Raw genomic sequence first — 55,564 nt, 5'->3', positions numbered from 1 at the left:
CCCATGACTTACGTTTCCCCTTCCCTTAGCTGGGTTGCCTCCGCCAACGGCCATGCCGACTTCCCGCTGCAAAACCTGCCGTTGGGAATTTTCAGTACCGGCGGCGCCCCGCGTAGTGGCGTGGCCATTGGCGATCAGATTTTCGATTTGCAGGCCGCGCTGCAGGCTGGCCTGTTTAACGGCGCGGCACGGGAAGCCGTCGAAGCCATGGCCGGCGGCCAGTTGAATGCGTTCTTCGACCTGGGGCGCAGCGCTCGGGTGGCCCTGCGTGAACGGCTGCTGGAACTGCTGCGCGAAGACAGCCCGTTGCGGGGCAAGATCGAAGCCCTGGGTGCGAAACTGCTGCCCCTGGCGGCGGACTGCCAGATGCATCTACCGGCAAAGATCAACGACTACACCGACTTCTACGTCGGCATCGAGCACGCGCAAAACGTCGGCAAGCTGTTCCGCCCCGACAATCCACTGTTGCCCAACTACAAATACGTGCCCATCGGTTACCACGGGCGCGCCTCGACCATTCGCCCCTCCGGCACCGATGTGCGCCGTCCCAAGGGCCAGACCCTGCCGGCCGGCCAGACCGAGCCGACCTTTGGCCCGTGTGCACGACTGGACTATGAGCTGGAGCTGGGCATCTGGATCGGTAAAGGCAACGCACTGGGTGAGCCCATCGCCATCGGCGACGCTGCCGAGCACATTGGCGGCTTCTGCCTGCTTAACGACTGGTCGGCCCGGGATATCCAGGCCTGGGAATACCAGCCGCTGGGGCCGTTTCTGTCGAAGAGTTTCCTGACCAGTATTTCGCCGTGGGTGGTGACGGCCGAAGCCCTCGAGCCGTTCCGCCGCCCTCAACCTGTGCGCCCGGAAGGTGATCCGCAACCGTTGCCGTATCTGCTGGACACGCGTGACCAGGCCAGCGGGGCATTGGATATCGAACTGGAAGTCCTGCTGCTGACCGAAACCATGCGCGAGCAGAACCTGCCGGCCCATCGCCTGACCCTGAGCAACACCCAATACATGTACTGGACCGTGGCGCAGATGGTCGCGCACCACAGCGTCAATGGTTGCCAGTTGCAGGCCGGCGATCTGTTTGGTTCGGGAACCTTGTCGGGACCTGAAAGCGGTCAATTCGCCAGCCTGCTGGAAATCACCGAGGGTGGTAAAAAGCCGATTGAACTGGCTTCTGGCGAAGTACGAAAATTCCTTGAGGACGGCGACGAGATCATCCTGCGGGCCCGTTGCAGCCGCGAGGGCGTTGCGTCCATCGGCTTCGGCGAATGCCGGGGCAAGATCCTGCCGGCGCGTTGAGGGGCGGGGCATGGAACTCTACACCTACTACCGATCCACTTCGTCCTACCGGGTGCGCCTTGCCCTGGCACTCAAGGGCCTGGATTACCAGGCCCTGCCGGTCAACCTGATCGCACCGCCGGGGGGCGAACATCGCCAGACGGCCTATCTGGCGATCAACCCTCAGGGGCGTGTACCGGCGCTGCGCACCGATGAGGGCGCGTTGCTGGTGCAATCGCCCGCCATCATCGAGTACCTGGAGGAATGTTATCCACAGGTGCCGCTGCTCAACGCGGACCTGGCAGTTCGTGCCCATGAGCGAGGCGTCGCGGCATTGATCGGTTGCGATATTCATCCGCTGCACAACGTCAGCGTGCTCAACAAACTACGGCAGTGGGGGCACGATGAAACGCAGGTGGCGGAGTGGATCGGGCATTGGATCAGCCAGGGGCTGACGGCGGTGGAACAGTTGATCGGCGACGAGGGCTATTGCTTCGGTGCGGCGCCAGGGCTGGCGGACGTTTACTTGATCCCGCAGTTGTACGCGGCTGAGCGGTTCAATGTTTCCTTGCAAGCGTATCCACGGATCCGTCGCGTGGCAGCGTTGGCGGCGGGGCATGCGGCATTCCAACAGGCACACCCGGCCAACCAGCCGGATACACCCTGAGGTCTACTTGGCCTGAAAGGCATGTGATCTCAATGCACCACCGAATTTGGTGGCAGATGCCCCAGCCGCTCCGTCAGCCGGATCCGCTGAACCGGATCGTCGCTGAGCATCAGTGCATGTTCCAGATCGAAGCGTTCGGCGTTGGGGCAATCGAGCCGCTGGTACAGGCTGGCGCGGGCCAGGTAATCGGCGGCGCTGGCGTTGCCCATTTCCAGCACCCGTCCGGCATCGATCAGCGCGGCGATGTAATCGTCGTTTGCCAGATGCAGTTGGCGAAGATTGCGTGACAGGCGCTGGAGCATCTGCATCGGTTCGGCGCTGACCAAGTGCTCAGCCTTGAGCGGCATGTTCGCGCCGTATTGGCGCTGCAGCAGTTCCCGGCAGTCATTGGGATACAGGCGGCGGCCACCGCACGGGTCGAGCAGATGGTCGGCACCGGGCACCCGCAGCAGGAAGTGGCCGGGAAAATTGACGCCGACCATCGGAATTTCCAGGCCACGGGCCAGCTCCAGGGCAATCAGCCCGAGGGTCAAGGGCTGCCCGCGTTTACGGGCCAGCACCTTGTCCAGCAACGCCACACGTGGGCGCAGGGGGGTGAAATCGTCCTGGGCGAACCCCAGGTCATTGAGGCGCCGCAGCAAGGGCTGGCCCAGTTCGGTGACGGGCAGCATGGGCAGGCCATGACTGACCCGCTGTTGCAGATCCTTGAAATCCTTCAACAAGGTCGGTACGTCCACATCGCGATCATGTTCGGCAGCGATCCACAACGCCGCTTCGAACAGCGCTGGTGGCGAGCGGTGCAGACATTCAAAAAAGGCTTGGCGCGGTTTCATCACACTCTCCGGGCTATGCCTCGTTTTAGCTCTGCCATGGGTTTTCGTCCAGTCTCGGACAGGCGCGGTTACAGGTTATGCCCAAAAAGACTGACGGCCCTGACAACTTATTCCGGCGCGCTCCAGCAAATTTCGACTGCACGCCTATACTGGCGAAACAAACATAAGTGATTCGGGAGCCTGTCGATGTTTGCTCTCATGCAAAGCTCCCGCCTTGAATCGCTGCACTTAAGCGTAGACCCGGCGACCGGGTTGAAGGCGGTGATTGCCATTCATTGCAGCCGTCCTGGGCCCGCCCTGGGTGGCTGCCGTTATCTTCCCTACCCCGACGACGAAAGTGCCGTGGCCGACGCTGTACGCCTGGCCCAAGGCATGAGCTACAAGGCAGCCCTGGCCGGCTTGCCGGTGGGCGGCGGAGTGGCGGTGATCATGCGCCCGGTCCATGTCGAAAGCCGGGCCGCGCTGTTCGAAGCCTTTGGTCGCTGTATCGAGCAATTGGATGGCCGCTACATCACCGCCATCGACAGCGGCACATCGGTGGCCGACATGGATTGCATCGCCCAGCAGACCCGCCATGTCACCAGCACCACAGCCTCGGGAGACCCGGCGCCCCACGCGGCGATGGGCGTATTTGCCGGCATCCGTGCCACGGCCATGGCCCGCCTGGGCAGCGATAACCTTGAAAGCCTGCGGGTGGCGATCCAGGGCCTGGGCAATGTCGGTTATGCCCTGGCCGAACAGCTGCACGCGGCGGGTGCCGAATTGCTGGTCAGCGATATCGACCCCGGCAAGGTGCAGCTGGCGATGGAGCAACTGGGCGCGCACCCCATTGCCAACGACGCGTTGCTCAGCACCCCCTGCGACATCCTTGCCCCTTGCGGGCTGGGCGGTGTGCTCAACAGTCACAGCGTGGCGCAACTGCGCTGCTCGGCCGTTGCCGGCTCGGCCCATAACCAGTTGAGCAACCTGCAAGTGGCCGATCAGTTGGAGCGGCGCGGGATTCTTTACGCACCGGACTATGTGATCAACTCCGGTGGCCTGATCTACGTCGCCCTCAAGCATCGTGGCGAAGAGCTGTCGACCATCACGGCGCACCTTTCAAAAATTGGCGCCCGGCTCACAGAAGTCTTTGCCCACGCCCAGGCAGAAAAGCGCTCACCGGCCAGGGTGGCGGATGAATTGGCAGAGCGTTTGTTGTATCGCTGAAGATAAAAGATCGCAGCCTTCGGCAGCTCCTACACGGTGTATTCCATGTAGGAGCTGCCGAAGGCTGCGATCTTTTTCAGGTTTTATTCAGCAGGGGCATTAAGCAGTTCGGACAGGGCGTCCGGCTGGTTCTTGAACGCCCTGGCGAACACATCGCGATTCTTCGCCATGTAGATGCCGGCCTCTTCCACTTGTTGCTCGCTCAGCGATGGAACGGCTTTTTGCAACACTTCTGCCAGCAATTCGGCGAGTTCCAGCATTTTGTCATGACGGTCAGCTTCGGCTTTATCCATGAACAAGCGCTCCAGATCTCGGCTGCTGCGGTATACCACTTCGACGGCCATTCACCACCTCACATGCCTTCACATTGGTTTGTCTTTGCGACTACTGTATTTATATACAGCCAAAAGGATAAGCGAATCCCTTCCCTTTGGATAGTGGCTTTTTAATGTAGACCGGTTTCAGGATGTGGGAGCAAGGTTTGCTCGCGACGAGACCGTCGCGCTCATCACAAAAGTGTCCGATACCAGCCCATTGCCATCTCACCTACAGCTGCTGGCCTTGTTTCTGCATGCAGAACAACCGTCACGTCCAACCCGCATCATCCGGTCGAGCCGACCTAAGGAAACTACATCGTGAAAATAAACTGGGCCGAGAACCTGCGCCAGAACGTGCATCAGCTGGCCGAATCCCTGGGCAACCTGTTCGTCGAGACCTTCCACTACCTGGCGCTGTTCGCTATCGGGGCGGTGACCGCGTGGGCGGCGGTGATGGAGTTCCTGCAGATGATCGAGGCGGGGCACATCAAGATCGATGACATCCTGCTGCTGTTCATTTACTTGGAATTGGGGGCGATGGTCGGGATTTATTTCAAGACCAACCACATGCCGGTGCGGTTTCTGATCTACGTGGCGATCACAGCGCTGACGCGTTTGCTGATATCCAACGTCTCCCACCACAACCCGCCTGACCTGGGGATCATCTACCTGTGCGGCGGCATCCTGCTGTTGGCGTTCGCGATCCTGGTGGTGCGCTACGCCTCGTCGCAATTCCCTTCGGTGAAGATCGAACACCCGCCCCGCAAGGTTGGCGCGGGTTCCAGTGAGCATGCCGAAGTGGAGAAGGGTGAAATCTAAATGCCGGCGGCGGAGGACGTCGGGCCCTGCGCCAGCGGTGGTGGCAGCTTGATGTTGTCACCGCCGGTCATGGCTTCGAGGATAGCCACGGCGCTATGCCCCTGTTCAATGGCGATGCCGAACTGAATGCTTTGCACCAGGCGTCTCAGCCGTTCCGGGTCGTTGCGCTGTTGTGCGCTGATCATGCGCTTGGCGACGATGCGCCCGGTCTTGGACAGGGTCAGCATGATGCTGCCGTCCAGGCCCTGGATGCTCAGGTTGATTTGATAGTGCGGCGCAAATGCGTCGGTAATGATCTGAAAAGGGTTGTCCATGATGCGTCACCGCCTGATTGAACGTGCAGTTGTTGACCGGCCATGATCGGGATTAGTTCGCAACACCAGACCATCGGCCATTCCATGATCGTGTTCATCTAAAGGTTCCCGGATGAGGTGAGGCGACAATCAAGATCGCAGCCTCGTTCCACTCGGCACCTCCTACGGGGAGGTAGCAAGGGGCATGCCGGAAAAACTGGCGAACAATGATCACGGTGGGTTTGCGCTGAACGCTCTGGAATACGGCTGTAGCGGCTGCCCGTTTCGGGGCAGGAACGAGCGGATGTTCGCTGAAGGTGCAGGGCGGGAAGGTGATTTGCGGGGGATAAGCACGGCGAGGCAACTCCCGACCTTAACAGCGCTTTTGCCCGTTGTCCGGCTTTATTTGCAAATGAATATTTATCTTTTTGAGGGGGTTGAAATGTTCTTCCGCCAGCCCGACTCTGTATTCAAGGGGCCGTTGCACCAACGTCGATGGCCTCTGGCGAGCTAGCCGAAATAAGGGATGAACTATGCAAATCCAAGTCAACAGCGATAACCATATTCAAAGCAGCATCCGACTGGAGGAGTGGGTACGTACTACCATCGAAAGCACGCTCGAACGTTATGAGGAAGACCTGACACGGATTGAGGTTCATTTGCGGGACGAGAACGGCGACAAGCCCGGTCCCCATGATCTGCGTTGCCAGCTTGAAGCACGGCCGAAGGGCCATCAGCCGATTTCCGTAACGCACAAGGCCGATACGCTGGAACTGGCGATCGAAGGGGCGGCCACCAAACTTGAAAACGCCCTGGAGCACTTGTTCGGTAAATTGCGTGGCAAGCGCGCCGCCGCAGCGGAACCGACCGAATCCGTAGCCTTGGCCGATGCGTTGCTGGAAGAAGAATTCCTGGAGAACGAACGGGCCGCACTTCACGGCTAACGCCTCGTTCATTTTAATGTCCTACTGAAACGGGCCTGCAATTGCAGGCCCGTTTTCGTTTCTTTTAGCGCAAGAAGGCCTGCCGATAGTCCCCGGGCGTCGCGCCCAAGGCCTGGCGGAAACGGTTGGTAAAGTGACTGGCGCTGGCAAAACCACAGGCCAGTGCCACGTCCCCCAGCGGTTGTGAAGTGCCGCGCAGCAAGTGTCGCGCGCGGGCCAGGCGTCTTGCCAACACATATTGATGGGGTGGCAGCCCGAAGCTTTCGCGGAACATTCGCGCAAAGTGATATTCGGACAAGGCGCACAGCGCCGCCAATTGACCGAGGCTGACGGCATCGGCCAGATGGCTGTCGATGTAGTCCACCAGCAACCGTCGCTGATGGGCGGCCAGGCCGCCCTTGAGACGAAGCCCCTGCCGCTGGCCGACCTGACTGAGCAGCAAATGGTTGAGCAGATCATGGGCCAGGCTGGTGGTCAGCAGGCGTTCACCGGGCTCGTCCCAGTTCAGGGCGATCAACTGGCGAAAGCGCTGCGCCTGTTGTGCGTCGTCGAGGAAAGTCGCTTCGCGCAATTGCACTTGCCGGGGTTCTCGGTCCAGCAGCGTGACGCAACCGAGGGCGAACTGTTCGGGGCTGATGTACAGGTGAGCGAGGCGGATGTCGCCGTTGATGACCCAGGCCGACTCATGCCCGGCCGGCAGGACGCAGAGTTTGTCAGGGGCCCCTGTGGTATTGGGCTGTCCGCGACGAAAAGTGCCGGTGCCGCCGGCGATGTAGCACGACAGCGTATGGTGGGTCGGCGCCTCGTAGTCCTGGACGTCGTGATGGTTGCTCCACAAAGCGGCCGCCATGCCGTCCCCGAGCTCGGCACTGTGCTCCAGACGAGCATTGGGCGAACTGTTGAGGGATTGAAAGACTTGCAAGGTTTGCAGTGTGGGCATGATCGGTTCTCCAACTCGCATCCTACTCCGTGGACCTCTCCATGCCAGCCCGCCGGCCGACAAAACCGCAAGTTTACGCAAGCGCCGGGCCGGCAGCAGCGCGACACTGAGTGCCATTGTCAGGAGCTGCCGTCATGAACCTCTCGTTGTACCTGCTTACCGTGCTGATCTGGGGCACGACCTGGATTGCGTTGAAATTGCAGCTGGGCGTCGTCGCCATCCCCGTGTCGATTGTCTATCGCTTCGGCCTCGCAGCCCTGATTCTGTTTGCGATGCTCTTGCTCAGTCGGCGTCTGCAGGTGATGAACCGGCGCGGCCATTTGATTTGCGTTGCCCAGGGCCTGTGCCTGTTTTGCATTAACTTCATGTGTTTCCTCACCGCCAGCCAGTGGATTCCCAGTGGGTTGGTCGCCGTGGTGTTTTCCACCGCCACGCTCTGGAATGCTCTCAATGCCCGAGTGTTTTTCGGCCAGCGGATTGCCCGTAACGTGCTGTTGGGCGGCACCTTGGGGCTGCTGGGGCTGGGGCTGTTGTTCTGGCCTGAGCTGGCCGGTCACAGCGCGAGCCCGCAAACCCTGCTCGGGTTGGCTCTGGCGCTGCTGGGTACCTTGTGTTTCTCGGCGGGCAATATGCTCTCGAGCCTGCAACAGAAGGCCGGCCTCAAGCCGTTGACCACCAATGCCTGGGGCATGGCCTATGGCGCGACGATGTTGGCGGTGTGGTGCCTTTTCAAAGGCATTCCATTCGACGTGGAGTGGAACGCACGTTATATCGGCTCGCTGTTGTACCTGGTGATTCCAGGTTCGGTGATCGGTTTTACGGCCTACTTGACGCTGGTGGGACGCATGGGCCCAGAGCGGGCGGCGTATTGCACGGTGCTGTTCCCGGTGGTGGCGTTAAATGTCTCGGCGTTTGTCGAAGGTTATCAATGGACGGCGCCGGCGCTGGTCGGGCTGGTCCTGGTGATGCTGGGTAACGTGCTGGTGTTTCGCAAAACACGACCAATGGCAACGAAAGTCGTCTTGGGCGCTCGCTGAATCGAACGTGATGGCAGGCCTGTTCGGCAGGCCTGCCGGGCGGTTTATTTCCAGACTTGCGGGTTGACCAGGTTCTGCGGTCGCTCGCCCATCAATGCACTTCGTACGTTATCCACCGCAAGATTGGCCATGGCTTCACGGGTTTCGTGGGTGGCCGAGCCGATATGCGGCAGGGTTACGGCGTTTTTCAGCTGAAACAGCGGCGACTCGGCCAAAGGCTCTTTCTCGTAGACATCCAGCCCGGCGCCGCGGATGCGGTTGCTCTGCAAGGCTTCGATCAACGCCGGTTCATCCACCACGGGGCCGCGGGAAATGTTGACCAGGATGGCGCTCGGTTTCATCAGGGCCAGTTCACGCTGGCTGATCAGATGGCGGGTCTTCTCACTCAATGGCACCACGAGGCAGACAAAGTCCGCTTCGGCCAGCAACTGATCCAGCTCGCGAAATTGTGCACCCAGCTGGTTTTCCAGTTCGCTCTTGCGGCTGTTGCCATTGTAGATAATCGGCATGTTGAACCCCAGTCGGCCACGCCGGGCAATGGCTGCGCCGATGTTGCCCATGCCGACGATGCCCAGGGTCTTGCCGTGCACATCGCAGCCGAACAGGGGGGCGCCGACGGTCGCCTGCCATTGTCCGGCCTTGGTCCAGGCGTCCAGTTCGGCGACGCGCCGGGCGCTGCTCATCAGCAGGGCGAAGGCCAGGTCGGCGGTGCTTTCGGTGAGCACGTCAGGGGTGTTGGTGAGCATGATCCCGCGCTCATTGAAGTAGGCCAGATCGTAGTTGTCGTAGCCCACCGACACACTGGACACCACTTGCAGGTTCGCGGCGCTTTGCAGCTGTTCGCGGCCCAGCTTGCGACCGACACCGATCAGGCCGTGGGCGTGGGGCAGCGCTTCGTTGAACTGTGCGTTGATGTCGCCTTTGGACGGGTTTGGCACGATCACGTCGAAGTCCTGTTGCAGGCGCTCGACCATCTGGGGCGTGATACGGCTGAAGGCAAGTACGGTTTTTTTCATCGCGCAAGGCTCATCGGGCAGAGAATACCAAGCACGCTAACATTGCTGGCAAGGGTTAGGCGAGAGGGGAGCTTGATTGGGGCACTGCAAATTCCCACAAGGGATCTCTAAGCCTGTCCCGCAGCGCGCTATGCCCCCCGCAACGAAATAAAGGCGTAGTTGATCGGTGCTTCAGTTACGACGCGTGCTCCGCTGGCCGATACCTGGCTGGCCACGTCATCGGCGGACAAGTGGAACTGCCATTCACTGGTTACGTGCTCCAGAGGCTGCAAGCGCACCTGATCAAGGGCTGCGATGAACGCTGTCATGTCCGGCAGGTAGGCGGTAAACCCGTCGCCTTTCAACGCGGTGGTGTGGATGCCCAGCGAAGCGCAGACGCGCTCCTTGGTGCCGATTTCCTCACGGTCGGCCTGGCGTGAGCGTTCGATCAGCCGGGCCAGTGCCTTGTCCACCAGCTCACCGCCCAGTATCAGTTGCGGTCCGGTTTCCCATGATTCGGGCGGGCATTCCTTTATGGCGATATTGAGAGGGATGTGCGGGTTGATTTCCATCGGATAGATGCGGCACACCAATGGTCGGCGTTCGTAGATGCGGCACAGGTTTTCTTCGTCAAGATTCCGGCAGCGGCCAGTGGTGTAGGCCGCGAAGGTGATTGCCACGCGGGCTTCGGTAGTGCCGCTGCGGACCACTGTTGAACGGCGCTCGGCGTGCTCGCGTTGCGTGGTCGGCAAGCCGAGGCCATTGGGCAGGAAAGCTTCTACCAGGACAATCACCTGGCCGCCGTCGTCAGCCCACATCCGCGCCTCGTCGAGGGTCAGGGGAACGTGGTGATCGGTGCAGCATTTGCCGCACCCTGCGCAGGAAAACGTTGTGTTCATTGAGCGACCGGTCGCAGAAGGCTTGAAAGCGCTGACAGAAAAACGCCGTGATACACCGTTCGAAGCAAGTTATGCGCCACTCACCGGACGATGGTCTGGCGGAGTAGGCGCTGGCGAGGCCTGCGATTTTTGATCTTCGCTTGGGACTCAAGCGTCAGGTAAAGATCGCAGTCTCACGTCGCTCGGCAGCGCCTGCAGGCCTCAGTAACCTTGCTCGGCAGCGCCTGCAGGCCTCAGTAACCTTGCTCGGTAACTGCCTTGGCCGCTGTGATCAGGCACTTGGTCAGTTCTGGCGAGGAGAATTTGGTGAGCACCCCGTTGGCGCCGGCCAGGCGGGCTTTTTCGCTGTTCATGGCGCTGTCCAGCGAGGTGTGCAGTAACACGTACAGGTGGGCGAAGTCCGGGGTTTCGCGCAAGGTCCGGGTGAAGGCGTAACCGTCCATTTCCGACATTTCGATGTCGGAAACGATCAGGTTGATCTGTTGGGCGGTGCCTTGCAGGTCCAACAGGCACTCGATAGCTTCCTTCGCGCTGCGGGCGGTGTGGCATTGCAGGCCCAGGTTGCGCAAGGTATGTACCGATTGTTGCAGCGCCACTTGGCTGTCATCGACCACCAGGATCCGTGCGTTGCCCAGGACTTCGGCGTCTTCCATGCTCAGTTCGGTCGGCGCGGTTTCGATTTGCGCCGGGGCGATGCCGTGGATGACCTTTTCGATGTCCAGCACCTGCACCAGCGTGCCATCCACCGAGGTCACGCCCGTGATGAACGAGCGCACACCGCCGGAGCCGTAAGGCGGCGGTTTGATATCAGTGGTCAGGCAATGCACGATCTTGCTCACCGCCTGCACATGCAGGCCCTGCTTGGACCGGCTGACGTCGGTGACGATCAGGCAGCCGCCGCGCGGATCTTCCAATGGCCGCTCGCCGATGGCGCGGCTCAGGTCGATCACCGATAACGATGTCCCGCGCAGGGTGGCGATGCCTTGGACGTGCGGGTGTGACTCCGGCAGTTTGGTCAGCGGCGGGCAGGGGATGATTTCACTGACCTTGAGCAGGTTGATTGCCATCAGCTTGCCGCTGCGCAAGGTAAACAGCAGAAGCGAAAGTGAATCTGCGCGGGCTTTGTTGGAGGACATAAAAACCTTCTGTGGAAAAAGGTGGGGCGAGCATGAAGATCGCCAAAACAGCTAGTGATAATGGGTTATCGACTTCTCAAGGGCAGGCTTTAGGACGAAACCTGTCGATAGCCAATTTCAAGCCAATGGTCTGTGAATACAAGTCTGTGGCAAGGGGCGCAGGTGGCGAGAAGGCGCTATTTCAACCCCAACCGCTTGGCCATCCGCCCCAGGTTCGCCCGATCCAAGCCCAACTCCCGGGCGGCACTGGCCCAATTGTGCTGGTGACGTTGCAGGCTGGCGTCGATCAACCTGCGCTGAAAATCATCCATTGCTTCTCGCAAGTCTCCTGTCACCCCCTCTATCGCAGGCGCAGGCGCAGGGCTGACGGATGAAGGCGCGGGGTTGTCCACGGCAACTTGGGGCAAGTCCAGATCCAGGGCGCTGAGGCTGAGGATTTTCGGTCGCACCGTGCACCGGCCCAACGCCTTCAAGGCACTGCGGCCGATCAGGTGCTCCAGTTCACGCACGTTACCCGGCCAGTCGTAGGCCAGCAGCGCCTCCTGGGCGTCGCTGGTCAGGCGCAGGCTGCCCAGGCCCATGCGCGAACGGTTCTGTTCCAGGAAGAAACCGCTGAGCAGCAACACATCCCGCCCACGGTCACGCAGCGCCGGCACATGCAGCGGATACACGCTCAAGCGATGATAGAAATCGGCTCGATATCGACCGGTGCGCACTTCTTCGGCGAGGTCGCGATTGGTGGCCGCTATCAGGCGCACATCGACCTGGTGTTCCTTGTCCGAGCCCAGGCGTTGCAACTGGCCGCTCTGCAGAACCCGCAGCAACTTGGCCTGGACGGTCAGGGACAACTCACCGACTTCATCGAGGAACAACGTGCCGCCATCGGCCAGTTCGAACTTGCCGCGTCGATCGTTGGTGGCCCCGGTAAACGCACCGCGTACATGGCCGAAGAGCTCGCTTTCCACCAGGGTATCCGGAAGGGCGGCGCAGTTGAGGCTGACAAGCGGCTGCTCGGCACGCTTGGAAGCCGCGTGAATGGCTTGGGCGACCAGTTCCTTGCCCACGCCGGTTTCGCCGGTGATGAGTACGGTCAGATCGCTGCTGCCCACAAGACTGATCTCTTCTACCAAGCGCTTGTGGGGTTTGCTCTGGCCGACCATGTCGCGGTGTTGCTGGCCGCTGGCCTGGCGATAGACCTCGGCGCGTCGGTATTCGTCTTCAGCCTTCAAGGCCAGGCGCTCGATCCGTTTGGCGGCGCTGACCGTGGCGGCGGCGAGGCTGGCGAAGGCTTGCAGGGCGCCCAGGTCGATGGGCTCGAAGCGTTCCGGGTCCAGTGAATCCAGGGTCAGCAGGCCCCAGGGGCGTTCGTCGACGAACAGTGGGCAGCCCATGCAGTCGTGGACCTCCAGATGCTCATCAAGGCCCTCGACCAACCCGTCGTACGGGTCGGGCAGATCACTGTCGGCGGCAAAGCGAGTGGGTCGCGGGTTGGCCAGCAGCACCTCGAAGCGCGGGTGTTCGCTGACCCGGAATCGTCGGCCCAGCGTATCGGTGCTCAAGCCGTCTACCGCCAGCGGCACCAGGCAATCTCCGTCCAGGCGCAACAGCGCGGCGGCGTCGCAGGGCAGCAGGGCTCGCAAGGCGCCGAGCAAGCGACGATAGCGCTCACCTTCAGGCAATTCTCGAGACAGATCGGCCACCAGCGGCAGCAGAGAGGTCAGCAAAGAGGTTGCGGTCATAATGACTCCGTGTAGTCGTAATGACTATAAGGCCGCGTGTGTCGATATGACTACATAATTTATAAAATGCTGATAAATAACGAAAAAATATTTGGCATGAAATCTGATAAGCCCTAGGCATCTGTATTGGTAAGACGCCAGGAGTCAACCTTATGCTCAGCCGAGAAGAACGCGCCATCATCCGCTCCACCGTTCCATTGCTTGAGAGCGGTGGCGAAGCGCTGATTACTCACTTCTATCGCATGATGCTGTCGGAATATCCACAGGTGCGCCCACTGTTCAACCAGGCTCACCAGGCCAGCGGCGATCAACCTCGTGCCCTGGCCAACGGCGTGTTGATGTATGCGCGGCACATCGACCAGCTCGACCAATTGGGCGACCTGGTGGCGAAAATCGTCAACAAGCACGTCGCCTTGCAGATCCAGCCACAACATTACCCGATTGTCGGTTCGTGCCTGCTGCGGGCGATTGCCGAGGTGCTGGGCGAAGAGATTGCCACCCCTGAAGTGATTTCCGCGTGGGGGGCGGCCTATAACCAGTTGGCCGATATCCTGATCGCTGCCGAAACCGGCATGTATGAGCAGAAAGCCGCGGCGCCGGGCGGCTGGTGGGGCGAGCGTGAGTTCATCCTGACAGCCAAGGTGAAGGAAAGCTCGGAGATCACCTCGTTCTACTTTGAACCGGCGGACAAAGGTCCGATTCTGCTGGCCGAGCCAGGCCAGTACATTGGTATGAGATTGATGCTGGACGGCGAGGAAGTACGCCGCAATTATTCGCTGTCGGCCCTGGCGGACAACGGACAGTACCGTATCAGCGTCAAGCGTGAGCCGGGTGGGCGGGTGTCCAATTACCTGCATCATCATTTTCAGGTAGGCAGCAGCATTGCGCTGTTCCCGCCTTCCGGGGATTTCTTCCTCACGGCGAGCGACAAACCGCTGGTGTTGATCAGCGGTGGCGTCGGCATCACCCCGACGCTGGCAATGCTGCAGGCGGCGCTGCAAACCGAGCGGCCGGTGCATTTCATTCACTGCGCGCGCAACGGCCGTGCACATGCCTTCCGCGACTGGATCGATGACCTGGCCCAGCGGCACCCACAACTCAAGCGCTTCTATTGCTACGACGAGGACGATGGCATGAGCCCGGCGGCTGACAAGGTGGGGTTGTTGAGCGAGGAGCAACTGGCGCAATGGCTGCCGGAACAGCGTGACCTGGACGCTTACTTCCTCGGGCCTAAAGGTTTCATGGGCGTCGTCAAGCGCCACCTCAAGGCCCTGGGCGTGCCGGATCAGCAGAGCCGTTACGAATTCTTCGGGCCGGCGGCCGCGCTGGAATAAAGTAGCGGCGAACCTGTGGGGTCGGGTTGCCGTCATCGCGAGCCTGCTCGCGATGACGGCGATCTGTTCAATACTCCTCCCAACGGGCTCACCACGTGCCTGAATTAATCCGCATTTAACCCTCTTCCTGTTTATTCCCCTTCAATGTTGACGGCAGCCGCTCGTTCACTGTCATGGTCAGCGTGTAGACTTTGGCCATCTGATAACGCGCCAAGTGTCGCGAGTCGATCCATGCATACAAAGGGAAACGCAATGAGTGAGGAAATGATGCGGTTAGGTCGCGAGCGGCGCTATCTGGTGCTGCTGGGGCTGATCTGCCTGGCGCTGATTGGCGGCGCGCTGTACATGCAGGTGGCCCTCGGCGAGGCACCGTGCCCGCTGTGCATCTTGCAGCGCTATGCGTTGTTGTTGATCGCTATCTTTGCCTTCATCGGCGCGGCCATGCGCACTCGCCGCAGCCTGACGATTTTCGAAGGCCTTGTCGTGCTCTGCGCCCTGGCCGGTGTCGCTGTGGCGGGGCATCACGTGTACACCCAGTTCTTCCCGGCGGTGAGCTGCGGGATCGACGTGCTACAGCCGATTGTCGATGATCTGCCGCTGGCGAAGATCTTCCCGCTGGGTTTCCAGGTCGATGGCTTTTGCTCCACCCCGTACCCACCGATCCTGGGTCTTTCCCTGGCGCAATGGGCCTTGGTGGCCTTTGTGCTGATCGTGGTGCTGGTGCCGCTGCTGGTGTCACGTAACCGCAAACACCTTCGCTGAAGCACCTCAATAAAACGCCCCGGTTCTCTGCTGAAGAGCCGGGGCGTTTTGCGTTTCAGTCTCGAGACGGATTGGCCTTGATCCGGGGCAAGAATAGCCCGCGACAACATGCGACATGTTGTCACACATTTTGCGTCCCGCTGCCCTTCGTGGCGCGGATAAGCCCCTCGTCCTGTAACAAAAAAAAGCCCGCACAGCCCTGGTTCGCAGAACCTGATCTTCAGGCAGCAGGCATTTTTAACAGCGAAGTGCCATGCGGCCCAGCCCCCGAAAAATGGGCCCTTGCCAGGCAAGAAACCTCATATCGCCCCCAGTAAACTGTCTAAAACGGGCGTAGTAGACCTACGTTTTTTGGGGTTCTTGTTGAGAATGAATTTCGATAACATGCTGGACTGTTGCAATATCGGCTAGAGATTATTGCCAGATCGGATAAAAATTATTTCTGGATGAGACATGGTCTACAGCGCTTCAGCTCACTACAATCGCCCGCACCGAGTTTCCGACCCGGCTCAGGCTTGAGCACGAGGTGGTCGAAGGGCGTCAGCGCCCCATGCGACCCCAGGTGTCGGTGCCTTCCAACTACCCGCACCAAATGGAATTGGGCTGTACAAGGCCTTTGACCTACGAATTCGAATAAGAACTCACTGCTGGCCCAGGATGTGTCGAACAGCGTCTGACGCTCGACGGGCAGCCCTTATTCAATCCAAGAAAATGCCAACCCTTGGCAGGGTGAAGTGTTGGCGATCAAAACCCAACTGCATTGCGCAAGCTGCTTTAGAGGTCGTGAGATGAGTAAAAACAGGTACCCCCGATTACTAGGCTTGTTGCCACTGCTCGGCACGTTGTTGCTGGGAGGTTGCAACATGACCTTGCTCGATCCCAAGGGCCAGGTCGGCCTGGATGAACGAAACCTGATCATCACCGCCACGCTGCTGATGTTGCTGGTCGTCGTGCCGGTCATCGTCATGACCCTCCTGTTCGCCTGGAAGTATCGCGCGTCCAACACCAAGGCCGTGTACACGCCGAAGTGGTCGCACTCGACCAAGATCGAAGTGGCGGTGTGGACGATCCCGGTCCTGATCATCATTGCCCTGGGTTACATCACCTACAAGTCGACCCATGCCCTGGACCCGTATCGTCCGCTGGATTCCGACGTCAAGCCGATCACCATTGAAGTGGTCTCCATGGACTGGAAGTGGCTGTTCATCTATCCGGAACAAGGCATCGCCACCGTCAACAAGATCGTGTTCCCGGCCCACACGCCGATCAACTTCAAGGTCACCTCCGACACTGTGATGAACTCGTTCTTCATCCCGGGCCTGGGCGGCCAGATCTATGCGATGGCGGGCATGCAGACCAAGCTGCACCTGATCGCCAACCAGAACGCCGAACTCGACGGTATCTCCGCCAACTACAGCGGCGCGGGTTTTACCGGCATGAAGTTCAAAGCAATCGCCACGACCCAGGAAGATTTCGACGCCTGGGTCAACGATGTGAAGAAGGCACCTAAACAGCTTGAAAAGGCTGAATACGAAGCCCTTTCCAAACCGAGCCAGAACAACCCAGTCGAACTCTACTCGTCGGTCACGCCGAACCTGTTCCAGACCATCATCGACAAATATGAAGGGATGAATCCGGGCAAGCCGATGCACCACGAGAAGAACGAGAAGGAAGTGGCCCACAACATGGAAGGGATGGACATGAGTTCGCATTCAGCTGCCGGGGCAGAGGAGTAAACGATGTTTGGTAAATTAAGTTGGGAAGCGATCCCGTTCCACGAGCCGATTGTCATGGTGACCATCGCCATCATCGCGCTCGGCGGTCTGGCGCTGTTCACTGGGATCACTTACTTCAAGAAGTGGACCTACCTGTGGACCGAGTGGCTGACTTCGGTCGACCACAAGAAGATTGGCGTGATGTACATCGTCGTCGCCATGGTCATGCTGCTGCGTGGTTTTGCCGACGCCATCATGATGCGTACCCAGCAGGCCATGGCCACCGCGGGTTCGCCTGGCTACCTGCCACCTGAACACTATGACCAGATCTTCACCGCCCACGGTGTGATCATGATCATTTTCATGGCAATGCCATTCTTCACCGGCCTGATGAACCTTGCAGTGCCGCTGCAGATCGGCGCGCGTGACGTTGCCTTCCCGTTCCTGAACTCCCTGAGTTTCTGGCTGCTGGTGTCCGGCGTGGTGCTGATCAACCTGTCCCTGGGCGTTGGCGAATTCGCCAAGACCGGTTGGGTTGCCTATCCGCCACTGTCGGGCTTGCAATACAGTCCGGGCGTAGGGATGGATTACTACATCTGGGCGCTACAGCTATCCGGGCTAGGTACGACGCTGACGGGGGTCAACTTCCTGGCCACCGTGGTGAAAATGCGTACGCCTGGCATGAAGCTGATGGACATGCCGATCTTCACCTGGACCTGCACCTGGGCCAACGTGCTGATCGTCGCTTCCTTCCCGATTCTGACCGCTACCCTGGCACTGCTGACGCTTGACCGTTACATGGATTTCCACATTTTCACCAATGAACTGGGTGGAAATCCGATGATGTACGTCAACCTGTTCTGGGCCTGGGGTCACCCCGAGGTGTACATCCTGATTCTGCCGGCGTTCGGGATTTTCTCCGAAGTCATCTCGACCTTCTCCGGCAAGAAACTGTTTGGTCACCACTCGATGATCTACGCCAGTGGCGCGATCTCGGTGCTGGGCTTCATGGTTTGGTTGCACCACTTCTTCACCATGGGTTCGGGTGCCAGCGTCAACGCCTTCTTCGGTCTGGCGACGATGCTGATTTCGATCCCGACGGGGGTGAAGCTGTTCAACTGGCTGTTCACCATCTATCAGGGCCGGCTGCGTTTCACCAGCCAGGTGATGTGGACCCTGGGCTTCATGGTGACTTTCGCCATCGGCGGCATGACCGGTGTACTGCTGGCCATCCCGGGCGCGGACTTCGTTCTGCACAACAGCCTGTTTGTGATCGCGCACTTCCACAACGTGATCATCGGCGGCGCGGTGTTCGGCTACATCGCCGGTTTTGCGTTCTACTTCCCGAAAGCGTTCGGCTTCAAGCTGCACGAAGGTTGGGGCAAGGCCGCGTTCGGCTTCTGGATCACCGGCTTCTTCGTCGCGTTCATGCCGCTCTATGCACTGGGCTTCATGGGCATGACCCGTCGTCTGAACACCACCACCAATCCTGAGTGGGTGCCGTACCTGTACGTCGCCATGTTCGGTGCGGTGCTGATCGCCTGTGGTATCGCCTGCCAGCTGATCCAGTTGTACGTCAGCGTGCGTGACCGCAACAAGCCAGAGAACATGTGCGAACACGGCGACCCGTGGAATGCCCATACCCTGGAATGGTCGACCTCGTCGCCACCACCGTTCTACAACTTTGCCGTGCTGCCCAAAGCGGACGTCATCGACCCGTTCACCGAGGCCAAGGAAAACGGCACCGCGTACCAGGCTCCGGCCAAGTACGAGCCGATCCACATGCCAAACAACACCGCGACCGGTGTGGTCATGGGCGGCCTGCTGACCGTGTTCGGTTTCGCGATGATCTGGCACATCTGGTGGCTGGCTATCGTCGGTCTGGTCGGCACCGTGGTGTATTTCGCGATCCATGCTGCCCGTGACGATCAGGGCTACATGGTGCCGGTGGATGTCATCGAGCGCATCGAAGCCGAGCAGCACAAGCGCCTGGTAGCGGCCGGGAAAGTCCCAGCCACCGCTACCCGTGTTGAAACCTCGTTGGAACAGGCTTAAACCATGTCGAACTTAGTGACCAATGTTGGACACGCCCATGGTCATGACCATGGGCACGATGACCATCACCACGACTCGGGCGAGATGACCGTATTCGGTTTCTGGCTCTACCTGATGACCGACTGCATTCTGTTTGCGTCGATCTTCGCGGCGTACGCGGTGCTGGTAAACAACGTCGCCGGTGGCCCGTCGGGCCACGACATCTTCGAGCTGCCGTACGTGCTGGGCGAAACCGCTCTGCTGCTGTTCAGCTCGATCACCTACGGCTTCGCCATGCTGGCGTTGTTCAAGGGCAAGAAAACCCAGGTACTGGGTTGGCTGGCCATGACGTTCCTGTTCGGTGCCGGCTTCATCGGCATGGAGATCAACGAGTTCCACACGCTGATCTCCGAAGGCTACGGCCCTAACCGCAGCGGTTTCCTGTCCGGGTTCTTCACCCTGGTCGGCACCCACGGTCTGCACGTGACCAGCGGCCTGATCTGGATGGCGATCATGATGTATCAGGTCCAGAAAAACGGCCTGACTGCCACCAACAAGACGCGCCTGAGCTGCCTGAGCCTGTTCTGGCACTTCCTGGACGTGGTGTGGATCTGCGTATTCACCGTTGTTTATCTGATGGGGACCCTGTAAATGGCTAACGCACATTCCCATGATGGCCACGACGCCGGCCACGGCAGCGTCAAGTCCTACGCCATCGGTTTCATTCTGTCGGTGATCCTGACCGTCATTCCGTTCGGCCTGGTGATGTACCCATCGCTGCCCAAAAGCCTGACCCTGTGGATCGTACTGATCTTCGCCGTGGTCCAGGTGCTGGTGCATCTGGTGTACTTCCTGCACCTGGACCGCTCCGCTGCCCAGCGTAACAACGTGGTCGCGTTTATCTTTGCCGCGATCGTGATTGTCCTGCTGGTCGGCCTGTCGTTGTGGATCATGTTCAGCATCCACACCAACATGATGGCGCACTGAGGAAAGTCCGGATGTCCTTAAAGCACTTTATCCAAATCACCAAACCGGGGATCATTTTCGGTAACGTGCTTTCTGTGGCAGGCGGGTTTTTCCTGGCCTCGAAAGGGCATGTCGATCTGGCCATCTTCCTGGCGGCGATGATCGGCACTTCCCTGGTGGTGGCGTCTGGTTGCGTGTTCAACAACTGCATTGACCGCGACATCGACATCAAGATGGAGCGCACCAAAAACCGTGCGATGGTCCAGGGGCTGATCCCGGTGCAACTGGCCCTGGCATTCGCTACGGTGCTGGGCGTGGCCGGTGTGGCGCTGTTGTACCGGGTGGCCAACCCGTTGGCGGCGCTGTTCGCAGTGATTGGTTTTGTCATCTACGTCGGCTTCTACAGCCTGTACCTCAAGCGCAAGTCGGTTCACGGCACGCTGGTGGGCAGTCTGTCGGGGGCGATGCCGCCGGTGATCGGCTACGTGGCGGTCAGCAACAGCTTTGACATGGCTGCGCTGACGCTGCTGGTGATGTTCAGCCTGTGGCAGATGCCGCATTCCTATGCCATCGCGATCTTCCGCTTCAACGACTACCTGGCAGCCTCGATTCCGGTGCTGCCGGTAAAACGCGGCATCCTGGTGGCCAAGAAGCACATCCTGCTCTACATCCTGGCCTTCCTCGTGGCGACCTTGATGCTGACCTTCAGCGGCTACGCCGGCATGAGCTACCTCGCCGTTGCTGCCGCCATGGGCATGTACTGGCTGTACATGGCTTGGACCGGCTACAAGGCGGTGGATGACACGGTCTGGGCACGCAAGCTGTTCGTGTTCTCGATCTTCACCATCACCGCCCTGAGCGTCATGATGTCCCTGGACTTCAAAGTGCCGAGTGAGTTGCTGCTGACTTACGCGCCTTAAGCTTCAGACGCCGCACAAAAAGCCCCGCCTTCGTGAGAATAGCGGGGCTTTTTCATGGGCGTTGTCCGGGCTGGCGACGAGCTGTGGGCGCGGGCTTGCTCGCGATAGCGGTGGGTCAGCTTGCATGGATGTTGAAGGTGCCGGCCTCATCGCGAGCAGGCTCGCTCCCACAAAAAAAGCTTCGGGCTGCGGTTTATTGCTGGGCGATGCTGTAGCCGTCGAAGGCTTTCTGCTGCTGCAACGCGGTGACGATGCTCTTGCGGGTGGCCTGTTGTTCGGTGCCGTCGTTGTCCAGGAAGGTTTCGCTTTCCAGCTCGGCTTCGTCGCCTTCGCCCACGAAATTGAACCCCAGGAATTCGAAGGCCTCGCGGTCGACGTTCGGCTTGGAGCGTGGCGTGCGCAGGGGCAGGGTGACGCTGATGCCGTCCTTGCTGATGACAAACACTTCTGCGTCCTTCTTGGCCCGTGAGGCTTTGCCTTTTGCGCCGGTTGGATTGCTGATGGCTTGGTGAGTCTGGTTCAGCACTTTCAGGGCCAGGCCATAAACCAGTTCCTGGAACGCCGGGTCGTCTTTATAGCTGGACAGGATACGGCTGATGGGGAAGCGGCTGCTCAGGTCTTCCAGCGCTGCGAAGTCGGCGGCTTCGGCGTCCTTGAGCTGCTTGAGCTGGCCCATCAGTTCGTAGGCCTTGTCATCGTCGAACGCATCGTGAGCCTGGCGGATAGCATTGCGCAGCTCGCGGATCTGGTCGCTTTCGCGGTTCGACTGGAACGCATCGAGAACCATCTCACTGATGCTTTTGGCCTGGGGCAGATGCTGTGAAAGATTGATGGAGTTTTCGTATTCCGCTTTGGACGACAGGGTGACTACGGATTCAGCGGTGTTGGAATCGGACATTGAAATTTCACTACTTCTGTTAGCTGGATGAGGCGAGAAAGGCATTGAGCATTTTTCCGGTCGCCTAATCTATTGGACGCGGGCGGTGTTGTCACGGCTGAACCGGTGGCAGGTCAGCATTTGTTGTCGGTTGTGGATTTCAGTCGCGCATCAGATCCTTCAAGCGCAACGCATTGGGCACCGCTGCGCCACTGGCCGTGTTGTCGAATAAGCACCAGGTCGGTGTGTCGGGATCGGCCTTCAATTGTCCGGCGAGTTGCTCCAGCCAGGCGTCTTCGTAAGGGGAATGGTAAATCCGCGGTGAGCCGTGCAACCGGTAGTAACGGATCCCGGGCCAGCCTGCGGGCTGATCGCCACCGGGCAAGGGCGATGGATCGGCGGCGACGCGGCCGATGTGGTGGTCTTGCAGCAGCGCTGTGACATGCGGCGCGAGCCAGCTCAGGTGCCGGGGTTCGAGCACTGCGTGCCCCTGATAACGATCACCCAAGGCCGTGAAGAAAGCCCTGGCCACTGCGGCATCGAAGGCCAGTGACGGCGGTAACTGAATCAACAGGCAGCCGAGTTTTTCTCCCAACTGTGTGCATTGCCCGAGAAACTCATCGACAAGCCCCTCGCAATCGAGCAGTCGCCGCTCATGGGTGATCTGCTTCGGCACTTTGACCGAAAACCGAAAGTCCTGGGCGACGCTGTCTGCCCACTTTGCATAGGTGGCGGCGCGATGCGGGCGGTAAAACGAGCTGTTGATCTCCACGGCCGGGAACCGGGCGCTGTAGCGCTGCAAGTGTGTGCCTTCGACGGGAAAGGCCGGCCATTGCTCCCGGGGCAGCGACCAGCCGGCGCAGCCCAGGTAAAGACGTGGGGACAAGGGGGATCGAGTCGGCAAGTGCGAAGACCTGATTGCAAGGGTTACAACCTATGACCGTTGCAAACGCCTCAAAGATGCATTCTTTTTCGTTGGTGAGCCTGGGGGCAGATTCATTCGCAGATCACATTCTTGCCTGCCATCTTGGCGCGATACAGCGCCTGGTCCGCACGGTCCAGCAGCGCTGCATGCTGTTCATCCTCGAGCCGTTGCACCACGCCAAAGCTCATGGTGATCTGGAAGTCGCCCACCGGCAGCAGGTCGGACAGGCCACGGCGAATGGTTTTGGCCATCAGGCCGGCATCGGCCAGGGAGGTGTTGGGCAAGATCATGATGAATTCATCGCCGCCCCAGCGCGCCAGTAGGTCGCCACTGCGTTCGCAGCGTTTAACGGCCTGCACCACTTGCACCAGCGCCGCGTCGCCGAAAGCATGGCCGTAACGATCATTGATATCCTTGAAGTCATCGATGTCCATGGCGATCAATGACAGGGGTTCGCGAAAGCGTTGGGTTCTTTCGCAGGCCAGTGGCAAGGCCTGCTCCAGGCGATACCGGTTGGCAACCAGCGTCAGGGCATCGGTTTCGGCGAGCCTGCGGTTCTCGTCGAGTTGGATCTGTAGCTGGTGGTTGACCCGGTACAGCTCGCGGGTGCGTTCTTCAACGATGGCTTCCAGGGACTTGTTGCGCTGTTCCAATTGCTCGAACAGGCGCTTCTTGTCGTCGATGCTGCGATGGGCTCCGATCATGCGGGCCACTGTACCGTCGGCGTTGCGGGCGATCACGTAACCGCGATCTTCAATCCAGATGTAGGAACCGTCGCGCATGCGGCAGCGGTATTCGGCCTGGTAGCCGTGGGATCTTTGTTCCAGGTAGTCGTCGAACAACGTCATCACCCGTGGATAATCCTCCGGGTGGATCACGCTTTCCCAAGTCAGCACGGTGTTGTCCAGCGAGTGAGGCAAGTAGCCAAGCATCGTGTACCAACCGGGGTTGCGGTAGACGAACCCGGTGTTGGCATTCCAGTCCCAGATACCATCGCTGACCAGCTCCAGGATGGTATGCAGCACGCTTTCGTCCAGATCGGACAGGTCGAACCGCTGCAAATCAATGTTCGAGGCATCTCCCATCATCGTTCCCTCATCAGCCTTGATATCAAAATGCTCGTCCAAGGATGAAGAGTAGCCGATGGAGCGGGGGAGCCACTAGCGGTCACGGTGTTCAGTCAAACCATGATAGCCCTATGTGGCGAGGGGATTTATCCCCGCTGGGTTGCGCAGCAACCCCAAGACAGTCGACTCACACTGACAGGCGCACCGGGTGTAATGGTTTTTGGGGCCGCTACGCGGCCCAGCGGGGATAAAGCCCCTCGCCACAACATCGTTCGGCTCAGGATTGAGGTTTGCCCCATTTCTCCAGCGCAAACTCGACAAAACTGCGCAGTTTCGGCAGCCGATAGCGATCCTGGGCATACATCAGGCTCATCGAGCGGTGGAGCAGTTGATAGTCCAGCAGCAGCGCCACCAGATGCCCCTCCTTGAGGTCCTGCGCCACCAGCGCGTCGGGCAGCATCACCACGCCCATGCCGGCCAGGGCGGCGCGGTGCAGGCCCGAGGAGCTGTTGATCAGCATCGGTCCGGTCACCGGCACTTTGATTTCGCCCTCCGGGCCATTGATGGGCCAATGGTCCTGCGCGAAGTGCCACTCGTCTCCCGCGGGGTAGGCGAACGACAGGCAGTCATGGTGTTGCAGGTCCTCGGGTTTTTCTGGTGTGCCGCGCCGCGCCAGGTAAGTCTTGGAGGCGCAGATGGTCAGGGTGTAGTCCATCAAGGGGCGGGCGATCAGCTTCGAGTCGGGATGGCCGAGGCGGATGGCGGCGTCGAAGCCGTGGTCGAGCAGGTCCAGGCGCTGGTTGGTCAGCACCACGTCGAGTTTGACCTGCGGGCAACGCTGGCTGAATTCGGCCAGCGCCGGCGCGAGGCGTTCGGTGCCGAAGGTTAGCGGAGCGGTAATGCGCAAGGTGCCGGTGGGCTCGCCTTGGGTCTGCTCGGCCAGGCGTTCGGAGTCGGCCACCAACCCCAGTACTTCCAGGCAGCGTTGGTAATAGGACGAGCCGAATTCAGTCAGGCGCTGACGGCGGGTCGTACGGTTGATCAGGCGTACACCGAGGCGTTGCTCCAGTGCGCGAAGATGATTGCCTACCATGGTCGTAGACATTTCGCACGCCAGGGCCGCCGCTGTCAGGCTGCCGGTTTCCACCACCTTCACGTAAACAGTCATTGCCTGGAACAGATCCATTATCAAGCTCAGCTTTTAAATGATTGAAGTAAAGCAGTGTTTATCCAGCCATGGTGGCTAACCATACTGAAAAAAACCACCCCTGATGGAGCTTGATGCCATGACTGCTGCCTGCCTGATGACCACTTACCAACCCCTGGCGCTGAATTTCACCCATGGCTTGGGTACGCGTCTGTGGGATCAGGACGGTCGTGAATACCTGGATGCCGTGGCGGGCGTGGCGGTGACCAATGTCGGGCATTCCCACCCCCGGCTGGTGGCGGCCATCAGCGAGCAGGCCGGCCTGCTGCTGCATACCTCCAACCTGTACAGCATCGATTGGCAGCAACGGTTGGCGCAAAAACTGACGCAGCTCTCAGGATTGGAGCGGGTGTTTTTCAGCAACTCGGGCGCCGAGGCCAACGAAGCCGCGCTGAAACTGGCGCGCCTTTATGGCTGGCACAAAGACATTGAGCAGCCGTTGGTGGTGGTCATGGAGAATGCGTTTCACGGGCGCACGCTGGGCACCTTGTCCGCCAGCGATGGCCCGGCGGTGCGGCTGGGTTTCAATCGGTTGCCCGGCGATTTCATCAAGGTTCCGTTCGGTGACTTCGCGGCGCTGGAAAGACTCCAGCAGACCCACGGCGAACGCATCGTCGCGGTGCTGGTGGAACCGATCCAGGGTGAAAGCGGCGTGCAACTCGCACCGCCGGGCTATCTCAAGGCTTTGCGTGAACTGTGCACCCGGCGCGCCTGGCTGCTGATGCTCGACGAGATCCAGACCGGTATCGGCCGCACCGGCCAATGGTTCGCGTTCCAGCACGAGGGCATCGTGCCGGATGTCATGACGCTTGCCAAAGGCCTGGGCAACGGCGTGCCCATCGGTGCCTGCCTGGCTCGGGGCAAGGCCGCCGAGCTTTTTACGCCGGGCAGCCATGGCAGCACGTTCGGCGGCAATCCGCTGGCCTGCCGGGTCGGCTGCACGGTGCTGGACATCATTGAGGAGCAAGGTCTCCTGGACAACGCCAAGCGTCAGGGTGAACAGTTGCTGAGCCGGCTTCGTGCCGAACTGGCGGACAACCCGAACGTGCTGGCGATTCGCGGCCAGGGGTTGATGATCGGCATCGAGCTCAAGCAGCCGATCCGCGATCTGACCCTCTGCGCTGCCCGGGATCACGGCCTGCTCATCAACGTCACCCGGGGCAAAACCATCCGCCTGCTACCGCCGCTGACGGTTGATGGGCGGGAGGTGGAAATGATTGTCAGGGGGGTGAGCCGCACTCTGGTTCAGGGATAAGGTCGGTGCAGGCCCAGTACGCCAAGGCAGTTGCACTGATCAACGCACCCAACAGGCACACCGCGACCCAGCCCCATTGCGCGTAAACCTGGGTTGCGGCGGCGGCCCCCAAGGCGCTGCCGATGGAGTAGAAACACATATAAGCGCCCACCAATCGGCTCTGCGCATCGGGACGGGCGGCGAAGATGAGACTCTGGCTAGTGACGTGGACGGCCTGCACCGCGAAATCCAGCGCAATGACGCCGACAATCAGGGCCAGTAACGATGTTTGGGCGAACGCCGTGGGCAGCCACGACAGCGTCAACAAGCCAAGGGCAATGCCGGTGGTGCGTTGTCCCAGGCCTCGGTCGGCCCAGCGTCCTGCTTTCGATGCGGCCAGGGCTGCGGCCACTCCCGCCAGGCCGAACAAGCCGATCTGGGTGTGGGACAGCGACAGGGGCGGCGCACTGAGAGGCAACACCATGGCTGTCCACAACACGCTGAATGCGGCGAAGATCAGCAAGGCCAGAATGCCCCTGATCCTCAAGACACGCTCGGTGACGAACAGCTTGAAAAGCGACCCAATAAGCGCCGGATATGATGTGCTGAGTCGAGGCCGGTTGGTTGAAGGTGCTGCTTTGGCGAGCACGACGGTCAGCGCCAACATCAGACCCGCTGAAACAAAGAAGACAGCGCGCCATCCAGCCAAGTCTGCGATGACCCCCGATATCAACCGGGCCAGCAGGATACCCAGCACCACGCCGCTGGTTACTGTTCCCACGGCTTGCCCACGCTGTTGTGGCGAGGCCAGAGCGGCGGCATAGGCCACGATGACCTGCACCAGCACCGCCATCATTCCTACCATGACCATCGCGCCCAGCAGCACCGACCATTGCCCGGCACACCCCGCGACAGTGAGCGCCAGGGCTGACAGCAGCGTCTGGCTGATCATCAGGCTCTTGCGATTGACCAGATCCCCCAGCGCGACGATGAACACCAAGCCTACGGCATACCCGACCTGGGTCGCGGTCACAACGACGCCGATCAGGCCGGGGGCAACGTGCAGGCTCTCAGCAATGGAGTCGAGCAACGGCTGGATGAAATAGACGTTCGCCACGGCCAGCGCACAGCTAACGGAAAACAGCAGTGTCAGTGACCGCGTCAGCCTCGGCGAGCCCACCTGCGACGACTGCGGGACAGGTTCGCCGGATTGTGTTTGAGCGGTGTGCGCTTTTGGGAGCATTAGGGCAATCCTTTGCTGAATCAGGTTTTGTTTTGAAACCATAAAATTGATTTTTAGCTAACCTGGTTTTAATCTGCAACTGGTTTTTGTCGTTTCATAGAGAAACGTCATTTAGAGAAAGGGCACGCCATGACGGAGCAAATATCCCCGGGCAGTAATGAATGCCCTGTGGCCCGGGCCGTCGAGGTCATTGGCGACCGTTGGTCCCTGTTGATCATTCGAGACGCGTTCGATGATGTACGACGGTTCAGCGAATTCCAGAAGAACCTGGGGCTGGCCAAGAACATCCTCGCCTCGCGCCTCAAGGTGCTGGTGGACGTAGGGGTTTTCGAGACAAGGCCCGCCTCCGATGGCAGCGCCTACAAGGAGTACGCGTTGACGCAGAAGGGGCGTGAGGTGTTTCCGATCATGGTTTCGATGCGCCAGTGGGGTGAGCGGCATCTGTTCAGCGTCGGGGAAACCCATTCGGTGTTGCTGGATAACGAACACGACGCGCCGTTAGCGCTGCTTGAAGTTCGCTCCGTGGATGGCAAAAAAATTGAGCCTGGGGACTGCTATCGTCGTAGGGTAATCAAGCCTTGAGCGGTGTGGATTTTTATTTGTCAGCCATGGGCAAACGCAGCGCAGCGGGACGGAATTTTTAACGATTGTCGCGTTCCAACGCCAGCCAGAGTCGGTTGCCCGCGCGCTGGCACTTCAGACTGAAAATACCAGGAGCATTTCCATGTTCACCTCGCGTCGCTTGATCGTTGTCGCTACCGCTGTGGCCCTGTTGTCCGGCTGTGCGTCGCCTAACCCTTATGACAATCAGGGCCAAGCCTCCACGGAATCTTCAGGCATGAGCAAGACTGCCAAGTACGGCGGCCTCGGGGCTCTGGCGGGTGCGTTGGCCGGTGCGGCCATCGGTCACGATAACCGTGGCAAGGGCGCGTTGATCGGTGCAGCGGTAGTGGGGGCTTCCGCAGCCGGTTACGGTTACTACGCCGACCAGCAGGAAAAGAAACTGCGCGCCAGCATGGCCAACACCGGTGTTGAAGTGCAGCGTCAGGGTGACCAGATCAAACTGATCATGCCAGGCAACATCACCTTTGCCACCGATTCGGCAAACATCGCGTCCAGCTTCTACCAGCCGCTGAACAACCTGGCCAACTCCCTCAAGGAGTTCAACCAGAACCAGATCGAAATCGTTGGCTATACCGACAGCACCGGCAGCCGTCAGCACAACATGGACCTGTCCCAGCGTCGTGCGCAGAGCGTGGCGACCTACCTGACGTCCCAGGGCGTGAGTGGCGCCAACCTGACGGCCCGCGGTGCCGGCCCGGACAATCCGGTGGCCAGCAATGCCGACGTCAATGGTCGTGCGCAAAACCGTCGTGTCGAAGTCAACCTCAAGGCTATTCCCGGTCAGGAGTACCAGGCGCCGGCGCAGCAGGGTCAGACTTATCAGCAATACCCGTAATCGCTGGGCGGTCAATGAAGCGGGGGCCATGGAAACATGGCCCCCGTTTTTTTGTGGCCACGAAAAGCCCTGCCTGGATCAAACCTCTTCGCGAGCGATTTGGACTGGTCAGTAAAAAGCCCGCCCGATCATAGGATCGGGCGGGCTTTTGTGTGGCTTGAAAATTACTTCTTCAAACCGTAATGCTCATCGAGCATGCCGGGCGAATTGGGGGCTTTGGGGGCGTAGTCCCGGGGCGGTTCCTGATCCTTTGGTGGGGTCAGGCGTTCCCGTGGGGCCTGGGCCGCATCGGCGTGCAGGGCGGCCAGCAGGCGTTGGCGAGTCTGCTCGTCCAGGGCCAGGCGATTGGCACCCTCGGACAAATGATCCTGGACGTCCTGGTAGCTCTGGGTGAGTTTCTTCACCAGAGAAGCGGTGCTGTTGAAGTGGGTGACCACTTCATTCTGATAACTGTCGAAACGTTCCTGAATGTCGTCCAGCTGACGTTGCGTGCTGTTAGGCACCGCATTGGGCAGCAGTCGGGCAAGCAGGAATCCAATGGCGACACCGGCAACCAGGGCAAGAGTCGGCAACAACCAAACTAAGAGCGAGTGTTCCACGAGTCCTTCCTCTATAAACGGCTTTGCTTTACGTTAACGGCTCGGACCTGCGCTGTATACCGCGAAGAACATCGCAATCATGCCAGGCACAGACTTTAGCTAGACGAGTCGACCCTATTTGAGGTCACGGAGTTCTTTCCCTTGCTTATGCGCGAAACCCCTGTAGTCATCGATGGCCCGGTGGGCCAACTGGAAGCCTTGTACCTGGATAGCGAAGCACCCCGTGGCCTGGCGCTGATCTGCCACCCGAACCCGGTGCAGGGTGGGACCATGCTCAACAAAGTGGTTTCGACGCTGCAACGCACTGCCCGCGATGCTGGCCTTGTTACGTTGCGTTTCAATTATCGCGGCGTTGGCGCCAGTGCCGGCAGCCATGACATGGGCACCGGCGAAGTGGACGACGCCCAGGCCGCGGCCGATTGGCTGCGTGAAAAATACCCGCAACTGCCCCTCACGCTGTTCGGTTTTTCGTTCGGCGGATTCGTCGCCGCAAGCCTTGGCGGGCGGCTGGAAGCCCAGGGCCAATCGCTCAAGCACCTGTTCATGGTGGCCCCGGCGGTGATGCGTCTGAATGCGCAGTCACCTGTGCCGATGAGCGGCGAATTGACCGTAATCCAGCCGGAAACCGACGAAGTCATCGATCCCCAGTTGGTTTACGAATGGTCCGACACGCTACAGCGCCCCCATGAGCTGCTGAAAGTGGCAGAATGCGGGCACTTTTTTCATGGCAAGCTGACCGATCTCAAGGATCTGCTCCTGCCGCGCCTTTCGAATTGACAGCAGTCTGACAAGCGATAACCCATGACGACTCGTACCCGTATCCTGACCGGCATCACCACCACCGGCACCCCGCACCTGGGCAACTATGCCGGCGCCATCCGTCCGGCGATCCTCGCCAGCCGTGACAGCAACGCCGATTCGTTCTACTTCCTGGCTGACTACCACGCCCTGATCAAATGCGATGACCCGCTGCGCATTCAGCGCTCGCGCCTGGAAATCGCCGCGACCTGGCTGGCCGGTGGCTTGGACGTGGACCGCGTGACCTTTTATCGCCAGTCCGATATTCCCGAGATTCCGGAGCTGACCTGGCTGCTGACCTGCGTCGCCGCCAAGGGCCTGCTCAACCGCGCCCACGCCTACAAGGCTTCGGTGGACAAGAACGTCGAGACCGGCGAAGACCCGGATGCTGGCATCACCATGGGCTTGTACAGCTACCCGGTGCTGATGGCCGCGGACATCCTGATGTTCAACGCCCACAAGGTGCCGGTCGGCCGCGACCAGATCCAACACGTGGAAATGGCCCGCGACATCGGCCAGCGCTTCAACCACCTGTTCGGCCAAGGCAAAGAGTTTTTCACCATGCCCGAGGCGCTGATCGAAGAAAGCGTCGCCACGCTGCCGGGGCTCGATGGCCGCAAGATGTCCAAGAGCTACGACAACACCATCCCGTTGTTCAGCAGCGCCAAAGACATGAAGGACGCGATCTCGCGCATCGTCACCGATTCGCGCGCACCGGGCGAAGCCAAGGATCCGGACAACTCGCACCTGTTCACGCTGTTCCAGGCTTTCGCCACCCCGGCGCAATCCGCTGATTTGCGCAGCGAACTGTTGCAGGGCCTGGGCTGGGGCGAAGCCAAGAATCGCCTGTTCCAGTTGCTCGACAGCGAACTGGGTGAATCGCGTGAGCGATATCACCAGTTGATCGAGCGTCCGGCGGACCTTGAAGACATTCTGCAACAGGGCGCGAAGAAAGCCCGGGCCGTGGCGACGCCGTTCCTCAACGAACTGCGCGAAGCCGTTGGCCTGCGTTCATTTGTCAGCCAGGTTCAGGTAGCAGCCAGCACGAAAAAGAAAGCCGCCAAGGCTGCACGCTTTGTCAGCTTCCGCGAAGACGATGGCAGTTTCCGCTTCCGCCTGTTGTCGGCCGATGGCGAGCAACTGTTGTTGTCGCGCAATTTTGCCGACGGTAAGACCGCAGGCCAGGTGACCAAGCAGCTGCAATCTGGCCAGCCACTGGACGTGCGCAGCGACGAGATGAATTTCAGTGTCTGGCTCGACGGCGATTGCGTGGCAGACAGCCCTGCTTTCGCGGACAGCGCCGCCAGGGATGCTGCCATCGATGCGTTGCGCATTGCACTGACGCCCGCTCAAGACTGATCCCAAGCGTCCTCCGACCATCGGCTTGAATAAGGGCCGATTGCCATTCCTCTGGGCCGTCGCTACAGTGACGGCCCGTTTTTGTTGCCTTGCTAACGAATATGACGCCCCTAGAACGATATCAAGCTGATCTGAAACGCCCGGAGTTCTTCCACGACGCAGCCCAGGAAACGGCGGTGCGGCATTTGCAGCGCCTGTACGACGACCTGATCGCCGCGTCGAACAACAAGCCGGGCTTGTTGGGCAAACTGTTCGGCAAGAAAGACCAGGTGCCGGTCAAGGGCCTGTATTTCTGGGGCGGCGTGGGCCGTGGCAAGACCTACCTGGTGGACACCTTCTTCGAGGCGCTGCCGTTCAAGGAAAAGGTCCGGACGCACTTCCACCGCTTCATGAAGCGCGTGCACGAAGAAATGAAGACCTTGGGTGGCGAGAAGAACCCGCTGACCATCATCGCCAAGCGTTTCTCCGACGAAGCTCGGGTGATCTGCTTCGATGAGTTTTTCGTTTCCGACATCACCGATGCCATGATTCTCGGCACCTTGATGGAGGAGCTGTTCAAGAACGGCGTGACCCTGGTCGCCACCTCGAACATCGTACCGGACGGTCTCTACAAGGATGGCCTGCAACGGGCGCGTTTCCTGCCAGCCATTGCGCTGATCAAGGAGCACACCGAAATCGTCAACGTCGACAGTGGTGTCGATTACCGTCTGCGTCACCTCGAACAAGCGGAACTGTTCCACTTCCCTCTGGACGCCGCCGCTGAAGAAAGCCTGCGCAAGAGCTTCCGGGCCCTGACGCCGGAATGCACTCAGGCGGTCGAAAACGACGTGCTGATCATCGAGAATCGCGAAATTCGCGCCATCCGCACGTGTGACGACGTGGCCTGGTTCGATTTCCGCGAACTGTGCGACGGTCCTCGCAGCCAGAACGACTACATTGAACTGGGCAAGATTTTCCACGCCGTGCTGCTCAGCAGCGTAGAGCAGATGAGCGTCACCACCGACGACATCGCCCGCCGTTTCATCAACATGGTCGACGAGTTTTACGACCGTAACGTGAAGCTGATCATCTCGGCCGAAGTCGAACTCAAGGACCTCTACACCGGCGGTCGCCTGACCTTCGAGTTCCAGCGGACCTTGAGTCGTTTGCTGGAAATGCAATCCCACGAATTCCTGTCGCGGGCGCATAAGCCGTAGGGCGATTCGGATAAAAAAAGGGCCTGCGATTGCAGGCCTTTTTTATTTGGCTGCCTCCCATTTATCGCCCCGCGCCACAAGCATTAATACTGAAACCGAGTATCGTCTTTCAGATAGCGAGCCAACTCATCCTGTCGCTGGCAACCAATTAGTAACCACAGGAGGATTCTGGCTTTGCGTGGACAGGCAAAGCCAGCCATCGATGCGCCTCTGCGCATTAAATCCATCTCGCTCCCCGAGAATCCGTAGGTTGAATGAGCCGTAGGGCCGGAGCCGCAGCGAGTTGCAATAACGACCGGGATTTTCTTGGCAATTGCATCAATCGCCTCAGCCCAGCTTTCAGAAAGGTGTCCTGCACCGAAACCGGCAATGACCAACCCGTCATAGCCCAGTGTGAGAATGTTTTCCAACAGCAGGCTGTCGGCGCACAGCGATGCCTGTAACAGGGCAACTTTCTGTGTCGTGTGTTGCGGCAAGGGCAAAACGTTGCGTTGCAGTGCTGGGCGCAGGTAGTGAACCGTACCTTCCACCACCAGGCCGGTCGGACCCACGATGGGCGAGGAAAACGCCTGCAATGCCATCGAATCGGTTTTGCGAACAGCGTGCGCGGGGTGAATTTGCCCGTTCATGACCACCTGAGCGCCACGCCGGCAGCTGTTCTTGGCCAAGCTAACCCGACAAGCGTCCAGCAGATTCGCCGGTCCGTCGGCCCCTACCTGGGCTGCCGAACGCATGGCGCCGGTTAGGACCAGTGGTTCGTCGTGGTCCCACAGTAGATCGAAAAATGTGGCGGTTTCTTCCAGCGTGTCCGTTCCCTGAGTGATGACAATACCCACGGCGCCTTGCTCGATCTGATAATTCGCCCAGCAGAGAACGCTCAATAAAAACTCGAAGCTCAATGAAGCACTGGGCAACATCCCGAGCGTTTCAACGTTGACGCGTGCCAGTGCCGTCAACTCTGGTACCGAAGCCAGCAGTGTTTCGCCGCTGATGGTCGGGACCACTCCTTCGCTGGCGGCCCGGGCGCGCATGCTCACGGTGCCACCCAGTGAAGCGATGGCCAGTTTGGGCAGGTCCATGTGATACCTCGTTAGCGTGTAGTAGAAATGGCTGTATCCGCCTTGAGGCCGCAATACAGCCGTAAAGGGGGCTGCTCAGTTGGCTATCAGAAATCCGATAAGCGGGATGATGAGCAAGGTGCTGATGGCCATGGACAGGACATTTGCGATGAAGCCATGCATGTCGGTCGGCAACCGTTTGGCAATTGCGCACGCCAATGGTGGCGCAATCAGTGCCCCCAGCAATGCGCTAGAGGCAATCACCTGCCAACTGCCGCCGTAGGTCAGAACGGCCGCCGGCACCACTGAAACCAACGGAATGTAGGTGGGATACCATCCGTGTAACATCCACTGTCGACGCCAGATCATCACGCCCAGCGCCGATGTCAATGCCTGTGCACCGATCAGTTGCGGCAGCAAGCCCGAGCCGTAAACCGGACTCATCGGGTTCAAGGTAAAAGCCAATAACGCGCCCAGTATCAGGCCGAGGCTGGCCCATTCATTGCCGAAAAACGGCGCTTCCGAAAAGTCTGCCAAGACTCGTCGCAAACTCCAGACAACGCCATAGTCAGGCACCTTGGTGGTAGTCGGCGCTGGTGGCGGCTCGGAGGGCTTCCCCGATGCCTGTGACTTCATCAGGCTCGGCAGATAGCGACAGAGCAGAAACGCAACGACGCTGGCGACCGCCATCCCAGAGACATTGCCGATCACGACCGGCAACCCCAGTGGATTACAGACGTAGTTGACGATCAATAAGCACGCCGGAGTGACGAGTAGAGCGCCCATGATTGCGCCGTTGATCGCGACCTTCCAACCGCCGCCAAACATCAGCACCATCGCCGCAGGCAATGAAACAAAAGCCGCAAACGTGGGCTGCCAAGCCGTGGCTGTTACTGTCCAACCCCACATCAGGTTACTCAGCAACAGCCCAAGCAACGAACTGGTAACGAGCCACGGCCACAGGCCGCTGCCATAGCAGATGGAAAAGCCTTGCCAGGCTTTTCCCGTCCGATTGGCCCGATACGCCAGATAGGCGCCGGCAAGCAGCCCAATAGAGGCGAACTCATGCTTGTAGAACGCAACCTCACTGATGTCTCCCAACACCCAGCGTAACCAGGCACTTGGCTGCGGCAGGTTCGAGACCATGTGGCTATAGTCTGGCCAGTGGGCTGGCCATGAAGTGCGGTTAGTGAATGAAAGCCAGGCGACCAGCAATATTGCGCCGAGCATCAGCAAAATGATGGCGATATCCAGCGGTGACCGGGTGGCATGCTGACGTTGTTCGAGCTTTTCGCTTGTAGTTTCCATTGAGTAGCTCCCTTATCAACGCGGCAGGCAAGGGTGCTGGGTATAACCGAGCATTTGATCGTAGAGATCAGCCCGACGATCGCGGTGCAGGTCATTCAAGTTGTTCCAGATGGCCGCGCTACGGGAGCTGGTGAGGTCGATATCGGCAAAAAGGACTTCTTGTTGGTCAGCAGAAGCCACCGCACCGATCGGCCAGCCGTTGGTACCGGCGATCAACGAACAGCCCAGGTAGCGGGCACCTCGCTCTTCACCTATGCGGCTTGCTGCGGCAATAAATACGTTATTTACATGCGCTGCCGTCATCGTCAGGTACGACGCCATGCACTTGCCTGCGTCATCAAAAAGAGGCGGTGGCGTCCAGACCCAGTTGTTCAGGCTGCAAATTATGTCCGCGCCTTGCTGGCTGAGAATTCGCGGCACTTCCGGAAACCAGATATCCCAGCAAATCAACAACCCTATGCGGCCTATCGGTGTATCGAACACCGGAAAGCCCAGATCACCCGGTGTGAACCACAGTTTCTCCAGGTTCCATAAATGCGCTTTTCGATACTTGCCGATAAAGCCGTCAGGCCCCACCAGAACGCCAGTGTTAAAGAGCCGCATACCTTCACGCTCCGTCAAACCAGCCACCAGGTAAATCTTGTGCTGGCGGGCGAAGTCCATCCAGGCTTGCACGCTCTGCCCGCCGGGAATTGACTCCGAGTGGTCGAACGCATCCTGTCTGTTGCTGAAGAAATAACCGGTACTTGATAACTCGGGCAGGACGATGAGATTCGCTCCGCCGCTCACTGCCTCCAGGGCCAGAGCAAGGCTGCGGTGCAGATTATCTTCACGATTTCTAAGGCCGACCTGTGGGTCGAATTGCACGACTGCTACACGAACAGGACTGGTTGGCTCGCTCATTTTCAAAAACCTCTTTTTATTGTTATTCACGCAGTTAAAGGGCGTGCACATAAGAGGTGAAATGGGGGCGGGGCGTAAGTCAGCTGTTTCCGTTTACGCTGTAGTCCGTATCCCAAGATAAATGGGCCAGTACTTGGCACGGGAGTAACGAAGGTAGAGCCAATGCACGTTGTGCATGGCTCCAGGGGGCAGGAGGACGTCAGGTTCCGATTTTATAGTGCGGATAGTCACTCATGGTAAAACCACCATTGAAGGTCGCGGCGGTTTTGTCGCAGATATGAATGACCGCATCGACAGCACCCCGAAAGCAAGGCTCTGTCCAGCCAGCATCGACTGAAAACGACTCTCCGGAAAAGTACAGACCTGAAACGTGTGCGAAGTCCCTGTTGTACTTCATCAGGCTTACGGCATCGTAGTAGGTGCCGGGTCGGTATAGCTTTGCGCAACCCAGCGAATTTTTATCGGTCATCCAGCGGTGCACCACGGCTTGGTCAAGACCGATGTAGGGAGAAATTTTCTCCTGGACATTGGCGGAGTTCATGAGAATCCGATCCAGTTCCTCGGCGCACTTGATCACCAGTTCTTTGTCGGTGAATGAGGCGAGTTTGGTGGCGTCATCCTCCCACGTGTAACTTAGGAGAATGCAGTCGTAGCTGTAATTTTCGTTATAGCGGTAGGTGTAGACGTCGTGGATGAAACTGTCGGTGACGATGGCCTGGGGGATTTTGCTGTTGTTCGAAAGGAATGTTTTTTTCAAGGGCGCGAAGACTTTGCAACTGGTCTCCCAGTGGGCCATTTTATAGGCATTTATCGTCTCGAAAGGCAGCATTTGCGGCGTAAAGTTTTCAAGTTTGATACGAGTTTCAATCAGCCAGGAGGGCAGTGTCATGATGACCGAATCGAAGTCATCGAAGTGCTCCTGGGTTTGCTCGGGTTGGCTGTGTTTGCGGTTGAAGTAGACACGGGTTTTCTGGTTGGTCAGTTTTCTTAATTTTGTGACGGATGAGTCCGTGAGCAAACCGTTGTTTCTTTCCTGGCAATGTTCGTAGAAAGATTTTGCGTTTTCCTCAGGTTTCATGAACAACAGGCATTCGTCCAGCGCCGCGAGTCCGATGTACCTTGGCCTATTAAAGCTCCGCCCCATAGAGTCAAAAACGGCTTCACTGTGCAGGTAGGGTGAATCTAACGGATCGCCAGTCGAGCCCACCCGACCATGGACCAGTTGCAATTGGCTGCTGAATCCAAAAATGGCGGTGCGCAGGGGATAAAGGGAGCAGACATCGTAGAAGGCGCCCCAGCTACCGTCGCCGATGCCAATTGCGTAGAAAATCGCGGACTCTTTTGCGGACATTCCCATCCCGCCAAAATCCCCCGGCGAGCGCTTATCCCAAGTTTGCAAGAGAGGCATGCTCACCAGGTCGCGAAACGATACGTTCTCGTATTTCGCGACAATAGCGGCCCAGATGCTTTCCCACTCTTCACTGGCATAAGCCTCTGCGACGTGCCGAGTCATACGGTCGGCAAAGGCTTTCCATTTGGCATGAACATCTTGCAGTTCCTGGCCGGGAGGTGGTGTCTCCCCATCTTCATTTTTCCAGATCAACATCTGCGGATTCGGTCCGCCGCCCGTGCTGCCCTCTCGCAGATAGATACCGGTCGAGCGGACCCATTGGGTTCCTGGATTGGCGAAGTCTGAGATCGATAAGCTAAATATCTTGGCGTAGTAAGCCATCAGCGACCGTCCCTCTGTTGGTGGCTCATCCGCCTGGTTGAAGAAGGGCATGCGCATGGCGCCCATTTCAAAGGGTGTATGGCTAGCGCTGGAGGGGGCGCTTCCAGGAACGGTCAGGTGTCTGCCGCCTATGCGCCTGGATTGTTCTATAAGGGTTATATGGGTGAAGCCACAACGATAAAGTTCTCTGGCGGCGGTCAATCCGGTGATGCCGGCACCAATAATGCAAATTTTATGCTGCGGATCGGTGGCCTTGGCGATGCCGTTTTCCTGCTCGACCAACGCCCGGTAGTCGAAGCACAAATCGGGTGGGTTTGGAAAGCGAGCTGCCCATTTGTTTTCAATCGAGCGCTTGGTTCGAACGACTTCCTTGGCGACTAAGGATGGGTAGTTATAGCTTGATCCGATGGTCATTGTTGCTCTTCCCTGATGGTGTTTTCAGGGAGTGATGTTGAAATACTCATCCGGTGATGTATGTGAGCAAAATCCAGTAATCAGGCGCTCTGCATTCCGCTTTTTATGTAGGAATGTGCAAGAAGGGCCGGTCTTCCGCACACAAGATCCAATGTGGGGGCTAGGCTGTTCGCCCCACATTGGATTGCATTCACCCCTTGTTTCAGGCCGCCTGCTGAAACTGCTGCCGATACTGGTTCGGCGACAGCTCGGTATGTTGCCGAAACAGCCGTGCAAAAAAGCTCGCATCGTCGTAGCCGACTTCATAGCTGATGGTCTTGATGCTTTTGCGGCTGCCGGAGAGCAGGCCCTTGGCGGTTTCTATCCGCAGCCGTTGCAGGTAGTGCAGTGGCTTGTCACCCGTGGCGGTCTGGAAGCGGCGCATGAAGTTGCGGATGCTCATGCCGTGTTCCCGGGCGACGTCCTCGAAGCGGAACTTGTCGGCGAAGTGCTCCTCGAGCCAGTGCTGGATCTGCAGGATGATCACATCCTGGTGCAGTTTCTGCCCCCCGAAACCGATTCTGCCGGGCGAGTAACTGCGCTGCACTTCGTACAGGATATCCCGCGCCACGGCCTGGGCCACGTTGGCGCCGCAGAAGCGTTCGATGAGGTAAATGTAAAGGTCGCAGGCCGAGGTCGTGCCGGCGGCGCAGAACAGATTGTCGGCGTCGGTCAGGTGCTTGTCCTGGTTCAGGTGCACCTGGGGGAAGCGCTCCTTGAAGGCATTGAAGAAACGCCAGTAAGTAGTGGCTTCCTTGCCATCGAGCAGTCCGGCCTCGGCCAGCCAGAATACCCCGGTGGCTTCGCCGCAGAGTACGGCGCCGCGGGCGTGTTGTTCGCGCAGCCAGGGCAGGATCTGAGGATAGCGTTGGCAGAGGCTGGCGAAATCATCCCAGAAGGCCGGAAGGATGATCACATCGGTATCTTCCAGGCCACCGTCCACTGGCATGATCACGTCGCTGAAGCTGTTCACCGGTTTGCCGTCGGGGCTGACCAGCCGGGTTTCGAATGCCGGTGTCAGGCCGTGGCCCAGTTGTTTGCCATAGCGCAGGCTGGCCAGATGGAAAAAATCCTTGGCTTGCATGAGGGTGGAAGCGAAAACCTGGTCAATCGCCAGGATGCTGACGCGCCGCAAAGGCGTGGAGACATGCATAGACATAATTCATCTTTATTTTTATAGGGGAAAGTGGTCATCAGACGGCTGGATCGTCTTATTTTTTGTCGGATGTGTCCAGTGTCCTGTCGTACACCGCAGGCTAGGCTCTGTCGGATAACCACGCCCGACAATAACCAAAGGTGCGCCATGATCCCAAGAACCCTGTTCAGCCCCGAGCACGAATTGTTTCGCGACAGCGTACGAACCTTCCTCGAAAAAGAAGCCGTTCCGTACCACAGTCAGTGGGAAAAACAGGGGCATGTCGATCGTCAGCTCTGGAACAAAGCAGGGGAGGCGGGGATGTTGTGCTCGCATCTTCCAGAAGCCTATGGCGGGCTGGAAGCAGACTTCCTCTACAGTACGGTGGTAATCGAGGAGATCGGGCGTCTGGGGCTGACAGGGATCGGTTTCTCGCTGCATTCAGACATCGTCGCGCCGTACATCCTGCATTACGGCAGCGAAGCGCTTAAACACAAGTACCTGCCCAAATTGGTGTCGGGTGAAATGGTCACGGCCATCGCCATGACCGAACCGGGTGCTGGTTCCGACCTGCAAGGCGTGAGGACGACGGCGGTGCTGGACGGCGATGAATATGTCATCAATGGCTCTAAGACTTTCATCACCAATGGCTTCCTGGCTGACTTGGTGATCGTGGTCGCCAAGACCGACCCGAAGGCTGGCGCCAAGGGCACCAGCCTGTTCCTGGTGGAGGCGGGCACGCCTGGCTTCGAAAAGGGCAAGCGCCTGGAAAAAGTCGGCATGAAGGCCCAGGACACGTCGGAGTTGTTCTTCCAGGACGTCCGCGTGCCGAAGGAAAACCTCTTGGGGCAGGCCGGAATGGGCTTCGCCTACCTGATGCAGGAACTGCCTCAAGAGCGCCTGACCGTCGCCATCGGCGGCCTGGCTTCGGCCGAAGCGGCGCTGCAATGGACGCTGAGCTACACGCGCGAGCGCAAGGCGTTTGGCAAGTCCATCGCGGACTTCCAGAATACCCGCTTCAAACTGGCGGAAATGGCCACCGAGATCCAGATCGGCCGGGTTTTCGTCGACCGCTGCCTGGAGTTGCACCTGCAAGGCAAGCTCGACGTGCCGACGGCGGCAATGGCCAAGTACTGGGGCACCGACCTGCAATGCAAGGTGCTCGACGAATGCGTGCAGTTGCATGGCGGTTACGGCTTTATGTGGGAATACCCGATTGCCCGGGCGTGGGCTGATGCGCGGGTGCAGCGGATTTATGCCGGGACCAATGAAATCATGAAGGAGATCATTGCGCGGTCGCTGTAATGCTGCGCGATCGTTCCCGCGCAGAGCGTGGGAACGATCGAACGATCAAGGAATCAAGGCGCTGGATTTGGATGATCCTTGTGGATCGCCTCGATCCCCGTCAGCACTTCATTCGACAGCTTCAGGTCGAAGCTGGCTATGTTGCTGTCCAGCTGCTCCAGCGTGGTGGCACCAATGATGTTGCTGGTCACGAACGGCTGCTGTGTGACGAACGCCAGGGCCATCTGGGCCGGGTCCAGGCCATGTTCGCGGGCCAGGGCCACATAGCGGCTGCATGCGGCTTCCGATTGCGGGTTGAAGTAGCGCATGAAGCGGCTGTAGAGCGTCAGGCGACCCTTGGCTGGCCGTGCGCCACCTTCATATTTACCCGACAGAAAGCCGAACGCCAATGGCGAGTAAGCCAGCAGACCGCACTGCTCACGGATGGCGATTTCCGCAAGGCCGATCTCGAAGCTGCGGTTGAGCAGATTGTACGGATTCTGGATCGACACCGCTCGCGGCCAGCCACGCGCTTGGGCCAGGGCCAGGAATTTCATGGTGCCCCATGGCGTTTCGTTGGACAGGCCAATGTGGCGGATCTTGCCGGCCCGGACCTGTTCATCCAGGGCTTCGAGGGTTTCCTCCAGCGGGGTGAAATCTTCGTCGGCCTTGTGCTTGTAGCCCAATTGGCCAAAGAAATTGGTGCTGCGCTCCGGCCAGTGCAATTGGTAAAGATCGATCCAGTCGGTCTGCAGGCGCTTGAGGCTGGCGTCCACCGCTTCGACGATGTGGCGGCGGTTGTGCTTGAGGTTTTTGTCGCGGATGTAGTCAATGGTATTGCCGGGGCCGGCGATCTTGCTCGCCAGGATCCAGTCGGCACGGTCGCCGCGGCTTTTGAAATAATTGCCGATGTAGCGCTCGGTGGTGGCGTAGGTCTCGGCCTTTGGCGGTACTGGATACATCTCGGCGGTGTCGATGAAATTGATCCCGGCACCCTTGGCGCGTTCAATCTGGGCGAAGGCCTCGGCCTCGCTGTTCTGCTCGCCCCAGGTCATGGTTCCGAGGCACAGGGCGCTCACGTTTAGATCGGTACGGCCTAGCTGGCGATAGTCCATCGGGAACTCCTTGGCAAAACAATCATAAAAGCAGGTTGAATTATTTTTCGCAATCTGCATAATTGCGCACCTCTTTCTGCAGTGGAAGTGATGCGCCGCCGCCGAAGAATCTTGCCGTTGAACGGACGCGCCGACCCGAGCCCCCGAAAGCGTCTGTATCCGGCTGCCTTTGACTTGTCAAAGTACGCACTATTCAGTAAGATCCGCCGTCTAATTTACAGGGCGGCCCCTGAGGCTATAAAGAATGAAAACTTTTACTGCTAAACCGGAAACAGTAAAGCGCGACTGGTTTGTCGTCGACGCTGCTGGTCAGACCCTGGGTCGTCTGGCCACCGAAATCGCGAGCCGTCTGCGTGGCAAGCACAAGCCTGAGTACACCCCTCACGTTGACACCGGTGACTACATCGTCGTGATCAATGCTGAGCAAGTACGTGTTACTGGCGCTAAAACCACTGACAAAATGTACTACTCCCACTCCGGTTTTCCTGGCGGCATCAAGTCGATCAACTTCGAAAAGCTGATCGCCAAAGCCCCTGAGCGCGTGCTCGAGACCGCGGTTAAAGGCATGCTGCCTAAGAACCCGCTGGGTCGCGACATGTATCGTAAGCTGAAGGTTTATGCGGGCGCTGCTCACCCTCATACTGCTCAGCAGCCCCAAGAACTGAAGTTTTAACGGAATAGTTCATTATGTCGGCGACTCAAAATTACGGCACTGGCCGTCGCAAGACTGCAACCGCACGCGTTTTCCTGCGTCCGGGCACTGGTAACATCTCCATCAACAACCGCACCCTGGATAACTTCTTCGGCCGCGAAACTGCCCGCATGGTAGTTCGTCAGCCGCTGGAACTGACCGAGACCGTCGAGAAATTCGACATCTACGTCACTGTTATCGGTGGTGGTGTAAGTGGTCAAGCTGGCGCAATCCGCCACGGCATCACTCGCGCCCTGATGGATTACGACGAAACTCTGCGCGGTGCTCTGCGCAAAGCCGGCTTCGTAACTCGCGATGCTCGCGAAGTTGAACGTAAGAAAGTCGGTCTGCGTAAAGCGCGTAAGCGTCCGCAGTACTCGAAGCGTTAATTCGCTTTCGCGTTCAAAAGGCGCCCAGTTCCTCACGGAGCTGGGCGTTTTTTTATGGGCGAAAGATTTATGCTGTGACAACTTGCCACATCCGTAGAGCCCCTATACTACAAGGCTTGGCGGTTTGACCGCTTGGTAATTACCTTGTCAATACTGGGGGTTTTCATTACCATTCGGCAAAATTTTTATAAGTTCAGATTTTTACTTAGTAGACGCCTGATTTAACAGGCCACAAAGCTGATGGGAGAGGACTGAATGAGCAATGACGGCGTGAATGCAGGCCGGCGTCGCTTCTTGGTAGCAGCCACATCCGTGGTGGGTGCTGCAGGAGCGGTGGGGGCTGCGGTCCCGTTCGTGGGGTCATGGTTTCCCAGTGCCAAGGCGAAAGCTGCAGGTGCACCGGTGAAAGTGAATGTCAGCAAGATCGAGCCAGGCCAGCAGATGATTGCTGAATGGCGAGGTCAGCCGGTGTTCATCGTCCGCCGTACCGAGGAAATCCTGGGGAATCTGAAAAAGATCGAGGGTCAGTTGTCTGACCCCACCTCCAAGAACTCGACGCAACCGACCTATGTCGACCCGGAGACGCGTTCGATCAAGCCAGAAATCCTGTTGCTGATCGGGATCTGCACGCACCTGGGTTGCTCGCCAACGTTCCGTCCCGAAGTGGCCCCTGCCGACTTGGGCAAGGACTGGGTAGGTGGTTATTTCTGCCCTTGCCACGGTTCCCACTATGACCTGGCGGGTCGCGTCTACAAATCGCAGCCTGCACCTCTGAACCTGCCAGTTCCCCCGCATTCCTATGAGTCGGACGAGATCATTGTCATCGGCGTCGATACGGAGAAAGCGTGATGAGCAAATTCATGGAATGGGTTGATGCGCGCTTTCCCGCGACCAAAATGTGGGAAGACCATCTCAGCAAGTATTACGCTCCGAAAAATTTCAACTTCTTCTACTTCTTTGGCTCCCTGGCATTGCTCGTTCTGGTCAACCAGATCGTCACCGGTGTCTGGCTGACCATGAGCTACACCCCTTCGGCGGAAGAAGCGTTTGCCTCCGTCGAATACATCATGCGCGACGTCGAGTACGGTTCGATCCTGCGCCTGCTGCACTCCACCGGCGCTTCGGCGTTCTTCATCGTGGTTTACTTGCACATGTTCCGTGGCCTGCTCTACGGTTCGTACCAGAAGCCTCGTGAGTTGGTGTGGGTCTTCGGCATGTTGATCTACCTGGCGCTGATGGCCGAGGCCTTCATGGGCTACCTGCTGCCGTGGGGCCAGATGTCCTACTGGGGCGCCCAGGTGATCATCTCGCTGTTCGGTGCGATCCCGGTCATCGGGGACGACCTGACCCAGTGGATCCGCGGTGACTACCTGATCTCGGGCATTACCCTGAACCGCTTCTTCGCCCTGCATGTGGTGGCCCTGCCGATCGTTATCCTCGGCCTGGTGGTGCTGCACATTCTGGCCCTGCACGAAGTCGGCTCGAACAACCCGGACGGTGTGGACATCAAGAAACACAAGGACGAGAACGGCGTGCCGCTGGATGGCATCGCCTTCCACCCGTACTACACCGTGAAAGATATCGTCGGCGTGGTGGTCTTCCTGTTCATCTTCTGCTCCATCGTGTTCTTCTTCCCGGAGATGGGCGGTTACTTCCTCGAGAAGCCGAACTTCGAACAGGCGAACGCCTTCAAGACCCCTGAGCACATTGCCCCGGTCTGGTATTTCACGCCGTTCTACGCAATTTTGCGGGCGATCCCGGACAAGCTGATGGGCGTTATCGCCATGGGCGCGGCCATCGCTGTGCTGTTCGTCCTGCCGTGGCTGGACCGCAGCCCCGTCAAGTCGATGCGCTACAAGGGATGGCTGAGCAAGATCTGGCTCTGGGTGTTCTGCATCTCGTTCGTGATCCTGGGCGTGCTGGGCGTACTGGCACCAACACCGGGCCGTACGCTGCTCTCGCAGGTCTGCACCTTCCTGTACTTCGCCTACTTCATTCTGATGCCGTTCTACACCAGGCTCGAGAAGACCAAACCGGTTCCGGAAAGGGTGACTGGCTGATGAAAAAGCTATTTGCTGTACTGATTCTTGCTGCTATGCCTGTATTGTCCTTCGCGGCCGAACACGGTGGTCCAGAGCTGGAAAAAGTCGACATCGACGTTTCCGATAAAGCTGCCCTGCAGGACGGCGCGCGTACGTTCGCCAACTACTGCATGGGTTGCCACAGTGCCAAGTTCCAGCGTTACGAGCGCGTAGCGGATGACTTGGGCATTCCTCATGAACTGATGCTCGAGAAGCTGGTGTTCACCGGTGCCAAGCTTGGCGACCACATGAACATCGGCATGCAGCCGGTGGATGCCAAGGCCTGGTTCGGCGCTGCGCCGCCCGACCTGACCCTGGTAGCACGTGTGCGTGGTACCGACTGGCTCTACGGTTACCTGCGTTCGTTCTATGAAGATCCTGCGCGTCCATGGGGCGTGAACAACAAGGTCTTCCCGAACGTCGGCATGCCGAACGTTCTGGTCGGCCTGCAGGGTCGTCAGGTGGTAGGCTGTAAGCAGGTTCAGATCGTCGAAAACGGCAAGAAGCAATACGACCCGTTGACCGGCACCGCTTTGACTCACGAAGCATGCGACCAACTGACCGTATTGCCGAACACCGGCAGCCTGACGCCAGAGCAGTTCGACGAGAAGGTCAAGAATCTGGTGACCTTCCTGGCCTACTCAGCCAACCCGGTGAAGCTGGAGCATCAGCGCATCGGTACGTATGTTTTGCTGTACCTGGCGTTCTTCTTCGTATTCGCTTATCTGCTCAAGCGTGAATACTGGAAAGACGTGCATTGATAAAGCTGTAAGCCATTGCTGTTAATCGTGCGCGCCCAAGGGCGTCTCTGAAAATGTAACGAGCCTGGTCGGCCAGGTGTTACGGGAGACGCTTTCTGGGCGCGCTCGTTTTTCCGTTTTTCGATAATTTCAACAAGCGAGGAGGATCGCCATGGGCGTGACCAATCGGTTGGCCTGTTACTCCGACCCCGCCGACCACTATTCCCACCGGGTACGTATCGTACTGGCAGAGAAGGGTGTCAGCGCCGAGATCATTTACGTCGAAGCGGGCCGTCAGCCGCCGAAGCTGATCGAGGTGAACCCTTACGGCAGTCTGCCCACACTGGTCGATCGTGACCTGGCATTGTGGGAGTCGACCGTGGTGATGGAATACCTGGATGAGCGTTATCCGCATCCGCCTTTACTGCCGGTGTACCCTGTCGCGCGTGCCAACAGTCGTTTGCTGATCCATCGCATCCAGCGTGACTGGTGCGGGTTGGTGGATCTGATCCTGGATTCACGGACCAAGGAGCCAGCGCGGGTTGTGGCGCGTAAAGAGTTGCGTGAAAGCCTGACTGGCGTATCGCCGCTGTTCGTCGACAAGCCGTTCTTCCTCAGCGAGGAACAAAGTCTGGTGGATTGCTGCCTATTGCCAATACTCTGGCGTTTGCCGATTCTGGGTATTGAACTGCCGCGGCCTGCCAAGCCGCTGCTTGATTATATGGAGCGCCAATTTGCGCGTGAGGCTTTCCAGGCGAGTCTGTCTGGTGTCGAACGCGACATGCGCTAAGGCTTAGGGAGCCGCTATGAACTCCAGTCGACCTTATCTGGTCCGCGCGCTCTACGAGTGGATTGTGGATAACGATTGCACCCCACACATGCTGGTCAACGCCGAGTATCCATCGGTTCAGGTGCCGCAGGGTTTTGCCAACGACGGGCAGATTGTCCTGAACGTATCGCCGGCCGCCGTGCGTCACTTGCACATGGACAACGACGCCGTCAGCTTCGAAGGGCGCTTCGGTGGCGTGCCACATACCCTGTACGTGCCTGTCGCCTCGATCCTGGGGATTTACGCCCGGGAGAACGGCCAGGGCATGGTGTTTGAGCTTGAGGCGCCTCTGGAAGGCGAAGAGGAGCTTGAACCGGATGATGACCTGCCGCCACCGGACGATGAGCCGCCGCGTCCCAGCGGCCGGCCAAGTCTGAAAGTGGTGAAGTAGCTGGCAGGTGTAAAAAAGGCGATCCAATCGCTGGCTGTGTGAAAACCCAGCAATCTGCTGGCCGGTTAAAGAGAATGCCCGTATCGCGAGATGCGGGCATTTTTCTTAAAACAGTGCGGTGGTTGGTGTGTATACCCGTTTTACGGTAACGGATATACACACCGACCAACCCTGAAATCGAAGCCAAAAAAAACGGCGCTTTCCCACCTGGGAAAAGCGCCGTTTCTGAGCCAGCGATGTATCAGTCGATGTACTCGAACAGCTTGACGATCTTCTGCACGCCGGAAACGCCTTGCACCAGGGCGGTCGCCTGGGCGGCCTCCTGCTTGGTCAGCAGACCCAGCAGATAGACGATACCGTTCTCGGTCACGACCTTGATGCGCGAGCCGGGAATGCTGGCGTCGGTGAGCATCTGGGTCTTGATCTTGGTGGTCAGCCAGGTGTCGTTCTGCCGTGCCAGCAGCGAGGAGGGCGCCAGCACCTGCAATTCGTTGTGCACGGTCTTGACCCGCTGCACTTCGCTGGCAGCTTGCTCGGCCTTGGCCTTGAGGTCCGCGCGTGGGGTCTGGCCGGCCAGCAGCACAACACCGTTGAAGCTGGTGACGACGATGTGCGAGTTGTTGTCCAGGTCCGGGTCGGCCTTGGCGATGTTCACGCCAGCCTTGGTTTCGATCAGAGAGTCGTCGATTTTGCTGCCGAAGGTGCGGGTGCCGCGGTCGTCTTCAATCGGCTTTTCCCGGCTGGCGTTAACCACCGATGTGCAGCCGCTGATGCCGAGGCACAGGGTCAGGGCCAGAAGGCCTAGGCGATTAGGGGTCATTCTTCACTCCCGAACAGTTGGCTGTCGATCAAGTCGCAAAGGCAGTGGATCGCCAGCAGGTGGACTTCCTGGATACGTGCAGTGACATTGGCCGGTACGCGGATCTCGACGTCTTCAGGCAATAGCAATGACGCCATGCCACCGCCATCACGACCGGTCAATGCTACGACAATCATTTCACGATCATGTGCGGCCTGGATCGCTTGAATAATATTGGCCGAGTTGCCGCTGGTGGAAATCGCCAGCAGCACATCGCCGGGCTGGCCCAGGGCGCGGATCTGTTTGGAGAAAATTTCGTTGTAGCTGTAGTCGTTGGCGATTGAGGTGATCGTCGAGCTGTCGGTGGTCAGTGCAATGGCTGGCAGGCTCGGGCGCTCGCGCTCGAATCGGTTGAGCAGCTCCGACGAGAAGTGCTGGGCGTCGCCGGCAGAACCGCCATTGCCACACGAGAGCATTTTGCCTTCATTCAGCAGGGCATTGACCATCACTTGGCTGGCTTGCTCGATGTGCGGTGCAAGTACGTCCATCGCCTGTTGCTTGGTGTCGATACTGGCCTGAAAAAGCTGGCGAATTCGCGATTGCATGTCCATCTGTGTGACCTTAAGTAGCGCGGCTTATCGGCACAAACATGTGCGGCGCGCAAAGCAAAGAGCAAAAAAGTATGTAAAGGTGTCCGGCTTGCCATGGACGTTCAACTGTCGAAGGCGTTCTGCAGCCAGTTCAACTGATCGGCGTTGCTGTCGATGGCAACCACGTCGAAGCGGCAGGGGTGATCGGCCCAGCGAGACTCACTTTGCAGAAAATACTGCGCGGCGAAAATCAGCTTCTGGCGCTTACGCTCGTCGATGCTGTCGAGCGCACCACCCCATTGGGTGTTTTTTCTGTAGCGGACTTCGACGAATACTACTGTATCGCCGTCAAGCATGACCAGATCAAGCTCACCGCGTTTGCACAACCAGTTCTGCGTCAGGAGTCGCAGACCTTGTTGCTGAAGGTGCGCGAGGGCCTGGCCCTCGGCATCCCGTCCGCTTTGCTGGCGTGATCGGTCAGGCATCAGCGCTGGGTGTCCGGCAGGCGCTGCACTTGGCCATTGACGAACTCGGCCCAGGGCAATTGGCGCTGCACGCGCTGGGACTGAGACACCGCCAGGCTGCCGGTCAGGCCTTCGATTCGGCTGTCCGGCAGCGCCTTGAGTTGACCCAGGCGCGGTGCCAGGCGATAGGCGTCTGCGCCCATCGCGTACAACCGGCCCATGCTGCCACCCGCCTGGGGCCACTGAGCAGTGACCTGCTTGCGCAGTGGGTCATTGGCATCGAGCAGCCACGGCGTTTCGCAGAAGCGAACGCCATTCATGTCGTTGTACTGGTTCTGGTCGCCGCTGGCGCTGAACACCAGAGAGGTTGCGTAGACCGGCACGTCGCCGGCGTACTGGAAGTTCAGGGTCGGCTTGATCTGCTGGGCCTGTTGTGGCGTCGACGCCAGGAAGATGAACTCGATGTCCTGGCGACGGGACGGTTGGGCCGCTACCGTGGTGCCCACCGTACTTTGCAGGCTCTTGGCGCGGCCTTCGCTCTGACGCAGCTGGAACATGTCGGCGATCTGCTGGGCCAGTTGTACCGGCTGGTCAACACGTTCAATGGCAACGATGGTGCCGCCGTTGGCCTGCCAGTCCTGGCTGAACGCCTTCAGGACGCGATCACCCCATTCGCCTTTCGGCACCATGGCGGCAGCGCGATGCAGGCCGTCGGCACGGGCGCGACGGGAAACTTCGCGGGCTTCATCCTCGGCAGCCAGGCCGAACTGGAACAGTTGGGCCGGGCCTTGTTCGCCTTCGCTGTAGTTCAGCGCCAGGGTGGTGATCGGCAATTGCGGGCGGGCGCTGAGCTGTTTGACCAGTGGTTTTTCCAACGGCCCGACGACCAGTTGCACGCCGTCGGCCTGGGCCTTGCGATAGAACTCGTCCATGGAGGTCAGGCTTGAGCTGTCATAAAACTGAATGCTCGGCGGGTTCTGACCGGCCTGTTGGGCCTGGTAGTGCGCTGCCATGAAGCCTTCGCGCAAGGCTTTGGCGACGGTGGCCAATGGGCCATTCTGAGGCAGAAGCAGGGCGATCTTGCTCAGTGGCTGGCTCGCCAACTCCTTGAGCTTGACCAGCGGTGTCGGCAATTGGAGCGCGGCCGGGTGCTTCGGGTTTTGTTCGCGCCAGTGGTCGATGGCGGCTTGCTGCTGTTCCAGGGTCCCGGCGGTTTTCACGGCCTGGGCCAGGCTCAGCCAGCCACCGAGGTCGTCGGTGGTGGTCGGTTGCAGTTGATCGGTAGGCAGCGAGGCGATGAGCGACCAGATCGCTTCGTGGTTTTTCGCTGCGGCCTCGTTCTGGAGCAGGGGCGCGATGAAGATCCGCTCCTTGGCGGCCGCCAGGGTCTGGCCATCGGCCTCAAGGGCGCGGGCGCGGACGGTGCCGGTGCGGACCTGCTGTTCCACTGGCATTTCGCTCAAGTGTTGCAGGCTCGGATGGCTCAGGGCGGTCAGCGCTGCTTTGGGCTGGTTACGCGTCATTGCCAGTTCGGCCGCCAAGGTGCTGGCGAAAATCTGCTGGCCGGGCTTGAGTTGCTCCATCGGCACTTGTTGCAGGATCTGTGCGGACTGGCCTGCATTGCCCTGGCGGTAGGCCAGGTCTGCTGCACTCAGGCGCAACAGGGCGGCTTTTTCTGGTGTTTTGCTTTGGGCGGCCTGTTCGAGCAACTGCTCGATACTGGCATCCGGGGTCCGTGGGAGTTCGCCAAGGCTGGACGAGGGCGAGCTGGCGCAGGCCGCCAGGAGGGCAGCGAGGCAGAGGGCGGAGAGCAGCCGCAGGCAAGCGATCATGTAAGTGTTCCTGATACGAGATCAAATTAGCGTCGAATTGTACCCAAGCACTGGCCGGGGCGCGATGTTAGTGGCGTGAATCGATCAATTTAGGTATTTCAAATGTTGCGGTGCAGCACAAAAGGCCACCTGGCAGTGAAGCGCTACGAACAGCCGTGACGCCCGCTACGCGTTACAATGGCGGTTTTACCGATCATGAGGTGTGCGCTTTGACTGCTCCAGGTGCTTTGAATTCCGCTGCCGGCTCGCTTTATGTGGTGGCGACGCCCATCGGCAACCTGGACGATATCAGTGCCCGGGCGCTGAAAATTCTGCAGGAAGTCGCTCTCATCGCGGCCGAAGACACCCGTCACTCCCAGCGCCTGCTTCAGCACTTCGGCATTTCCACGCCGTTGGCGGCCTGTCACGAACACAACGAACGGGATGAAGGCAGTCGTTTCATCACCCGTCTGTTGGCGGGCGACAACGTGGCGCTGATTTCCGACGCGGGTACGCCGCTGATTTCCGACCCCGGCTACCACTTGGTGCGACAGGCCCGGGCGGCCGGCATCAGTGTGGTGCCGGTACCGGGGGCCTGTGCATTAATCGCGGCGCTGTCGGCGGCCGGCTTGCCGTCGGACCGTTTTATCTTCGAAGGCTTTCTGCCAGCCAAAGCGGTGGGGCGGCGGGCGCGGCTGGAGTCTATAAAGGAAGAACCACGCACGCTGATTTTTTACGAAGCACCGCACCGCATTCTTGAATGCCTGCAAGACATGGAGTTGGTGTTCGGTCCCGAGCGTCCGGCGCTCCTGGCCCGTGAGCTGACCAAAACCTTTGAAACCCTCAAGGGGCTGCCGTTGGCGCAGTTGCGCGCCTTCGTCGAAAATGACAGTAACCAGCAGCGCGGCGAATGTGTCGTGCTGGTGGCGGGCTGGACGGCGCCGGAAAGTGAGGAGGCCGTCAGCAGCGAAGCGATGCGCATCCTGAACCTGCTGCTTGAGGAAATGCCCCTCAAGCGCGCCGCTGCCCTCGCGGCGCAGATCACCGGCGAGCGCAAAAACGTGCTGTATCAGGTCGCCCTGGAAAAACAGAAGACCCAGTGAAGCCCGATGGGTCAGTGGTTGCACGGGTTGCTGGAGTGGCTAAAGGCTTTTAGCGCTTGTTCTTCGGGCGCTCTGCCGTTAACCTTCGCGGTGGAGAGTCGATCGGACAGTCGCTGCCTTCTATGAAAATTAGAGGGGGGAGGAAAGTCCGGGCTCCATAGGGCGAAGTGCCAGGTAATGCCTGGGAGGCGTGAGCCTACGGAAAGTGCCACAGAAAATAACCGCCTAAGCGTTTCGGCGCAGGTAAGGGTGAAAAGGTGCGGTAAGAGCGCACCGCACGGCTGGCAACAGTTCGTGGCTAGGTAAACCCCACTTGGAGCAAGACCAAATAGGGTCCCAAGGCGTGGCCCGCGCTGGGACCGGGTAGGTTGCTAAAGATGTCCAGTGATGGCCATCGTAGACGAATGACTGTTCAAGACAGAACCCGGCTTACAGATCGACTCTCCACCTTTTTCCCTCCCTGTCGTAATCAATGGCAGAAGCAGTTCCTAATACCAAAAAAATCTTACTCTTAACAAATCACTTTAACTTGTGAGCGCAGCTTCCTGTGTTCTTTCAGGTTGAGGCGAAAATTCCTACGTCAGATTCTTGTTACCCCTCCTGAAACGCTCCTAAATCTCCGATCTATAAGGCTTTTCCTTCAATCCGTGCCTTGACGGTGTGGTAGGCGCATTCCTATAGTGTGCGCAAGTGGCGGAAAGTGGCATGAAGTGGGTTTTTTTGAACGTATAACGCCAAAAAGTGGAGAAACGCAGACGTGTTTCGCGGAGCTAACGCTATCAGTCTCGATGCAAAAGGCCGGCTCGCCATGCCAAGCCGGTATCGTGACGAGCTCGTTTCGCGTAGTTCCGGGCAGTTAATCGTCACGATCGACGCCGTTGACCCATGTTTGTGTGTTTACCCTCTTGATGAATGGGAAATCATCGAAACCAAACTGCGCGCACTGCCTTCGTTGCGTGAAGAAAACCGTCGCCTGCAACGCTTGCTGATCGGTAACGCCGTCGACCTCGAACTCGATGGCAGCGGTCGATTCCTGGTTCCGCCGCGTCTGCGCGAGTACGCCAAGCTGGACAAGCGCGCGATGCTGGTGGGCCAACTGAACAAGTTCCAACTGTGGGACGAAGATGCCTGGGATGCGGTTTCTGCCGCTGACCTTGCTGCTATTCAACAACCGGGCGCCATGCCTGATGAACTGCGTGATTTGATCCTGTGACTATTGATAGCGGCTTTAACCACATCACCGTACTGCTTGACGAAGCCGTTGAGGCTCTCGCCGTACGTCCTGATGGCTGCTATCTGGACGGCACGTTCGGGCGCGGCGGGCACAGCCGGTTGATTCTCAGCCAGCTCGGTCCGGACGGCCGGCTCTTGGGATTCGACAAGGATCCTCAAGCGATTGCCACCGGGCAAGCGCTGGCGGCCGAAGACGGCCGCTTTGTCGTTGTGCAGCGCAGCTTTGCCGAGTTGGGCGCGGAAGTCGCCCAACGTGGCCTGGACGGCAAGGTCAGTGGTGTCCTGCTCGACCTGGGCGTGTCTTCGCCGCAGTTGGACGATCCCGAGCGCGGCTTCAGTTTCCTCAATGATGGCCCGCTGGACATGCGCATGGACCCGTCCCGTGGGGTCAGCGCCGCCGAATTCGTCAATACCGCCTCGGCGGAAGAAATCGCCCGTGTTTTCAAGGAATACGGTGAAGAGCGTTTCTCCGGCCGCATGGCTCGCGCGGTAGTAGAACGTCGCGACATCAAACCCTTCGAGCGCACCGGCGATCTGGCCGAAGTGCTGAAGGTCGCCAACCCGGCATGGGAGAAGGGCAAAAACCCGGCTACCCGTGCTTTCCAGGGGTTGCGTATCCACGTCAATAATGAGCTGGGCGATCTCGAGGCCGGTCTTGAAGCGGCCCTTGAAGCCCTTGAGATTGGTGGTCGGCTGGTGGTGATCAGCTTCCATTCCCTGGAAGACCGTATCGTCAAACTGTTCATGCGCAAACTCACCAAGGGCGAAGCCGACAACCTGCCACGCAACCTGCCTGTGCGCTTTGAGGCCTTCGTGCCGAAAATCAAGATTCATGGCAAAGCGCAGTTCGCCTCCGAGGCTGAACTCAAGGCCAATCCGCGCGCCCGTAGCGCCGTGATGCGTGTCGCGGAGAAGTTGCGGTGAGCAAGCTCTTCGCCAAGCCCCTGCCGGGCGGCAGCTTTTTCATGCTGCTGCTGTTTATCGGCGTGCTCGTGTCGGCCATTGCCGTGTCTTATAGCGCGCACTGGAACCGGCAGTTGCTCAATTCCCTTTACAACGAGCTTAGCGTGCGCGACAAGGCGCAGGCCGAGTGGGGCCGGTTGATTCTGGAACAGAGCACCTGGACCGCCCATAGCCGCATCGAAGTACTGGCCACCGAACAGCTGAAAATGCGCATCCCCGGCGCTGCCGAAGTGCAGATGGTGGCGCCATGATGAAGCTTGAAGGGGCGCTGTTCCCGTGGCGGTTCCGCTTGGTCCTGGGCTTGCTCGGGATCATGGTGGCGGCGATCTCGTGGCGCATCATCGACCTGCAGGTCGTCGACCGTGATTTTCTCAAAGGGCAGGGCGATGCCCGCAGCGTGCGGCATATTCCGATCCCGGCCCACCGTGGCCTGATCACCGACCGCAATGGCGAACCGTTGGCTGTGAGCACCCCGGTGACCACCTTGTGGGCGAACGCCAAGGAAATGCAGTTGGCCAAGGAAAAGTGGCCCGCCCTGGCCGCCGCCCTCGGACAAGACCCCAAAGCCCTGGCCGAACGCCTCGAAGCCCAGGCCAATAAAGAATTCATCTATCTGGTGCGCGGGTTGACGCCTGAGCAAGGCCAGAGCGTACTCGACCTGAAAGTGCCGGGGGTCTATGGCATCGAAGAGTTCCGGCGTTTTTACCCGGCCGGTGAAGTCACCGCCCACATGGTCGGTTTTACCGACATTGACGACCGCGGCCGTGAAGGCGTCGAGTTGGCGTATGACGAATGGCTCGCCGGGGTCGCCGGCAAGCGCCAGGTCATCAAGGACCGGCGCGGCAGACTGATCAAGGATGTCCAAGTCACCAAAAACGCCAAGGCCGGCAAGCCCTTGGCGTTGTCCATTGACTTGCGCCTGCAATATCTGGCCAACCGTGAGCTGCGCAATGCCATCGTCGAGAACGGTGCCAAGGCCGGCAGCCTGGTGATCATGGACGTGAAGACCGGCGAGATCCTGGCCATGGTCAACCAGCCGACCTACAACCCGAACAACCGTCGCAACCTGCAGCCGGCGATGATGCGCAACCGCGCGATGATCGACGTGTTCGAGCCAGGTTCGACCATGAAAGCCGTTTCCATGGCAGCTGCCCTGGAAACCGGGCGCTGGAAGCCGAGCGACACCGTCGAGGTGTATCCAGGCACCTTGCAGATCGGCAAGTACACCATCCGCGACGTGTCCAAGACCGAAGGTCCGGTGCTCGACCTGACCGGCATCCTGATCAATTCCAGTAACGTGGGCATGAGCAAGATTGCCTTCGATATCGGCGGTGAGACGATTTTCCGCCTGGCCCAGAAGATCGGTCTCGGCCAGGACACCGGCCTGGGCTTTCCTGGCGAACGTGTCGGCAACCTGCCGAACTACCGCGAGTGGCGCAAGGCTGAGACGGCCACCTTGTCCTACGGCTACGGTGTTTCCGTGACGGCGATCCAGTTGGTCCACGCGTTTTCGGCGCTGGCCAACAACGGGCGCATCGCACCGCTGACCCTGATCAAAACCGACAAGCCGCCGCAAACCACCCAGGTGATCCCGGAGAGCGTCGCCAAGACCATGCAAGGCATGTTGCAACAGGTGATCGAGGCGCCGCGGGGTGTCTATCGCGCCCAGGTGCCGGCCTATCACGTTG

57 protein-coding genes and 1 other RNA gene (1 of these 58 only partly in view) are annotated in these 55,564 nt (G+C 59.2%); 34 read left to right on the top strand and 24 right to left on the bottom strand.

Translation table 11 applies throughout. The features are described 5' to 3' along the window. Nucleotides 1–3 precede the first annotated feature (3 nt). Both fahA and maiA read left to right on the top strand, forming a co-directional pair. Complete coding sequence (gene fahA / locus ACA047_RS24525) at nt 4–1,305, top strand: fumarylacetoacetase (RefSeq protein WP_497353790.1); 1,302 nt, start codon at nt 4–6, stop codon at nt 1,303–1,305. Nucleotides 1,306–1,315: 10 nt separating this feature from the next. After that, the gene (gene maiA, locus ACA047_RS24520; protein WP_497353788.1) at nt 1,316–1,951 is read left to right on the top strand and encodes a maleylacetoacetate isomerase; all 636 of its coding nucleotides are present in this window, start codon (nt 1,316–1,318) and stop codon (nt 1,949–1,951) included. Nucleotides 1,952–1,980: 29 nt separating this feature from the next. Here maiA and ACA047_RS24515 read toward each other — a convergent pair whose 3' ends face one another. Beyond that, entirely contained in the window at nt 1,981–2,784 is an 804-nt protein-coding gene (locus tag ACA047_RS24515) for a SirB1 family protein (protein ID WP_497353786.1), read from the bottom strand. Nucleotides 2,785–2,970: 186 nt separating this feature from the next. Here ACA047_RS24515 and ACA047_RS24510 point away from each other — a divergent pair, with 186 nt between their 5' ends. Then, a complete protein-coding gene (locus ACA047_RS24510) occupies nt 2,971–3,990 on the top strand; it encodes a Leu/Phe/Val dehydrogenase (protein WP_497353784.1) in 1,020 nt (339 codons plus the stop codon). An 83-nt stretch (nt 3,991–4,073) separates the two neighbouring features. Here the strand turns inward: ACA047_RS24510 and ACA047_RS24505 are convergent, their stop codons facing one another. Continuing rightward, nucleotides 4,074–4,334, bottom strand: a complete 261-nt coding sequence (locus ACA047_RS24505) for a YebG family protein (RefSeq protein ID WP_497353782.1) — start codon at nt 4,332–4,334, stop codon at nt 4,074–4,076. 291 nt (nt 4,335–4,625) lie between these two features. Between ACA047_RS24505 and ACA047_RS24500 the strand changes: the two genes are divergently transcribed. After that, nucleotides 4,626–5,126: a phosphate-starvation-inducible protein PsiE gene (locus ACA047_RS24500; protein ID WP_497353780.1), complete on the top strand. Its 501-nt coding sequence runs from the start codon at nt 4,626–4,628 to the stop codon at nt 5,124–5,126. Here the strand turns inward: ACA047_RS24500 and ACA047_RS24495 are convergent. Next, nucleotides 5,123–5,440 (bottom strand): DUF3509 domain-containing protein, encoded by a 318-nt coding sequence (locus ACA047_RS24495; RefSeq protein ID WP_497353778.1) that lies wholly within the window; start codon nt 5,438–5,440, stop codon nt 5,123–5,125. The two genes, ACA047_RS24500 and ACA047_RS24495, sit on opposite strands and share 4 nt — an antisense overlap. A gap of 184 nt (nt 5,441–5,624) precedes the next feature. Between ACA047_RS24495 and ACA047_RS24490 the strand changes: the two genes are divergently transcribed. After that, the gene (locus tag ACA047_RS24490; protein ID WP_497353776.1) at nt 5,625–5,933 is read left to right on the top strand and encodes a hypothetical protein; all 309 of its coding nucleotides are present in this window, start codon (nt 5,625–5,627) and stop codon (nt 5,931–5,933) included. Between the two features lie 19 nt (nt 5,934–5,952). Continuing rightward, nucleotides 5,953–6,363: an HPF/RaiA family ribosome-associated protein gene (locus tag ACA047_RS24485; protein ID WP_497353774.1), complete on the top strand. Its 411-nt coding sequence runs from the start codon at nt 5,953–5,955 to the stop codon at nt 6,361–6,363. 64 nt (nt 6,364–6,427) lie between these two features. Here the strand turns inward: ACA047_RS24485 and ACA047_RS24480 are convergent, their stop codons facing one another. After that, nucleotides 6,428–7,303: a helix-turn-helix domain-containing protein gene (locus ACA047_RS24480; RefSeq protein WP_497353772.1), complete on the bottom strand. Its 876-nt coding sequence runs from the start codon at nt 7,301–7,303 to the stop codon at nt 6,428–6,430. A 134-nt stretch (nt 7,304–7,437) separates the two neighbouring features. Between ACA047_RS24480 and ACA047_RS24475 the strand changes: the two genes are divergently transcribed. After that, nucleotides 7,438–8,340 carry a DMT family transporter gene (locus ACA047_RS24475; protein WP_497353770.1) on the top strand — a complete coding sequence of 301 codons (903 nt, stop codon included), beginning with the start codon at nt 7,438–7,440 and terminating at the stop codon, nt 8,338–8,340. 44 nt (nt 8,341–8,384) lie between these two features. On the opposite strand, the gene ACA047_RS24470 is transcribed toward ACA047_RS24475, so the two are convergent. From ACA047_RS24470 to norR, 4 genes are all read right to left on the bottom strand, one after another. Beyond that, on the bottom strand, nt 8,385–9,356 hold the full coding sequence (locus ACA047_RS24470) for a 2-hydroxyacid dehydrogenase (RefSeq protein ID WP_497353768.1): 972 nt from the start codon (nt 9,354–9,356) through the stop codon (nt 8,385–8,387). A 128-nt stretch (nt 9,357–9,484) separates the two neighbouring features. Further along, nucleotides 9,485–10,234, bottom strand: a complete 750-nt coding sequence (locus tag ACA047_RS24465) for a YkgJ family cysteine cluster protein (protein ID WP_497353766.1) — start codon at nt 10,232–10,234, stop codon at nt 9,485–9,487. A gap of 233 nt (nt 10,235–10,467) precedes the next feature. Beyond that, nucleotides 10,468–11,370 (bottom strand): chemotaxis protein CheV, encoded by a 903-nt coding sequence (locus ACA047_RS24460; RefSeq protein ID WP_497353764.1) that lies wholly within the window; start codon nt 11,368–11,370, stop codon nt 10,468–10,470. Nucleotides 11,371–11,546: 176 nt separating this feature from the next. Next, complete coding sequence (gene norR, locus ACA047_RS24455; protein ID WP_497353762.1) at nt 11,547–13,109, bottom strand: nitric oxide reductase transcriptional regulator NorR; 1,563 nt, start codon at nt 13,107–13,109, stop codon at nt 11,547–11,549. Nucleotides 13,110–13,261: 152 nt separating this feature from the next. Between norR and hmpA the strand changes: the two genes are divergently transcribed. The 7 genes from hmpA to cyoE all read left to right on the top strand — a co-directional run bounded on the left by hmpA (nt 13,262) and on the right by cyoE (nt 20,840). Then, nucleotides 13,262–14,443 carry an NO-inducible flavohemoprotein gene (gene hmpA / locus ACA047_RS24450; RefSeq protein ID WP_497353760.1) on the top strand — a complete coding sequence of 394 codons (1,182 nt, stop codon included), beginning with the start codon at nt 13,262–13,264 and terminating at the stop codon, nt 14,441–14,443. 252 nt (nt 14,444–14,695) lie between these two features. After that, nucleotides 14,696–15,205, top strand: a complete 510-nt coding sequence (locus ACA047_RS24445; protein ID WP_497353758.1) for a disulfide bond formation protein B — start codon at nt 14,696–14,698, stop codon at nt 15,203–15,205. Between the two features lie 788 nt (nt 15,206–15,993). After that, a complete protein-coding gene (gene cyoA / locus ACA047_RS24440; RefSeq protein WP_497353756.1) occupies nt 15,994–16,941 on the top strand; it encodes a ubiquinol oxidase subunit II in 948 nt (315 codons plus the stop codon). Between the two features lie 3 nt (nt 16,942–16,944). Next, nucleotides 16,945–18,975 carry a cytochrome o ubiquinol oxidase subunit I gene (gene cyoB, locus ACA047_RS24435; RefSeq protein WP_497353754.1) on the top strand — a complete coding sequence of 677 codons (2,031 nt, stop codon included), beginning with the start codon at nt 16,945–16,947 and terminating at the stop codon, nt 18,973–18,975. Nucleotides 18,976–18,978: 3 nt separating this feature from the next. Beyond that, nucleotides 18,979–19,605, top strand: coding sequence for a cytochrome o ubiquinol oxidase subunit III (locus tag ACA047_RS24430; protein ID WP_497353752.1), 627 nt, complete (start codon nt 18,979–18,981; stop codon nt 19,603–19,605). After that, on the top strand, nt 19,606–19,941 hold the full coding sequence (gene cyoD / locus ACA047_RS24425) for a cytochrome o ubiquinol oxidase subunit IV (RefSeq protein ID WP_058543612.1): 336 nt from the start codon (nt 19,606–19,608) through the stop codon (nt 19,939–19,941). It begins immediately after the preceding gene. An 11-nt stretch (nt 19,942–19,952) separates the two neighbouring features. Continuing rightward, nucleotides 19,953–20,840: a heme o synthase gene (gene cyoE / locus ACA047_RS24420; protein WP_497353750.1), complete on the top strand. Its 888-nt coding sequence runs from the start codon at nt 19,953–19,955 to the stop codon at nt 20,838–20,840. Between the two features lie 193 nt (nt 20,841–21,033). Here cyoE and ACA047_RS24415 read toward each other — a convergent pair whose 3' ends face one another. The 4 genes from ACA047_RS24415 to ACA047_RS24400 all read right to left on the bottom strand — a co-directional run bounded on the left by ACA047_RS24415 (nt 21,034) and on the right by ACA047_RS24400 (nt 24,895). Further along, entirely contained in the window at nt 21,034–21,738 is a 705-nt protein-coding gene (locus ACA047_RS24415; protein WP_497353748.1) for a hypothetical protein, read from the bottom strand. Nucleotides 21,739–21,877: 139 nt separating this feature from the next. Next, nucleotides 21,878–22,621, bottom strand: coding sequence for a DUF72 domain-containing protein (locus ACA047_RS24410; protein ID WP_497353746.1), 744 nt, complete (start codon nt 22,619–22,621; stop codon nt 21,878–21,880). A gap of 92 nt (nt 22,622–22,713) precedes the next feature. Further along, entirely contained in the window at nt 22,714–23,727 is a 1,014-nt protein-coding gene (locus ACA047_RS24405) for a sensor domain-containing diguanylate cyclase (RefSeq protein ID WP_497360530.1), read from the bottom strand. Between the two features lie 259 nt (nt 23,728–23,986). After that, a complete protein-coding gene (locus ACA047_RS24400) occupies nt 23,987–24,895 on the bottom strand; it encodes a LysR family transcriptional regulator (protein ID WP_497353744.1) in 909 nt (302 codons plus the stop codon). A gap of 100 nt (nt 24,896–24,995) precedes the next feature. Between ACA047_RS24400 and ACA047_RS24395 the strand changes: the two genes are divergently transcribed. Then, nucleotides 24,996–26,171, top strand: a complete 1,176-nt coding sequence (locus ACA047_RS24395) for an acetylornithine transaminase (protein ID WP_497353742.1) — start codon at nt 24,996–24,998, stop codon at nt 26,169–26,171. Here the strand turns inward: ACA047_RS24395 and ACA047_RS24390 are convergent. Next, nucleotides 26,137–27,393, bottom strand: coding sequence for an MFS transporter (locus tag ACA047_RS24390; protein ID WP_497353740.1), 1,257 nt, complete (start codon nt 27,391–27,393; stop codon nt 26,137–26,139). The genes ACA047_RS24395 and ACA047_RS24390 overlap by 35 nt on opposite strands. Nucleotides 27,394–27,522: 129 nt before the next feature. On the opposite strand from ACA047_RS24390, the gene ACA047_RS24385 reads away from it, so the two are divergent. Next, complete coding sequence (locus ACA047_RS24385) at nt 27,523–27,975, top strand: winged helix-turn-helix transcriptional regulator (protein WP_497353738.1); 453 nt, start codon at nt 27,523–27,525, stop codon at nt 27,973–27,975. A 142-nt stretch (nt 27,976–28,117) separates the two neighbouring features. Next, complete coding sequence (locus tag ACA047_RS24380; protein WP_497353736.1) at nt 28,118–28,852, top strand: YiaD family glycine zipper/OmpA-like lipoprotein; 735 nt, start codon at nt 28,118–28,120, stop codon at nt 28,850–28,852. Between the two features lie 164 nt (nt 28,853–29,016). Here the strand turns inward: ACA047_RS24380 and ACA047_RS24375 are convergent, their stop codons facing one another. Then, entirely contained in the window at nt 29,017–29,451 is a 435-nt protein-coding gene (locus ACA047_RS24375) for a Z-ring associated ZapG family protein (RefSeq protein WP_025215418.1), read from the bottom strand. Nucleotides 29,452–29,598: 147 nt separating this feature from the next. Here ACA047_RS24375 and ACA047_RS24370 point away from each other — a divergent pair, with 147 nt between their 5' ends. The 3 genes from ACA047_RS24370 to zapE all read left to right on the top strand — a co-directional run bounded on the left by ACA047_RS24370 (nt 29,599) and on the right by zapE (nt 32,804). Next, nucleotides 29,599–30,228, top strand: a complete 630-nt coding sequence (locus ACA047_RS24370; protein ID WP_497360528.1) for an alpha/beta hydrolase — start codon at nt 29,599–29,601, stop codon at nt 30,226–30,228. Nucleotides 30,229–30,252: 24 nt separating this feature from the next. Beyond that, nucleotides 30,253–31,608 carry a tryptophan--tRNA ligase gene (locus tag ACA047_RS24365; protein WP_497353734.1) on the top strand — a complete coding sequence of 452 codons (1,356 nt, stop codon included), beginning with the start codon at nt 30,253–30,255 and terminating at the stop codon, nt 31,606–31,608. Between the two features lie 101 nt (nt 31,609–31,709). After that, nucleotides 31,710–32,804 carry a cell division protein ZapE gene (gene zapE, locus ACA047_RS24360; protein ID WP_497353732.1) on the top strand — a complete coding sequence of 365 codons (1,095 nt, stop codon included), beginning with the start codon at nt 31,710–31,712 and terminating at the stop codon, nt 32,802–32,804. Nucleotides 32,805–32,887: 83 nt separating this feature from the next. Here zapE and ACA047_RS24355 read toward each other — a convergent pair whose 3' ends face one another. From ACA047_RS24355 to ACA047_RS24335, 5 genes are all read right to left on the bottom strand, one after another. After that, nucleotides 32,888–33,883, bottom strand: coding sequence for an asparaginase (locus ACA047_RS24355; protein WP_497353730.1), 996 nt, complete (start codon nt 33,881–33,883; stop codon nt 32,888–32,890). A 75-nt stretch (nt 33,884–33,958) separates the two neighbouring features. After that, nucleotides 33,959–35,170, bottom strand: coding sequence for a hypothetical protein (locus ACA047_RS24350; protein WP_497353728.1), 1,212 nt, complete (start codon nt 35,168–35,170; stop codon nt 33,959–33,961). 15 nt (nt 35,171–35,185) lie between these two features. Then, complete coding sequence (locus tag ACA047_RS24345; protein WP_497353726.1) at nt 35,186–36,073, bottom strand: nitrilase family protein; 888 nt, start codon at nt 36,071–36,073, stop codon at nt 35,186–35,188. Between the two features lie 199 nt (nt 36,074–36,272). After that, nucleotides 36,273–38,219 carry a flavin monoamine oxidase family protein gene (locus ACA047_RS24340; protein ID WP_497353724.1) on the bottom strand — a complete coding sequence of 649 codons (1,947 nt, stop codon included), beginning with the start codon at nt 38,217–38,219 and terminating at the stop codon, nt 36,273–36,275. A gap of 202 nt (nt 38,220–38,421) precedes the next feature. Further along, the gene (locus ACA047_RS24335; RefSeq protein ID WP_497360526.1) at nt 38,422–39,318 is read right to left on the bottom strand and encodes a GlxA family transcriptional regulator; all 897 of its coding nucleotides are present in this window, start codon (nt 39,316–39,318) and stop codon (nt 38,422–38,424) included. A gap of 243 nt (nt 39,319–39,561) precedes the next feature. Here ACA047_RS24335 and ACA047_RS24330 point away from each other — a divergent pair, with 243 nt between their 5' ends. After that, nucleotides 39,562–40,698 (top strand): acyl-CoA dehydrogenase family protein, encoded by a 1,137-nt coding sequence (locus ACA047_RS24330; protein ID WP_497353722.1) that lies wholly within the window; start codon nt 39,562–39,564, stop codon nt 40,696–40,698. Nucleotides 40,699–40,751: 53 nt separating this feature from the next. Here the strand turns inward: ACA047_RS24330 and ACA047_RS24325 are convergent, their stop codons facing one another. After that, on the bottom strand, nt 40,752–41,792 hold the full coding sequence (locus tag ACA047_RS24325) for an NADP(H)-dependent aldo-keto reductase (protein WP_497353720.1): 1,041 nt from the start codon (nt 41,790–41,792) through the stop codon (nt 40,752–40,754). Between the two features lie 244 nt (nt 41,793–42,036). Here ACA047_RS24325 and rplM point away from each other — a divergent pair, with 244 nt between their 5' ends. From rplM to ACA047_RS24290, 7 genes are all read left to right on the top strand, one after another. Next, the gene (rplM, locus tag ACA047_RS24320) at nt 42,037–42,465 is read left to right on the top strand and encodes a 50S ribosomal protein L13 (protein WP_003178186.1); all 429 of its coding nucleotides are present in this window, start codon (nt 42,037–42,039) and stop codon (nt 42,463–42,465) included. A gap of 14 nt (nt 42,466–42,479) precedes the next feature. After that, nucleotides 42,480–42,872, top strand: coding sequence for a 30S ribosomal protein S9 (gene rpsI / locus ACA047_RS24315; RefSeq protein WP_003178188.1), 393 nt, complete (start codon nt 42,480–42,482; stop codon nt 42,870–42,872). A 255-nt stretch (nt 42,873–43,127) separates the two neighbouring features. Then, nucleotides 43,128–43,721, top strand: a complete 594-nt coding sequence (gene petA / locus ACA047_RS24310; protein ID WP_497353717.1) for a ubiquinol-cytochrome c reductase iron-sulfur subunit — start codon at nt 43,128–43,130, stop codon at nt 43,719–43,721. Beyond that, a complete protein-coding gene (locus ACA047_RS24305; protein WP_497353715.1) occupies nt 43,721–44,932 on the top strand; it encodes a cytochrome b in 1,212 nt (403 codons plus the stop codon). The genes petA and ACA047_RS24305 overlap by 1 nt, the downstream gene beginning before the upstream one ends. Continuing rightward, the gene (locus ACA047_RS24300) at nt 44,932–45,714 is read left to right on the top strand and encodes a cytochrome c1 (protein ID WP_497353713.1); all 783 of its coding nucleotides are present in this window, start codon (nt 44,932–44,934) and stop codon (nt 45,712–45,714) included. Before ACA047_RS24305 ends, ACA047_RS24300 begins: the two co-directional genes overlap by 1 nt. A 151-nt stretch (nt 45,715–45,865) precedes the next feature. After that, the gene (locus ACA047_RS24295; RefSeq protein ID WP_003178195.1) at nt 45,866–46,483 is read left to right on the top strand and encodes a glutathione S-transferase N-terminal domain-containing protein; all 618 of its coding nucleotides are present in this window, start codon (nt 45,866–45,868) and stop codon (nt 46,481–46,483) included. A gap of 16 nt (nt 46,484–46,499) precedes the next feature. Then, complete coding sequence (locus ACA047_RS24290) at nt 46,500–46,913, top strand: ClpXP protease specificity-enhancing factor (RefSeq protein WP_497353711.1); 414 nt, start codon at nt 46,500–46,502, stop codon at nt 46,911–46,913. 241 nt (nt 46,914–47,154) lie between these two features. On the opposite strand, the gene ACA047_RS24285 is transcribed toward ACA047_RS24290, so the two are convergent. From ACA047_RS24285 to ACA047_RS24270, 4 genes are all read right to left on the bottom strand, one after another. Then, on the bottom strand, nt 47,155–47,733 hold the full coding sequence (locus ACA047_RS24285) for a BON domain-containing protein (RefSeq protein ID WP_497353709.1): 579 nt from the start codon (nt 47,731–47,733) through the stop codon (nt 47,155–47,157). Continuing rightward, entirely contained in the window at nt 47,730–48,323 is a 594-nt protein-coding gene (locus tag ACA047_RS24280; protein WP_007904374.1) for a phosphoheptose isomerase, read from the bottom strand. Before ACA047_RS24280 ends, ACA047_RS24285 begins: the two co-directional genes overlap by 4 nt. 101 nt (nt 48,324–48,424) lie before the next feature. Further along, nucleotides 48,425–48,787 (bottom strand): YraN family protein, encoded by a 363-nt coding sequence (locus ACA047_RS24275; protein WP_497353706.1) that lies wholly within the window; start codon nt 48,785–48,787, stop codon nt 48,425–48,427. Beyond that, nucleotides 48,787–50,598 carry a penicillin-binding protein activator gene (locus ACA047_RS24270; RefSeq protein WP_497353704.1) on the bottom strand — a complete coding sequence of 604 codons (1,812 nt, stop codon included), beginning with the start codon at nt 50,596–50,598 and terminating at the stop codon, nt 48,787–48,789. The genes ACA047_RS24275 and ACA047_RS24270 overlap by 1 nt, the downstream gene beginning before the upstream one ends. Nucleotides 50,599–50,807: 209 nt before the next feature. On the opposite strand from ACA047_RS24270, the gene rsmI reads away from it, so the two are divergent. The 6 genes from rsmI to ACA047_RS24240 form a co-directional block, all read left to right on the top strand. After that, nucleotides 50,808–51,680 (top strand): 16S rRNA (cytidine(1402)-2'-O)-methyltransferase, encoded by an 873-nt coding sequence (gene rsmI / locus ACA047_RS24265; RefSeq protein WP_497353702.1) that lies wholly within the window; start codon nt 50,808–50,810, stop codon nt 51,678–51,680. Between the two features lie 94 nt (nt 51,681–51,774). Beyond that, an RNA gene (gene rnpB / locus ACA047_RS24260) (RNase P RNA component class A) lies at nt 51,775–52,128 on the top strand. 309 nt (nt 52,129–52,437) lie between these two features. After that, nucleotides 52,438–52,893, top strand: coding sequence for a division/cell wall cluster transcriptional repressor MraZ (gene mraZ / locus ACA047_RS24255; RefSeq protein ID WP_008147486.1), 456 nt, complete (start codon nt 52,438–52,440; stop codon nt 52,891–52,893). Next, the gene (gene rsmH / locus ACA047_RS24250) at nt 52,890–53,837 is read left to right on the top strand and encodes a 16S rRNA (cytosine(1402)-N(4))-methyltransferase RsmH (RefSeq protein ID WP_497353700.1); all 948 of its coding nucleotides are present in this window, start codon (nt 52,890–52,892) and stop codon (nt 53,835–53,837) included. Before mraZ ends, rsmH begins: the two co-directional genes overlap by 4 nt. Next, a complete protein-coding gene (gene ftsL / locus ACA047_RS24245) occupies nt 53,834–54,127 on the top strand; it encodes a cell division protein FtsL (protein WP_072348519.1) in 294 nt (97 codons plus the stop codon). Before rsmH ends, ftsL begins: the two co-directional genes overlap by 4 nt. Then, nucleotides 54,127–55,564: the 5' portion of a peptidoglycan D,D-transpeptidase FtsI family protein gene (locus tag ACA047_RS24240; protein WP_497360524.1), read on the top strand. It continues 302 nt past the right edge of the window; the window shows 1,438 of its 1,740 coding nt (coding positions 1–1,438); the start codon lies at nt 54,127–54,129; its stop codon lies off the right edge, out of view. The genes ftsL and ACA047_RS24240 overlap by 1 nt, the downstream gene beginning before the upstream one ends.

Source organism: Pseudomonas sp. LBUM1664 (assembly GCF_059695895.1).
This window is presented reverse-complemented; position numbering and strand designations above follow the sequence as displayed.

Bases quoted from the DNA above. Each gene is read 5' to 3' on its own strand.
- ACA047_RS24385 (WP_497353738.1), top strand. From the start codon at position 27,523: ATGACGGAGCAAATATCCCCGGGCAGTAATGAATGCCCTGTGGCCCGG.
- ACA047_RS24415 (WP_497353748.1), bottom strand. From the start codon at position 21,738: ATGTCCGATTCCAACACCGCTGAATCCGTAGTCACCCTGTCGTCCAAA.
- ACA047_RS24380 (WP_497353736.1), top strand. From the start codon at position 28,118: ATGTTCACCTCGCGTCGCTTGATCGTTGTCGCTACCGCTGTGGCCCTG.
- ACA047_RS24330 (WP_497353722.1), top strand. From the start codon at position 39,562: ATGATCCCAAGAACCCTGTTCAGCCCCGAGCACGAATTGTTTCGCGAC.
- maiA (WP_497353788.1), top strand. From the start codon at position 1,316: ATGGAACTCTACACCTACTACCGATCCACTTCGTCCTACCGGGTGCGC.
- ACA047_RS24390 (WP_497353740.1), bottom strand. From the start codon at position 27,393: ATGCTCCCAAAAGCGCACACCGCTCAAACACAATCCGGCGAACCTGTC.
- cyoA (WP_497353756.1), top strand. From the start codon at position 15,994: ATGAGTAAAAACAGGTACCCCCGATTACTAGGCTTGTTGCCACTGCTC.
- ACA047_RS24300 (WP_497353713.1), top strand. From the start codon at position 44,932: ATGAAAAAGCTATTTGCTGTACTGATTCTTGCTGCTATGCCTGTATTG.
- ACA047_RS24465 (WP_497353766.1), bottom strand. From the start codon at position 10,234: ATGAACACAACGTTTTCCTGCGCAGGGTGCGGCAAATGCTGCACCGAT.
- hmpA (WP_497353760.1), top strand. From the start codon at position 13,262: ATGCTCAGCCGAGAAGAACGCGCCATCATCCGCTCCACCGTTCCATTG.
- ACA047_RS24490 (WP_497353776.1), top strand. From the start codon at position 5,625: ATGCCGGAAAAACTGGCGAACAATGATCACGGTGGGTTTGCGCTGAAC.
- ACA047_RS24515 (WP_497353786.1), bottom strand. From the start codon at position 2,784: ATGAAACCGCGCCAAGCCTTTTTTGAATGTCTGCACCGCTCGCCACCA.
- ACA047_RS24295 (WP_003178195.1), top strand. From the start codon at position 45,866: ATGGGCGTGACCAATCGGTTGGCCTGTTACTCCGACCCCGCCGACCAC.
- ACA047_RS24445 (WP_497353758.1), top strand. From the start codon at position 14,696: ATGAGTGAGGAAATGATGCGGTTAGGTCGCGAGCGGCGCTATCTGGTG.
- ACA047_RS24430 (WP_497353752.1), top strand. From the start codon at position 18,979: ATGTCGAACTTAGTGACCAATGTTGGACACGCCCATGGTCATGACCAT.
- ACA047_RS24355 (WP_497353730.1), bottom strand. From the start codon at position 33,883: ATGGACCTGCCCAAACTGGCCATCGCTTCACTGGGTGGCACCGTGAGC.
- ACA047_RS24350 (WP_497353728.1), bottom strand. From the start codon at position 35,170: ATGGAAACTACAAGCGAAAAGCTCGAACAACGTCAGCATGCCACCCGG.
- norR (WP_497353762.1), bottom strand. From the start codon at position 13,109: ATGACCGCAACCTCTTTGCTGACCTCTCTGCTGCCGCTGGTGGCCGAT.
- ACA047_RS24370 (WP_497360528.1), top strand. From the start codon at position 29,599: ATGCGCGAAACCCCTGTAGTCATCGATGGCCCGGTGGGCCAACTGGAA.
- ACA047_RS24365 (WP_497353734.1), top strand. From the start codon at position 30,253: ATGACGACTCGTACCCGTATCCTGACCGGCATCACCACCACCGGCACC.
- ACA047_RS24485 (WP_497353774.1), top strand. From the start codon at position 5,953: ATGCAAATCCAAGTCAACAGCGATAACCATATTCAAAGCAGCATCCGA.
- rplM (WP_003178186.1), top strand. From the start codon at position 42,037: ATGAAAACTTTTACTGCTAAACCGGAAACAGTAAAGCGCGACTGGTTT.
- ACA047_RS24270 (WP_497353704.1), bottom strand. From the start codon at position 50,598: ATGATCGCTTGCCTGCGGCTGCTCTCCGCCCTCTGCCTCGCTGCCCTC.
- ACA047_RS24470 (WP_497353768.1), bottom strand. From the start codon at position 9,356: ATGAAAAAAACCGTACTTGCCTTCAGCCGTATCACGCCCCAGATGGTC.
- ACA047_RS24325 (WP_497353720.1), bottom strand. From the start codon at position 41,792: ATGGACTATCGCCAGCTAGGCCGTACCGATCTAAACGTGAGCGCCCTG.
- cyoB (WP_497353754.1), top strand. From the start codon at position 16,945: ATGTTTGGTAAATTAAGTTGGGAAGCGATCCCGTTCCACGAGCCGATT.
- ACA047_RS24460 (WP_497353764.1), bottom strand. From the start codon at position 11,370: ATGTCCTCCAACAAAGCCCGCGCAGATTCACTTTCGCTTCTGCTGTTT.
- fahA (WP_497353790.1), top strand. From the start codon at position 4: ATGACTTACGTTTCCCCTTCCCTTAGCTGGGTTGCCTCCGCCAACGGC.
- zapE (WP_497353732.1), top strand. From the start codon at position 31,710: ATGACGCCCCTAGAACGATATCAAGCTGATCTGAAACGCCCGGAGTTC.
- ACA047_RS24285 (WP_497353709.1), bottom strand. From the start codon at position 47,733: ATGACCCCTAATCGCCTAGGCCTTCTGGCCCTGACCCTGTGCCTCGGC.
- ACA047_RS24495 (WP_497353778.1), bottom strand. From the start codon at position 5,440: ATGGACAACCCTTTTCAGATCATTACCGACGCATTTGCGCCGCACTAT.
- ACA047_RS24405 (WP_497360530.1), bottom strand. From the start codon at position 23,727: ATGGGAGATGCCTCGAACATTGATTTGCAGCGGTTCGACCTGTCCGAT.
- ACA047_RS24345 (WP_497353726.1), bottom strand. From the start codon at position 36,073: ATGAGCGAGCCAACCAGTCCTGTTCGTGTAGCAGTCGTGCAATTCGAC.
- ACA047_RS24290 (WP_497353711.1), top strand. From the start codon at position 46,500: ATGAACTCCAGTCGACCTTATCTGGTCCGCGCGCTCTACGAGTGGATT.
- cyoD (WP_058543612.1), top strand. From the start codon at position 19,606: ATGGCTAACGCACATTCCCATGATGGCCACGACGCCGGCCACGGCAGC.
- ACA047_RS24400 (WP_497353744.1), bottom strand. From the start codon at position 24,895: ATGGATCTGTTCCAGGCAATGACTGTTTACGTGAAGGTGGTGGAAACC.
- ACA047_RS24395 (WP_497353742.1), top strand. From the start codon at position 24,996: ATGACTGCTGCCTGCCTGATGACCACTTACCAACCCCTGGCGCTGAAT.
- cyoE (WP_497353750.1), top strand. From the start codon at position 19,953: ATGTCCTTAAAGCACTTTATCCAAATCACCAAACCGGGGATCATTTTC.
- rpsI (WP_003178188.1), top strand. From the start codon at position 42,480: ATGTCGGCGACTCAAAATTACGGCACTGGCCGTCGCAAGACTGCAACC.
- petA (WP_497353717.1), top strand. From the start codon at position 43,128: ATGAGCAATGACGGCGTGAATGCAGGCCGGCGTCGCTTCTTGGTAGCA.
- ACA047_RS24280 (WP_007904374.1), bottom strand. From the start codon at position 48,323: ATGGACATGCAATCGCGAATTCGCCAGCTTTTTCAGGCCAGTATCGAC.
- ACA047_RS24305 (WP_497353715.1), top strand. From the start codon at position 43,721: ATGAGCAAATTCATGGAATGGGTTGATGCGCGCTTTCCCGCGACCAAA.
- ACA047_RS24340 (WP_497353724.1), bottom strand. From the start codon at position 38,219: ATGACCATCGGATCAAGCTATAACTACCCATCCTTAGTCGCCAAGGAA.
- ACA047_RS24475 (WP_497353770.1), top strand. From the start codon at position 7,438: ATGAACCTCTCGTTGTACCTGCTTACCGTGCTGATCTGGGGCACGACC.
- ACA047_RS24275 (WP_497353706.1), bottom strand. From the start codon at position 48,787: ATGCCTGACCGATCACGCCAGCAAAGCGGACGGGATGCCGAGGGCCAG.
- ACA047_RS24510 (WP_497353784.1), top strand. From the start codon at position 2,971: ATGTTTGCTCTCATGCAAAGCTCCCGCCTTGAATCGCTGCACTTAAGC.
- ACA047_RS24480 (WP_497353772.1), bottom strand. From the start codon at position 7,303: ATGCCCACACTGCAAACCTTGCAAGTCTTTCAATCCCTCAACAGTTCG.
- ACA047_RS24505 (WP_497353782.1), bottom strand. From the start codon at position 4,334: ATGGCCGTCGAAGTGGTATACCGCAGCAGCCGAGATCTGGAGCGCTTG.